We start from the raw sequence: 53,225 nt of genomic DNA, 5'->3' as shown, positions 1-53,225 counted from the left end.
AGGCAGGGGTATCCATGATGGTAGACCTCAAGGAGATGGCCTACTTCAAGATTAGCCTTTCAACACGTAATTGGGACAGAGCCATAAAAAAGCCATTGCAGTGGCAATGGCCTGATGGGGTTACTGACGTTGGCGCGGCGGGATTAGCGTCCCTTCTTGCCAACCATGATGGCGATCGTTTTGCCGATGATGTGCACATCCTGCACCAGCCAGCGCCAGGGGTGGAGCAGCGCGACCGAGTAGGCAAGGTCGAACGCCAGCTTGCTGCGCACATCATCCAGCGACTCGTCATAGCCCTGATTGACCTGAGCCAAACCGGTAATGCCGGGGGCCACTTCATAGGTGCGTTCAATAAAGAAAGGCACCGCATCTTCCAGCCGGTTGGCGATCCCTGGTCGCTCCGGACGGGGACCGATCAGCGACATCTCGCCCTTGAGCACATTGATAAACTGCGGCAGCTCATCGAGTCTGGTTTTGCGCAGGAAGTCGCCGCTGCGGGTGATCCGGTTGTCCCCCTTGCCACACCAGACCGGCCCCGTGGTCGCCTCTGCGTCGGCGCGCATGGTGCGAAACTTGATCATGAAAAACAGTTCGGTATGGCTGGCGTGGCTGCGTCCGATCCGTAGTTGACGGAAGAACACCGGCCCCGGGCTGTCGAGGCGAATGGCGCACATGATGAGTGGCCACAGGGGTAAGGTCAGCAGCAGGCCGAGACTGGCACCAACCAGATCCATGATGCGCTTGATGACTAGGGTCGCTGTCGGAATTGGGTGTTTCATGCCGATCTCTCCTGTGTTGCGGGGCGCACCAGCATCCGCAGGCCGTAGCGCAAGGTGCCGATGCCGTTGTACCAATGTCCGAGAACCAGATAGTGGATCTTGCGAAACAGATTGGGCCACATATGCAAAGGGGTGAGCTGGATGAGTATCACCAGGGCATATCCCAGTAATTGGGCGGCAAGTAACAACATGAACAGGCTTGAATACATAGCCAGCGGAATAGCACATAGCCACAGCAGTGTCAGACACAAGGGCATCAGTACCCGCAGTGCCTTGCCACTGGCAAAATTGAATGCTACCCAGCCAAATCTGGGGTGCAGCAGAGGCAGCAGGCGTAGCAGCTGCTGTGCGTTTCCCGCACCGATACGCTTGCGCCGAGTAGCCTCCAGCGCCGCATTCGAAACCTCCAGCTCCAGTGCTGCGCAGCGATTGTCATAGACCGCCTTGTATCCCTTGGCGATGGCCATCATCGGCAGTATGAAGTCATCGTTGATGGTGTCTGATGGCAGCAGCACCAGGCAGTCGCGGCGAATCACGTAGAAAGCGCCGTGGGCACCCAGCATGCTGCCAAGGGCCGATTCGCACAGCTTGATCTGGCTCTGGTAGTGCCAGTAGCTCTCTTCCCCTTGGGAGCCAGGCTGCCAGAAGCGATAAGCCTCGCCCACTACCCCGATCTCTGGATCCTGAAAATGGGCGGCCGCCAATAGCAAGCTGTCTATGGGGAGCAGGGCGGAGACATCGGTGAGAGCCACAAGATCGCTTTCAATGCGGGCCATGGCCTCGTTGAGTACCGCTACCTTGCCGCGATTGCAGGGGTGATCGAACAGACGGATTTGCAATTGCTGCAGTGCAGGATCGCCTAACTGGCAGAGGGCTATGGGGTAGCTGTCATCACTGCAGCCATCAAAATGCAGATGGATGGACAGTTTGTTGGCCGGGTAGTCGAGACTGGCAAGGTTCTGCAACTTGGCCGCCAGAGTCGCCGCCTCGTTGTAAATGGGCATCACCAGAGTAATGGTCGGCAGCGCAGCGTCGCGTGCCTCAGCCTTGAAGCCACGTTTCATCGGTACCGGAGGGGGGACCCGCCCACCAACACGCTTGCCAACATATTTAAGCAACAGGGGGTAGCCGACATGGTGGTAGACCACCAAGGCTGCACATAGCCAGAACAGGATAATCATCCACTCCATGGGATACTCCTTTTGTCGAGGGTGACCGTCAGCTCAACGGACTTCAACGGACGTACAGCGCTTGATAGGCATGAGCCATCTGGCTCAGACTGCCTTGCTCGCAGACAAATGCTCTGGTGACCGCGCGCAGGCTACAGGACTTGAGCAACCCTTGTGCCAGAAGTTGAGCTAGCAGGATTGGATCTCGTTCTGCTAGCAACTGGCCGCTCGTTGGACAAACGATATCCTCCGCGGCACCCACCGCACTCATTACCACGGGAACACCGCAAGCCTGTGCCTCCAGCACGCACAAGGGCATCCCTTCTGCCAGCGAGGGGAGGCAGAAGAGATCCAGTCCTTGGTAGAAGCCGGGCATCTGCTCGACCAGACCGAGAAAGTGAACTCGATGTGCGATCCCCAACTGCTGGCACTGGTGCTGCAATGCATTTTGCAAACTGCCCACCCCGGCCAGTGCAAGATGCACCTCATCGGGTAGCGTTGCGATAGCGTCCAGCAGCAGGCTGTGGCCCTTGACGGTTTCGAGGCGAGCGGCGCAGCCGATGAGTCGGACGTCGAGCGGCAAGCCCAGAGTCTGGCGAGCAAGCTCGCTGGCGCCGGGAGCAAAACGCCGCTCATCGATGCCGTTGGGGATCACCAATGGGGTCAGATCGCCGAGCCTTGCCTGCAACTGATTGGCGACCGGGATGGCGTCGGCCACCAGGATAGGCCGAAAGGTATGCAGCCCCAGGCCTGCGAGCCTGCGCTGACGAGGATCGTCCAGATACCAAGCGTCATGTTCGGTATGGACCAGGGTCGGCACCCGGGTCAGCCGTGTGGCGAGTCCGCCATAGAGCAGAGGACCAAGATGATGGGTGTGTACCGCTGACGGGCGCAGTTTGCGCAACAGACGGATGAGACGATAGAGGGTAGCCAGCGACCAGCCAGCTGGCTTGTCCAGGCAGTGGATCATTGCGGTGAAAGGGCGCAGCGCTGGCCAGGCTGCAAGCAGGGTGTCCTTTGTTCCCTCCAGCGAGATGATGTGCATGGGCTGGTGGCACTCGTTGGCCTGGCTGAGGTTGAGCACCATGGTTTCCAATCCCCCTGGTTGCAGGTGCTGGACGATTTGCACGATGGTGGATGGTGAAGATAGTGACGGGGTTGGTGAAGTGAGCATTTGCATGGTGTTCTCCTGTCCTGAATGGAGCACACCCAGGCTCCGTAGCAGTGACTATGCGAATCTTGTACCACTCTGGTCGAGGGTGTATCGAAATGACACCCGCTTTCTGCTTGCTGGCACTGCCCTTGCATTTGGCTGTATGCCATAGCCGGCCTGTCGGGAGTGACACCATGCCAACCCAGTTTTACTACAACCTCTACATCATTCTCTTCGCCGCCTGGCGGCGCCGCTATCTGATCCTGATGCCCATGCTGATCATGCCGCTGGTGGGTGGCGGGATCGGTCTGTTGACCGCAAAGGTGTACGAGAGTCGTACCACCTTCATGGTTCCGCAGGACTCCAATCAGACGTCTACCCTCAAGGATCTCATCACCCAGGAGAGCCTCAAGGATCGATTTGCTGTATTGGAAGCTATGCTGCGCAGTCGCTATGTCATGGACGGGGTTGCGCGGGATCGGGGGCTGGTGAATGACGAGACCCCTCCCGCCAAGCGTGATGCCATCATGGATTGGCTCTCCACTTCTGTGTCTATTCACTTGATCGGAGACGAGGTAATCGAGCTAAAGGTCAAGGCTGACTCCGCAGCCAACAGTGCCGGCCTGCTCGAGGCTATCTCGCGGCGTTTCTTTTTCAACCTGCTAAACAAGGGGCGTCAGTCAGCCGAGTCTTCCGAGCGTTTCCTGCAAAGTCAACTCGACAGCCGTCGCAGTGAGTTGCAGGGGGCCGAGCAGTCACTGGCCAACTTCAAACGGGAGCACGCCAGCGCCCTGCCGGATCAGCAAAATGCCAACGCAGCCCGGATCTATGGCCTCAAGGATCGTCACGCTGAGAGCCTGATCCAGCTGCAACAGGCCAAAGCTCAGGTGGAGCAGTTATCCCGTGGTCAGCAAGGGCCTATGGCTCGCAGCCTTGAGGAGAAGCTGCAGCAGATGCAGACCGAACTGGCGTTGCTGCGGGTACGTTACAGCGACGAACATAGCAAGGTGCAGAGTCTCCTCTACCAGATTGACCAGTTACAGCAGGAGCTGACGCGGCTCAAGAGCAAGCCTGACGCAGCCATGGGGCCCGAGTGGGAACAGGCCAAGCTACAGCTGGCCGAGGCTGAGCAGAACGCCGCCAGCTTGCAGGCACAACTCAACGACCTTACCGGGGTAGTTGATTCCCAAGGGGATACAGAGCGCGAGCTGGCGGAACTGGAGCGCGACCTTGAGGTCAAGCGCACCCTCTATCAGGACCTGCTGCTGCGCTACGAGAAAGCCAAGGTGACCGGGGCGCTCGGCAGTTTCGAGCCAGGCGAACGGATAAAGGTAATCGACAAGCCCTTTGCCCCCAGCAAACCGAGCAACTATCCGCTTTGGTTGTTTCTGCTCGCCGGCGTGGTAGGTGGCATGGGACTTGGCTGTGGTATGGCCTTGCTGACCGAGCTGGCGGATACCAGCTTGCGTCGCGCCGACCAGTTGGCAAACCTTGTCAAAGCGCCAGTGCTGAGCCGGATCCCTTACTGTGTACCTGTTGGCACCCATCCCGGCACGGATACCTTGTCATGGGTATCCGTGCCAGAGTAAGCCGCTCATGTGGATACCACCCGGTATTGCCGGAAAGATCCGTGATGACCGGGGGGCGAGGCAGAACCTCGACCCCAGCTCTGTATCATCTGATGGTGAGAAGGCCAGGAGAAGAGGAAGAGAGATAGCTGGCGCCGATGCCTGGCGTTGATCTGGCGTGAACCGATGGGGTGAACGCACCGGGGAGCTTTGGCTCCCCGGTGGTTTATGGCACGTATCGATCAGTGATTATGTGCGGATGGTACCGCGTCATGCGGCCAGATATTTGCCAGCGTTGGTATGTTGATGGCGCCGGTAGCGCCAGGCAAGCAGCAGGGGCATGCCCAGTATTAGTTGGGCTGCCAGTGGTATCTCTTCGATGGGAGCGGCCAGTGCTCCCTCCGGGATGACCCCACCCTGTATTTCTGCCGCCAGCTTGAGTTCCAGGGCGCTGCCGAAGTCGGCGAAGGTGGTAGCATTGATAACGAAGGCATCTTCGCCCCCGACGATGTTGTTAAGATACCAATCTTGCAGTACCCCATCGGGATAATCCTGGCCTATGGTGATGCCGTTGATGGTGTCGATGCCTGAGGTGAGCAACTGATCCCGTACGGTGGAGGTATCCAGTCCTGCGTTCTGGCTTCCGTCCCCGGAGACATCCATCACCTGACGTGCGGCTGTGAAGTCATTGGTCTCGAACTGCTGGCCGCCGAAGGCCATGGCCGACCCAGGCGCCGTCATCCCAGCATAAGGGCGAACCAGGGTGTCCAGGGTAGCGGCAAAGTTGTTGATGGAGGTCATGTCGTAAAGGTGAAACCAGTCGGTCATTACGGCCTGCTGTGTTGCGCCGCTCCACATCACCATTTGGACTGCGATGGAGCCAAGCTTGCCATCACTGGTATCCAAGATGGTGTTTTGCACTTCCGGGTTGTAAAACGCGTCCACGTAGCCCTGTAGCTGCAGGTTGAACTCTGACGCACTGACACTGCCTGATACGTCCATCAGCAGCTGCAGCTCTGTATCAACTTCGGTTAGGGCGTACGCGGGGGAGGTGATCAGCACCATCCCCAGCAGCCCCGTTAACGGTTTGAGTTTCATCGCTCGATCCTTCTCCTTGGTGTAGTGCCAGAGGAGAGAATGAATAAAGCGTGCCACTTTGCAGACTCAGCTTCTCGGATTGAGAGGCATGGAACTTGCGATGCAAGAATGTGATCCGAATGCAAAGTGGGAGTGTGGCGATGACAATCCGTCCTTGGCAATGGGCACCCAACTGGTTGTTGCTGGGATTGGGCAACCAGTGGGCCATGGTGTGGCTCAACACGGGCAATTTCAACCTGTTGGTGGTGTTGCTGATTGCCATTTGGTGGCAAATTGCATTGCGGGTTGCGCCGACCTGGCAGCCTGGTCGCGCCGCGCGTCTTATCTTCGTGCTGCTGGTGTTGATCCCGAGCGCCAGTTGCAAGGCACTGGCTTGCCTGCTGTTGGTCGCTAGCCTGTGGCGACCCCGACAAGCTGCGGATGAGCGTGCCGTGCTGCAGATAGGACTTGCCTTCACTATGGCTGTACTGTGGGGGCAACAGATATTTGCGCTCTTCTCCGGCCCAGTGCTTGCGCTGGATGCCTGGGGGGTAGGTCGGTGGCTGCAGTTGCTGGGATGGGAGACCCAGCTGAACGGCAACCGCATCGAACGGGTGGGCGGCCATGCCCTCATCGTGCTTAAGGGATGCTCCTCCTTCTCCCAGCTCTATCTGGTGGTCCTGGCCTGGTTGGTATCATCTTGCTGGCTTGCCCCTGGCCGCAGTTTGCGTCGTCAGTTGCCCCTGCTGGGGCTGGTCAGTCTCTTTTATGTCGGCACCAACCAGCTTCGTCTGGTGCTGATGAGCTTGGATTTGCGTTGGTACGGCTGGCTGCATACCGGCTTTCTGGCCCAGTTTTATCAGTGGCTGGTGATGCTGCTAGTGATGACATGCCTATTCATGAGGGATCGCCATGTTACAACTGGATAGGGGCTATCTCCTGCTGTTGTTGGTAGCGCTTGTGTCTGCCGGGGCCATGGGATGGCGCTATCAGCATCGGTCGTCTCTCGATGGTGATCGGCAGATGCTGATGGCGCTGGGCCAGCTTGGCTGGCAGCAGCAGACGGTCAGCCCCCTGTTGGGAGGAACCTATGTCAGTTATCAGCTGCGCCATCCCGGCTGTGGCGGTGTGTTACAGGCAATGGTTGTGGCTCCGGATCGGGAGGCAATGTCAGTCCGGTTTGTTGGTACGGACCAGATTGAAGGGGTGATGTTTCAGGGGCAATGGCACCCGGAGCTGCCGCTGCTGGCCTATCGCTTTTCCCAAGGGTGGCACAAGTTGTGGGGGGATGCGCCAGCCCCTCTCTATCGCGTTGCACTTCCGGCGGACTGTCTTGCCCTTATTGTGCCTGGGCAGATCCGTTGAGGGAATTATCCGGAGTGGTGGGCAGAACCCTGATCAGCAAGCTGTTCGGCGCCAACATGGGATCATAACGGGGCTCGATCTCGATGGCGCGGGCACTGAGCAGGCTGGTCAGCTTGCCAAGGCGTGCACTGGCTAGTCGGGCACTCTCCAGCATGTCGGTTTTCAGCCCGGGTCCGCTGATAAGGGCTATCTTCGCCGGATCCTTGTGGCCGAGAAATTGGTGCAACTGCTGTTCCTGATCCGGTGCCAGGGTCACCTCTTCCCCCTTGTACTCCAACGGCAGCTGGGCTTGTTCAGCCAGTTGCTGCTGGCGCAGTTGGGCCAGCATGGGCAGAGGGTCGTTGATCGGCGTCTGGCGAGCACAGCCACCGAGCAACAGGGCAGGTAGCAACCAGACTACGAGCCAGGAGTGATGCATACGAAGCGAGGCGATATTGGGCATTGAACTAGGCATGATTGTGGCCCGTCAGGGAGAGGAATTGTCCCCAGTTTGCAATGTTTTCAATTGCTTGGCCAGCTGTTCAATCTCGTGGCGCCACTGGCTCCAGGTACTGGCCGGCAACTGTTCGGCCAGTTGCCAGCGACTTGGCACCTGATCGCGCAGACGTTGCAGCAGCAGGGCTGCATTTACCTGGTAACGCGCTTCCTGCTCGAGCCAGGCCAGCCAGCGCAGATCCTCGATGGCTTGCTGAAGCAGCAGCAGGTCATGGGAGAGACGATGGGCTTCGCAGGCTTGCGGGCCCAACAGCATGAAGTCGCTCTCCCGTCCGTCGGTGGGGTCATAAGGCAGGGCGGTAGGCATACGGCCGTGCCACTGCAGATACCCTTCGGCCCCGCTCTGCCAGAGGTAGAAACCGGCTGCCCGCGGGGTGCCCAGGTTGTAGAACCAGGGGCTGGCCCCGGCGGCCCTGACCCGCGCCACATCGGTCTTGTCGGCACCGAAGCCGGCATTGATGAGGGCTATTTCCACCTCCGCCAGCAAAGGCGCCTGGGCTGGATGGTTGAAGTGGCCCGCACGGATTACGGCAGGATCCCGGCGCTTCATCTCACGGGCCATCGCAGTGATGGCGGGCAAAGTGGCGAGATCCGGTTCGTCAAACAGGCTCCAGGCGAGAGAGGGAAGGGCGCGGGCGTTCAAGGCGGCCTGGCGCTGCTGCCACTCCTCAAGGCGGCTATTGATGTCGCTGCCCCAGCGCTTGAGCGATGCATAGGCGAGAAAAGGTGTGCGAAAGCCAAGGCCAATCGCCTCCTCCATGGTGGTACGCATCCCCTCCTCATCCTGAGGTAGCGCAGGAGCAATCCCCGTGATCCCCAATTGGGCGAGTGTCTCCAGATCGCAGCGGTTGGCAGCCGCGGTTTCCGCTTTCGCCAGCTCGCGATTCTGGTTGAGCCAGGCAAGATAGGGTGGCGTTTCGAGATAGATGCCGACCGGTTTGCTGGCTGCGGGCAGGATCAGGGGGAGCACCTCCACCGCAAGGGGCAATTGGACCAGTTGCTGATGGCTGAGGAGCTGGATATTGCCTTGGTAGCGTCCTGCCGGCGCATCTTTGGGGATGGGAATATGTAGCACCACTCGCCTCGGTACTTGGCGACGCAGGGCAAGATCGCCTATTCCTTCGACTAGCTCCTGATCCGAGGGTTGTAGCAGGGTGCCGCTTGCCTGGGGGCGTACCAGATGCCACTGGCCATGATAGGCGGTTAGGGGCAGGGTGATCCCTTTGGCCTCGGGAGGCTGGATCACCAGCAAGGGGGCGGGATCATCCTGGGGAGCCTGAATGACGAACTCCAGCAGCAACTGACTGCCTTGAGCGGCCAGCGCCGGGGAACCCGGGCCGGTGGTCATCGTCGCCTTTGTGCCCAGGGTTGGCTGCTCTTCGTCGATGGGGGTCATGCTGAGGTGATCAGGTACCCTTGGCTGCGAATAGGGGGCCAGGGTCCATTTTTCCATATAAAGCTGGCGCTGTTTGGCCAGCACCAATCGGGTGGCTTCGGCTAGTGCGGCACCACCTGGCTGGTGCGATGAAAATGTGTCTGCCTTGTCACTGCTGACGACAGGATAGGGGGCCAGCAGCAGGCCGGCGAGATACTTGGCATCCGGTGAGTTGCCCACCAGGGTAATGGTGAGAGGGCCACCGGGGTGGTTCAGAGTGACATGGACGGGACCCCCCTGACGGGCGCCAAACAGCTGCCAGGGATCCGGGTTGGGCAGTGCCTCGCGGGATTGCCCTGCCAGATAGCGCTGGCGCAGCCACTCTTGCGGTTGCCACTGCTCGGCCCAGATGGGCTCATCATTGACCAGCACACTGCGCTCTAGGGGATGGGGCAGATACTCCCATTCGCCGGGGTCATCCAGCCAGAGCGTCAGCTGGTAGCGTCCCTTGGCCACCTCCAGGTGCACCCCATCTAGATTGCGCAGGCCATCGCGGATCAGGGCATCGCCGGAGGGGCGCAGTATGGGGGTGGGGTGGCCCAGCAGACGAGGATCGCCCGGAGCCAGGGTCTCGAAGCCGGTAAAACGGGGGGCATCGGCCGCCCCCAGATCGAGGGCAACAGTGCCAGCGGGCAGTGCTAATCCAGGCTCCCAGTACCAACGGTTAATTGTTAGCTGAGGAGCTCCGTCGGCCATAAATAGATAGAGTTTGGTCAGCTTGTCGAGGGCCAGGGCTCTGGGCTGGGCGGTGCGCCAGTCGCTCAGGGCAAAGCGCAGGGTGAAAGGACCGGGGGCAATGGCCCGCTCCAGATTAACCCGGCTGCGATAGTTGACTGAAGCGGCATCATCGGCCCGCAGGATGAGCGTCTGGGTCTGCGAATAGGGATTCTGCCCTTCGATCACCAGTTCATCATCTCCACCAATGAGCCAGGGGACGGTGCCGAAGGTCAGGCGCTGGGGCGTCTTGTCGCCAGTCAGTGGCAATGGGACAAGTCCCTCCAGATGGCTTGCAGCCATCAAGGGCTCCCCACCGATGAGGGGCATTGCCAGCAGTAGCCAAAGGATCCATTGCAAGTGAGATGGCATTCCCAGCCCTCCTGTCATCTCAATTCCGCCAGCCAGGTTTTCAGTTCATCGGCCTTGTGATCCCAGCTTTGTGTTGCCACTGTCTGCTGACGCGCCTGGTATCCCTGGTGGTGGGTCAGTGCCTCCCACTCATAGCGCTGGAACCAGTCCGGGCCGGGGTCATCGAAGGCGGCGCGGTTGATGGCCTGGGCAAGATTGTCACCGGGACGGGGCAAGTGAACCAGCTCCCGATAATCATCGAGCGCCGGGAAGTCGGTACTGGCGATGGGCCGCCCTACCGCCAGATACTCCCGCAGCTTCAGAGGGTTGCAGGCACGGATCTGGGCGTTGTCGACGAAGGGGAGCAGGCTAACCTGCCAGTGTTGGGCATAGGCGGCCAGGGTGTGGTGAGGTCTGGGCCCGAGCAGGTGGATATTGGGTATTCCGGCTAAGGCGCTGAGATCGGTCTTCTGCGGCCCTATCAGCACCAGATCCCAGTGGGGCAGTGCGCGGGCTGTCTCTGCTAACAGAGGGATGTCGATCCAGTCACTCAGACTGCCGTAAAAACCGGCGATGGGGCGTCCGCTTGGCAGATCCGTCGGGCGCGGTTGAGGCGGCATAAAGAGATCGAGATCGACCCCGTGGCTCAGCAGTCGCGTCTTGTGGGAAGGAAAGCGGCTGGCCAGTGCCGGGCTGGCGGCCAGGATGAGGTCCGCTTTCTCCACCAGTCTGGCCTCACAACGGGCAATGGCATCATGATCGACGCCAGCCAGCGCCGAGAAGTCATCGCCGCAGTAATAGATCACAGCTCGTTCGCCGAGCTTGCCTACCAGATCTACTGCGCTGGGCAGCGAGATCCATAGCAGGGGACGGTCAAGTTCGGGCAACTGGCGGCGGATTTGGGCCGCCAGCCAGTGGCCGTTTATCTTGCCAGCCAGGCGGCTACCGGGCAGTGGCAGTGCCAGCGGAGGCAGTACCCGTGGACCTTGTTGCGCTTGGCGTGACGGTGCCGCTTCTTCCTGCTTGGCCGAGGGATGCAGCACGGCCATCAGCTTGCGCCCGAGGCGGCCCAGATCGCGCAGGTTGAAGCGGGGGCGGCGCATGCCGATGGAGTTGACCCAGAGCACCTGATAGTCCGGCAGCAGGCGTTTGATCATATGCTGGGTGCTGGAGGGGTGTTGGCCCCAATCCTCGCCCAGGACCACCAGTTGTGGCTGTGCTGTCTGTTGCATCATGTCCGGTTCTCCTCCGTGAGTGTGGGGGCGGCGAGGATGTCGTGGTTATCCTGAGAGTCGAGAGGGCGCAGCACCCGGGCGGGCACCCCGGCGGCCAGTACTCCGGCAGGCAGATTGTGGGTCACTATGCTGCCTGCGGCGACCACGGTGCCCGCTCCTATGGTGACACCCGCCATCACCATGACACCGGTACCAAGCCAGACATCCTGTTCCAGTACTATGTCACCAGCCTGTTCGTCCTGATCAGGCAGGCCCAGGGCCCTGGCCCGGGCGTCCAGCGGATGACCCGGGTAACCTGCAAGAAAGGCCCGCCCGGCGATCCGCACGTTATCTCCCAATACCACCTTGCGGCCCACCGCTATGGTGGTCTGCCACCCGATACCAACATTGTTGCCGATCTCCAATTGTGGCGCCGTGCTCGACGGGCGGCCGCTGATGGTCATGGCGGCGCTGAGGCGGCAGTCAGAACCGACCTGGATCGATACGGGCCCGCTGATAAAGGGGATGCCGCCATAAAGATAGAGACGGGGGGCGGGCACCGTCAGACGTGACTGGAACAGCGGTGTCCACCAGAGGGTTCGCGTCAGGGTCGAGACGCTCTGGCTGCCCAACCGGTAGAGGCGATAAAGCAGGCGATGCAGAGGGGGAATCAGTGGAAATGACCAGCCGCGTGCACCCTTGGCGAACCGCCACACAAAGCGGGCTTGCGCAGACTCGCCCTGTTTGGCCCACGCTTTCATCCGGTACAGGCTGATGCTGTTCATTGCGTCGTCTCCTTATTCTCATCTGCCGTCTGGCCGACCAGTCAGGGACTAGCAGGGATCGGGCCAATCAGGCGTTTCCTGCAGATGAGGGGCTGATGGTGGGGAGCGTGGCAGGGGGATATGCAAATTGCGCCATCCGTGCTGCAAAACGCAAATAACAGTCTCATTTTGGACCTGATGTACCTTGCTGGGAGTGCAGGACTCAGGGAAACAGCGGATTTTCGCCACACACACTGTCTGGCGTGCCCTTTGCATTGGCGGTACATGACCCAAGGCGTGTTGCCTGGTGGCTGGGAGGCCCTATGAAACTTGGTGTGAACCAGATAGCCATGCTCTATTACGCGGTCGGATTACTGCTGATGAAGGGGATCTCCCTGCTGATGCTGCCGGTGCTGACACATCAGTTGCTGCCCCGTGAATACGGTCAGCTGGAGGTGTTGCTGACCATCATCAATTTAGGTTCCCTCATCTTGGGGTTCGGGCTGGTGGATGCCCTCTACCGCTTCGCTGGAATGGCGCAGGACGAAGTCGAACGCAAGCACGTGGTGGCGCGGGTGTTTGGTCTGGTATGGATCATTGCTCTGGCCAGCTTGGTGATGCTCTGGTTGCTGGCCCCGCAGGTGCAGCGGTTGCTGCCGGCGCAGACCCGCCTGGCCGATGTGCGCTGGGTGCTCAGTGCCCTGCCGTTCGAGGGGGTGATCGGGGTACCGCTGGCATGGCTTCGCATGCGCAATCAGGCCCGCCTTTTCTTTGTGGCCACCGCTGGCAAGGCAGTGATCCAGTCACTGCTGACGGGCTGGTGGCTCTGGTTGGGCTGGGGTGTGAGCGGGGTGCTTGCCTCCGGCACCCTGACCTGCATCGCATTGGCCCTGCTGCTGAGCTTGTGGCAGTGGCGAGATAGCGGGATCCGCTTTGACTGGCAACACTATCGCCCCCTGCTGCGTTACGGCATGCCACTGGTGGTGAGCGGGCTGGCCGGCTTTGCTCTGAGCGGGCTGGATCGCTGGTTGTTGGCAGACGTGGTTGGCGAGACGCTGCTGGCCTACTATGCGGTGGCAGGCAAGCTGGCACTGGCGGTGGGGCTCTTGTTGCAGCCCTTTGCACTCTGGTGGTATCCCCGCCGCTTCATGCTGCTCAAGGAGCCGGATGGCTTGCGTCTCAATGCTCACTATAGCGTGCTGGGATCCGTGCTCGGTTTTGCCACTGCCGGGGTGGTCGGTCTCACAGCTCCCTTGCTCATTCGCTGGCTCACACCGGAGAGCTATCACGGGGCCATCGCTTATATCCCGTTGTTGGTGTTGGGGATGGCGGTGCGCAATGTTTCCGATCTGCTCAACGTCGGTTGCTTCAGCGGCGAGGAGAGTAAGGCGCAAATGTTCATCAATCTGGGATGCAGTTTGCTCGGAGTCCTTGGCTTTTTTCTCACAATCCCGCCGTTCGGGGTCGCTGGGGTGATCTGGACCCTGCTGTTGGTCTATATGGTGCGGGCACTGGCCTTCTATCTGGTGAGCCAGCGGTTGCTGCCGCTGCCATATCGCCTCTCAGTGCTTTGGGCGAGTAGCGCAGGGTCGCTGGCCATGATGTGGCTTGGCCAGTGGTGGGCAGGGCAATGGGTCGCCTGAGCCATGCCCTTTGGGGGCTGGCCGTCAGCCTGCTGGTGGCGGGGCTCTGGTGGCGTCTGCCTCATCCTTTGCTGATGCCGGTGATTGGTCTGGCGATCCCTGCCGTCTGGTTTGCCCTGCGTTGGCCATTTCTGATGGTGCTGGGGTTTGTCACCTTCTCCTTCTTTCGCCTCCACGAGGTATTCCCTCAGCTCTATCCCCTAAAAATTCCGCTGCTCTTCTCGCTGGCTGCGATTGGTGCCCTGATCTGGCACATCCTGCTGACCGGTCGCATCAAACCCTACTGGAGCCAACCCCTGAGCTGGTTGACGGCTTTCTTCGTGATGGTTTCTATCGGCGTACTGTTTGCCAGCAACCGGGGAGAGGCGATTGCCACTTGGACTGGCAGTTACAGCAAGATCTACCTGATGACCCTGGCTACCGCTTGGCTGGTGCGTCACCCGGAGGATTTTGCCTTGGCGGTACGCGCCTTTGTGGTGGCCGGCTGCATGGTTGCGCTGGTGGCGCTCTACAACAAGGCGAGCGGGCTCGGGCTGGTGGAGGGGACCCGGGTCACCATAGGAAGAGAGCTGGGTTCTGTGTTGGGAGATCCCAACGATCTGTCATTGGTTCTGCTGTTCCCAGCCGGTTTCTCCTTGAGCCTGTTGCTCAACCCGGGTAACGGCGTGGCAGGACGGGCCCTTGGGGCGCTGGGTTTCGTGCTGGTGACCGCTGCCATCATCGCCACCCAGAGTCGGGGAGGCTTGCTTGGGATCTGTGCGGTGAGTGGTCTGTTTGCCTGGCAAAGGGTGAAGTCCAAAACCGTGCTGATCCTCTGTGGTTCCTTGGCGTTGCTGGTGCTTTTTGCCGCAGCAGGGATCAGTGATCGGGCTTCAGGCGGCGCTTCTGAAAGTGGGGTCGATGCCTCGGCCATGGGGCGTCTCTACGCCTGGCAAGCCGCCTGGGGCATGGCACTGGCTCATCCGTTCATCGGAGTGGGGCTTTCCAATTTCTACTACAACTATTTTTTTTACAGCCCCCACTGGGATGGCCTTAACCATGCAGTGCACTCTACCTGGTTCGGGGTGCTGGCGGAGACGGGGTTTGTGGGGTTGACCATATTTATCGGCATGGTGGTGGCAACCCTGTATCAGGTGTGGCGGTGTCCACTGGATGGCATGCCTCCTGCAGTAGTGACGGCCATGCAGGGGGTGATGGCGAGCATGGTGGGTTTCGTTATCTCAGGGTCCTTTCTGACCCAGGGTTTTACCTGGCCTATCTATCTGGAACTGTCTTTAGCCGTGGCAACTATCAAATATGTCCAACAGGCCAGGGAAGCGGCCGCTGCGGTACAGGACACAAACGTCAAGGGAGCAGGATCATGAGTGCCATCCCCATTTTGCTGGTTCACTACGGTGAAGACTGGATCCGCGGCAGCGAACGCTGCTTGCTGGATCTGCTGGCCCACCTCGATCGCAGCCGCTTTGCGCCTCTGCTCTGGTGCAACAGCCAGATGTTGGCGGATGAAGCTGCCCGCCTTGGGGTGAACACTGTGGTTGAGCCCTTTACTCTGCTGCTCGGGTGGCAGGCTCCCCGTTTCGATTTGGCCGCTCATCGGGCCTTGTGCCAACAGGCGAGGGTGCTTATCGGTGAACATGGCGTCACATTGGTACACGCCAACAGCGCCGCCCCCTGCCAGTGGTTGGCCGGAGTGTGCCGGGAGATGGCAGTGCCACTGGTGTGTCATCTGCATGCCCGTTATCAGCCCAGAGACAGGTTCACCTTACGGGTGCACGAAGCCAATGTACTGATCGGGGTGAGCCAGCCGGTGCTGACCGCTTGGCGGGAGGATGGCTGCGAGCATTCTCGCCTGATCCACATTCCCAATGGTGTGGATGGTGCTCGCCTCAACGGTGGATCTCACTGGCCTGTGCTCGACATGCTGGGGCTTCCCCCCGGGGGGCTGATTCTGGCCACTATAGGGTCGCTCATCAAACGAAAGGGGATCGATTTACTGATCCGTTCTCTGGCGGAATTCGTCAATTCAGGGGAAGAGATACAACTTCTGGTGATTGGTAGCGGTCCCGAACGACGAGCCTTGGAGGCACTCGTGGTTGATCTCGGGGTAGCGGATCGGGTGCACTTTCTGGGCGAGCGTCCTGACAGCGCCGCTATTTTGCGGGGGGGAGTGGATCTCTTGGTTTCTGGTGCTCGCGAAGAGGTATTCGGTCTTACCTTGGCCGAGGCGAACATGCTGGGGCTGCCGGTTAGTGCCTACCGAGTTGGGGGGATCCCTGAGGTGGTTGAACACGGCGTTAATGGACTGCTGGCGGAACCCGGAGATTGGATCCAGATGGCTGGGCATTGGCAGAGGTTGAGCAATTCTACGCTTAGATCTGCAATGGGTCGTGCCGGGCGGCAACGTGCAGAGCGACTCTTCACGGTGGAGATGTATGTCGACAAGATAACAGAGGTATGGTCTGACGCGCTGGCTGGGCGTTGGGCTAGTACGAGTCAGTTTCCTTATCAGCGGATGTTACGTTGGCTTGGGCGACGGCTTGCCGCTAGAGCACGAAGACTGTTGGTGAGGATGTTTGCTGGTCTTCGCACCCAAAATTTATCAAGTTGAGGGGGGTAAAAAGATGACGGCACAGATGAAGCAAGTGACAGGGAAGATTGTCGTTGTTGATCCCATCCCCTTTCGTGGGGGATCCAAGGTTGCTACTGAAGTGTTACTCGACGAGTTAGCCAAACGTATGCCGGAGATGACATTTCACGTGCTGACTCAGGATCCGGCTTCCTGGGCTCATTGTCGCCATCACAAGCTTTGGGTTCCCTCGATCTTGAAAGGGCGGGAGTCAGGTTTGGGTTATCTGCTCAAACAGGGGTGGCAGACCATGGCCATTCTGTGGCTGGCGTGGCGTCTGGGGGCGGTCAAGTGCTTGCTGGCAGCGTCAGGGCCCGGCGTGGATCTCTGCTGTTACTGGGCTGCCCGCAGGTTGCAGTGTCGGGTGGTACAACTGATCCATGGGCCTGTGGGTTGCTCAGGCCTCTCAGCAAGAGCATTGCAGCGTGCGAATCTTGTATTTTATCTGGAAAGTGCACGCCGCTCTTTGGAGGCGTTAATACTTCGTCTTGGAGAGACTGACTTTCCATCACATTGGGAGTCATTTATAAATGGTTTGAGTGAGATTGACTGGCCTACAACGACAGCGGGAGGTTCTAGCATATTGTGGGCAGCGTCCTTGTTGAAATGGAAGGGATTGGAAACAATATTGGCCGCTCATCAACAAATATCCAGCTGCCGTCCAGAGCTGATGGTTTGCTATCTTCAGCCAATGGGAACACGTCTACCCTGCAGCCAGCCCCAGCCCCAATTGCCAGATACCCGCTGGTATTCAAGTCCTGATAATCTTGATGAGATAAGGTCTCGGTGCGGTATTTTTGTCTCTACTAGTCATCAGGAACCTTTTGGGCTCTCCATTCTGGAAGCGATGGCGGCAGGATTATGCGTGGTTATCCCAACTGATGGTGCCTGGTGGGATCAGCACCTGACTGATGGTGTGAACTGCTGTAAATATCATCCAAACGACCCTGATGATCTTGCACGAATATTGGTGGCACTGAATGCTATGCCAGATGTTGTCATTAGACTTGGGCGTAACGCGCAATTACATGCAACGACTCATTATAAATCTGTTGATACGTATAAGAGTACCGTTGACCGATGGGAAGGTCTGCTGCGATGGGGTAAAGTAATTCAGGCGGTAGTTAGAAGATAACCATTTACAATAGTCATGCTGCAGCCAATAAATACATCATTGTTTTTTTATTGAAATTTAGCATTGGCTGTTAAAAGGCTTGTTCGACAAAAAGCGATTTACTTCATCAGCTGTCAGTAAGATAGTCGATTATGATAGGCTCAAGTTCTTTCTTTATCTTTAGAATATGGCATCCAGACATTCCAATACGATAGCCCAGCCTTTTTGGCTACGGCTGTAGCGTGATTATCTGACCCAGAGCATGTTTCGATGTGGCAACTTTTAGGACTAACTATATGAGCGTTTAGAATACCAAGCCGGTTATCAGAAATTATCTGATTACTACAACCAGTGGCTTCCACATCAAACTCTCCCAGTTTGTACAGATCTAGCACTCACCTGATGCTTGGCTTGGACGTGGGCAATTTGCTCTTGCTGGTAACGCTGGGGGTCGATTGCTCGAGTCAATAGGGCTCGCGCTTCTAGCCGTCGTTTTCGAACTGCTGCAAGAGTGACGTCAGGGTAGGAGCCAAAGCTGATATTGACTCGTTTATTAGTATGTGGCCTGTCGTAGTTGAACACCCAGAGCTTTGCGCCGCTTGGGTTAACTCTTGTCACCGTCACCCAAGCAGTACTCCTTGGCTTCAGGTTTGGCAGTTCTCAGCTTGGAGTCGGTCAGCTTGTGCTTGCTCCTCGCGAGTACCTCCGTTGTAACACCAACAATGGTATTACAACGCCGGTGTTGCCATAAATGTTACTTTGATGGCTGGCCTTAGGCGACATCTATGGACTATTTCGGACAACAAAAAACCCGCAAAGCCTTACGCTGTGCGGGTTTCTGTACTTCTTTGTTCCCGGCCGGAACATTGGGCTGGGGGAATCTGACTTGTGTCTTTAATGTGTTGATTTGTATGAATTTAACTCAATGGCAAATCTAGCTGGTGTTACCTTTGGTGTTACCATTGAACAAGTCACCCCCGAATTTCGGTATTGAAATCGCGGATAGGTAACTATCACGAACAAGAGTAAGGGGGGCGGATACGGGTTCAAATTCCTGTCGCCGTCATAGTATTGCCACCAGTCCAACGGTGGCTATCTCAAGCAAGTTGCTCACTTGATCTGCAAGGAGGTTATAGAGCCAGCCAAGCAGAGGGTGAATCGTAGCTTACCCGGTTGGAGTGGGAGCAAGGCAATTGCATGGCAAGTCAATGATGATGGTTTAGCGCACCTTTTGGCATCACCAGGATGCTGTTTCCACCTACCCTTCAACACCCACATATTCCCACGAACGAGCAGTCTCGGGCTCTCCACCTGTGCGTCAGTGACGGGGACCTTGGCTGCGCTCCAGTTTAATCGGTCAGGGCTCTTCACATAGGTGCTGATATAAACCTCAACAAGGCCTATACATTGTTCCCGTAGCATGATAGTTCGCGCATGCGCGCGCGTACGCGTAATGGTCGCATAAGTACGCGCCAAATATTGGTTAAGTTATTGTATTTATTTGGTTTGTCATGATAAATACTGTATTTCATTCACACGTAGTTGTTCACACTGGTCGCATAAATACCTTACTAGCCGTTTGCTACCCCAACCATATTGCATGTTGAGCCAGTTGGCCCCTGTTGGTGCCATCTAACCTTCACTTTTACTCTTACTCTGAACGCTTCACTGCAAACTTCGCAGCTGTAACTGGCATTGAGCAGGCAGCACCAAGCGAGACTTAATGGAATCAATCACAAACGGCACCACCCATAAGCGCATGGTTTTTTGGCCAGCAACTGGGAAATCAAATGGCTGGGCTATCGGCTCCTGAAATCCGCGATGGGCTGGATACACCAAGAACATCTCTCTGTCTCCATCAGGGTCATCAAAGTAGTGATGGCCATAGGCAAACATCTGATAAAAATCCCCTTGCTGCAGATCGTACTTATCGGTGCCGTTCCCTTTCGCGGGGTCTAGCAGCTTCCATTTCGTATCCAGCACGCTGATCACCTTGCTGCCCTGCTCAATCACCATATCGGGTTTAAGCCGAAACCATGCAGCGTCATGATGGGAAACAAGGTGTTTGCGCTGTGCCTGGGCGGTTAACGTCAGCTGCGGTGGGAGTGTGGCTCGCAGCATTTTCGCCACATAATTTTCAAAAACCCGCTCCATCGGGAACAGCAATGAGATTGCCCGGTGCCCCCCGCTCATGGTTTGCGGAGAAAAGCCCTCTAGAATCAATTTCGCCCATGCCAGCGGCGTTTGGTAATGGCTCATTCCCCGGTCAATGCGCAAGCGGGCAAAATCACTCTTGTAGTCGGCACTGAGCGGAACCTCGCAAAAGATAAAGGTCAGCTCTTGCAGCAACCTTTGGTTATGCCCACTGCGCGTGATGGCCGCCAGCGCAACCAGTGCCGAATGCAGCAGGCGGTTGGCAGGGCGATCGACTAAGAATTCATCATATTCACAATGGAACTTGTGTTTGGTGATGATGTTTTGACGCAACTGACGGGCGGTATTGAGCTTGCCCTTGAGGTAGCTCAAATTCTCCTCACAGCGAACATAGTCACTGCGCAGCCCCTTCTTGACCAAGGTATTCACCGAATCAAGAAATTGGCTAATGAACACCTCCAGCAACGGCATTTTTTGCTGGCGGATGTTGGCGTTCGTTGTTTGAAGATGGGAAAACTCCCGCAATGCCCGCAGCATGATCAACAGCGCATGCCGGGCCGCTTCACAGCGGGCGGCAGAGGAGGGGGTTGCAGTATCGGTATCGTTGGCCTGAACAGGCCTCCCCAGCTTGGGCAACACTTCAACTTGAGTGCCATCAGGGGTGAAGATCACCCCTGCATAATTTTGTACCTGCAGTGCTTCTGCGCCGAGTTTTTTGCACAGCCGAAACAGGCGATTATCCTGGTCGATCCCCAGTGCCATCTCCTTGAGGTAACGAAACGCCAAGGGCGAAATTGCCTCCACCTCATGCGGGATCGGGGTAATACCGCTCTCCTCGCTGACCAGATAGGCGTACTCGAACAGCGCAATATCGTTACGAAGTGACATCTTCGACCTGCGCAGCAGAGGGTTGTAGTGCGTGATCTGGCGCATAGCGTTGGGCCACATCAGGGGCATAAATCGCCAGATAGGCCATGCCCTCATCCCACACCGAATGCTCATGATCAGCCAGCTCATAACGGTGCTGGTTCACCCCGAACTGATCCGGCTCATAGTCATTGCCAAATAACATTTTGAAGTTGATCGGGCGCTGTTGCACAAATTGCAGCCCTGCCACCTCTTTGCCACTGGCGTCTCGCTTTTGGTTATCCCCGAGTACCAGACGGATCTTTTGCCAATCCTCATAGAAGTACTCTTGCAGTAGCGGGATCACCTTGGTCTGGAATGCCTCTTTAAGTGCGAGCAAGGCGCCAGCGTGATCGCCATTTTTTACCGCCTGATAGGCCGGGTAAAAGAACGCATGCCCCAGCGTATGCTCGCGGTCATAAAGCACCTCAATACGCTGATTGAGCCTATCAAGCAGCTTGCCAAGGTTGAGGGTGTTACCGCTGCCGATATCGATGGCATCATGACCCGCAAACAGAGTGCTATCAGGCATCATCTCAATGAAGTCAAAGCGACGGCGTAGCGCAGTATCCATCAATGCCAAAGAGCGATCGGCGGTATTCATGGTGCCGATGATATCGACATTCGATGGCACACTAAATGGCTTGCCGCTGTAGGCAAGATGAATGCTCATTGGATGTTGACCACCGGCCCGTTTATCGACTTCAACCAGCGAGATTAGCTCACCAAAAATCTTGGAAATATTGCCGCGGTTGATCTCATCAATAAACATGGCGTACTGATGCGAAGGGTCTTGCTCGGCACGGCGACACAGTTTTAAGAATTCACCAGGCTCTACCGAATAGTTGATATTACCCTCATCGTCAGTCGCCGCTCTCAACCCCTCGATAAACTCTTCGTAGCCATAAGATTGATGAAAGGTGGTTGTCGCATAACGTTTGATTTCGTCGGCGGATTGCGGCCCGTGGGTCAATTCAGCATGTAACTGTACCAAATCATCCACCAACTCCAGCCGGTCATCGATCAACTGCCAAACCGAGTCGCTTGATTTATCAAAAACCCCAGGTTCACAATGCCCCTTGTAATTGACGGTTGTTGACTCTGCGATGGTAAATTTCTGCAGATAACTCCACGCCGTTTGCGCCAGATTATCGGTACGGCCGTTAATGCTAGCCTTGGTCTGGAAGAACTCACTGCTCACAATCTCGGCCACTTTGGCGCGCTTGCCCAGACTCAGTAATGACAACACCAGCACCTGCATCCAGTTGAGGGGCGTTAATTTTTCACGTAGCCACAGCGACTTATCCATCACGGCTGGGCGATGGGTGTACTGTGCTTGCAGCTGTTGCAACTTGTGGGTTTTACCGGTTCCCGGTGGCCCGTAATAGATGACATTTTTAGGCTGCGTGCGAACAGGGTCTGCGCTAGTCATATAGTCTGCGTCTTCTTCGTTGATCTGATTATCAGCTTGGTGGGATTGGGCATGGCTGCCATCTTTCACTGGCTCAACGAGCCATTCATACAGATTCCATAGCAAGATATTACGGGTATACAGGTCCCACTCACTGGGGATGATAGGGTTCACCGCTGCGAGTAATTTTTGATTGTCCTCTGACCAATCATCACTTGGTTTAATATCAACTTGAAATTGATTTTGCAGACCTTGGCACAGAGGTTTAAGGCAAGAACCATCAGCGATACTGGTGTAATTTTGTGGGGATGCCGCACCAAAAACCCGGTTAATAACGACCTTCAGATACCGTTCAAATGTCCCGTCACTCTTCCAGCGTTGAAATACCTGATGATAAGTATCCTGAGTGGGAGATTGAATGATTTCCACGGTTAGCTGGCGCAGGAACTCAACATTGCTATTGAACTCTTTATTATACATTAACCCTTGGCCAGCACTGGCGATGCCATTGGATTTATCACGCCACAGCTTATTGATATCGGCATCCGTTACTGGCTTGCCATGTTTTATCTCTTCGGCTAATTGGCAGGTAGCCTGATAATCCTCATACCATCGCTGATTAAAGTCATGTTCTTTTGTCCAGCACATAAACTGCACTAACGAGTGGTTATCCTTACCGGCCTTCCATAAATCTGCGAGGTCAGCGGTAACATCAGGTTTGATCGCAATGCCTGATGTTTGCGAACTCCAGGTTTGATCGGGCAGCGCGGCTTTTAGCAGTAACATCGGCAATAATCCCGCCTGACACGATTGCCGCAAGTCTTGCAATTCAAACTTGATGTAAGAGCGCTCCAGATTTGCATCTTTCCAGTCTGAATCACTAAACGGTGCTTGGGTAACAACCCCTTTGGCAATGATCCCGCGCGGCTCTTTACCCAGGCGGATCAGATAAACCGTATCTCCAGATTGAGGTTGTTTACTTCGACAAGACCAGCGGATCTCATCGCCCTCGTGATAGTCCAGTAGGCCCGTTGCACTGCCATCACCACCGGTAGAAAATTGATCAGGATTCCAAGTCAACAAATAATCCGACATACTCACGCAACCTCAAAGAGCACACAGATAAGGGCGGTTATAGATATGTGGTGTCACGCCATCCCGCCTTGCCTGTCTGCCATACAGCAAAAGAAAGAGTGCGGCAGCCATCATGGTGGCCACCGCCCAGAATGGTTATGGGCTTAACTGCCCTGGTACTTCTTGAAGTTCTCCGCCTGCTCCAGGACGCTCTTGTAGACCTCATCGTTGGCCACAGGCGGAAAACCGTAGCGGTGTAGCAGCAGAATCAGGTCAACCTTCAGCTTGGCCTTGATATCGTCGCGGTTGCTCCAGTCCGGGTACTGGGCGGAGTCATCCACCGTCACCTTCATCGCCTTGGCTAGCTCCAGCATCCTCTCCTGGTCGTAGGTGAACTGGTACTTCACGCACATATGCTCGAGGATATCGAGAAACGCCTTCTCCTCCATATCGATGCCTAGGTTGGCAAACGACATCATCTCCCCCTTGATATCGAGGATCATGTCGGCCATCTGCTCGGTAAAAGCGTCGAACTCCTCGCCATTGAGTACATCGTTCTCTTTTCGCTCGTTGTACTGCTCCACCAGGGCCCGAAAACGCTTGGAGAAGTTGATCCCCTGCAGCTGGTTCACCTTCTGAAAGTCGCTGATGGCTTTTTCCAGCATCTTTTGCAGCAGTTGCATCCGGGTGTTGGGCAGTTTGATCTTGTTGACCCGCGCCAGATATTCATCGTCGAAGATGTCGATGGTTTCGGCCTGCTCATCCCCCAAGGCAAATATCTCTTCCACCCCGTCAGCCTTGAGCGCCTCGGCGATCATCTCGCGCACCCGCTGGTTCATCTGAGCCGTATCGGGGGCATCCCCCTTGGTGAGCTTGTAGACGATGGAGCGCACCGCCAGATAGAAGTGAACCCATTCGCGCTCATCATTGGTCAGTTCTTCGTTGCCCACACAGACGTCATAAGCGGCCTTGAGGCGCTTGACCAGCCCCATAAAACGCAGTTCCATCTTCTTGGTCTGCAGGGCAAACTCGGCACCCCGGCGCAGGCACTCCAGCTGCTTGGTCGGCTCGCCAGAGAAGTAATCACGGCTGTCGAATTTGTGGAACAGGGTGCGCAGCAGATCCAGGTGGTTGCGTACCTCGGTGAGCGACTGGCGGATGTCTTCGAAGTTGACCTCATCGCTCTTGGAGTACATGGCCAGCGCCATGTTCATCCGACTCTTGATGCCGATGTAATCGACCACCAGTCCCTTCTCCTTGCCCTCAAACTTGCGGTTCACCCGCGAGATGGTCTGGATCAGGTTGTGCTTTTGCAGCGGCTTGTCGATGTAAATGGTGTCGAGCTCGGGCACATCGAAGCCGGTCAGCCACATGTCCACCACGATGGCAATCTTGAAGTTGGATTTGGGATTCTTGAACTGCTTGTCGAGCTCCTTGCGGTACTCCTTGTTGCCCAGCAGGTCATACATCTCCTGCTCGTCATCCTTGCCGCGGGTCATCACCAGATTGACCATCGGCAGTGCCATCAGCTCCTTTTTATCCTTTTCACTGAGAGCTACCCCGTCGATGGCTTGCTTGGCTTCAAACCACTCGGGGCGAAGCGCCTTGATGCAGCAATAGAAGTCATAGGCAATCTCGCGGCTGGCACAGACAAACATCGCCTTACCCTTGACGCTTGCGCCCTCACTCACCCGATCTTCGTAATGGGCGACAAAGTCTTTAGCAAGCTCGGCTAGCCTGTCCGGGTCGCCCAGGATTGCGTTCATATTGGCGCTGGCTTTCTTGCTCTCTTCAATCTGGTATTCGCTCGCCCCTTGCGCCTCGCACGCCTGGTAGTACTTCTCTATCTCATCCAGCTTGCCGTTATCGAGCAGCACCCTGGCAGCGCGCCCCTCGTAGACGATGCGCACGGTGATCTCGTCGTTGACCGCCTCGCTCATGGTGTAGCTGTCGATGGCCGGGCCAAACACATCCAGTGTGGCGTCGATCGGCGTGCCGGTAAAGCCCACATAGGTGGCGTTGGGCAGCGAATCGTGCAGGTACTTGGCAAAGCCGTATGTCTTCTTGATGGTGCCGCGTTCAAGATCCATCACCAGCTTCTGATCCAGATTGACCTGGCTGCGGTGTGCCTCATCCGAGATACAGATGATGTTGCTACGCTCCGAGAGCTGCTGGATATCTTCGGTGAACTTGTGAATGGTGGTGAGAAACACCCCGCCACTGGCGCGGCCGGCCAGCTTGTCACGCAGATCCTGGCGGCTGGAGACCGGCTCAATCACCGCATCGCCGATAAAGGCGGTGGCGCTGCAAAACTGCTTGGCGAGCTGCTCGTCGAGATCGGTGCGATCTGTGATGAGCACGATGGTCGGGCTCTCGAAATCGACGCTCTTCATCAGCAAGCGCGCCAAAAACTGCATGGTGTAGCTCTTGCCGCAGCCGGTGGCACCAAAGTAGGTGCCGCCCTTACCGCTACCGCCGTGATTTTCTACCACCATCACCCCGGTGCTATCAGGGCGGCTCACCAGCTGCTTACGCTCTTTTTTGATGTTGTAGTAGAGCTTGCGCGCCGCGTAGTACTGGGGATAGCGGCAGCAGATCTTCACCTCATGTTTGGCGTTGTCGGGGAAGAAGACGAAGTTCTTCAGCACATCGAGCAGGCGCAGCGGGTGAAACAGCCCCAGCACCAGGGTGTAGAGCCCCTTGATCCCCTGGGCCTCGTTCTCCTTTTCGGTGGACTCGCAGCCGCTCACCTTGCGCCAGGCGTAGTAAAACTCGTAGGGGGCGAACAGGTTGCCGAGCTTGTTGTTCACCCCGTCGCTGATGATGCAAAGCGCGTTGTAGACAAAGAGCTTGGGGATATCGCGTTTGTAGCGCACACAAAGCTGGCGCCAGGCATCATGGAGGGTGGCCGCCTCTTCTCGCACCGCCGATTTAAACTCGAATACCACCACTGGCAGGCCGTTAAGGTACAAGATGGCATCCGGGATGCGCAGTTGTACCCCGCCATCCTTGGTTTGCCCTTCTATCTCCAGCTGATTGACCAGCCGCAAGCGGTTGCAGTCGCTAAGATCGTGCAGCTCTGCTTCACCGGCCATCCGTGCTGTGCTATTGCTGGCATGCTGATCTGCATTGGTAAACAGCGCGGCCAGTTGAGCTGGCAGGGTGCGGCTGTCGAACAGCTCGATATAGAGATCTTTTTGGGTGCGGTCTTCCCGCTTTAACAAAAAGCCGTTGCCGAGCCAATGGCAGAAGGTCTTGTTGCTCTGGTAAAGGTCGCTCGCCGGCAGAGTTTCGAGCTTGCGCACGATGTCGGCGATCTCCCACTCCGTAATCCCTTCATCCCGATAACGAGCGGCCAGATAGGTGTATAGATCGCCAGTGAGCAGTACCTCGCTCTTATCTTTGCGTGGCAAACTGCTACCAAGGAAGTGGGGGTAGCAGGGCTTGCCCCTCTGATCGTGGTGTTCCCCTAGCAGGGCGATTATGGCCTGTTCAAGCTTTGTTTCTGTAAACACATTCGACATATTAAAGCTACCGACTCAACAATACTCATCCATAATTTTTGACATGTACTCTTCCTTAATTAATTCGTTGCAATGTGATGATGAACCAATTAAGTCTGGGTACAAACTAGAATGATGAATATTCATTTTCCTTAGCGATTGGAAACTGTTAAGTCGATCGTGATCATTTTCCATAGGAATATGAACCTTGAAAACATATTTCCTCAGCGTCTCAGGGTCGTCAACATCAACATCCCTTTCGGCTAGTTCATTGATAATCAGTGTCTCAAGAGTTTTTGACTCTCCTAAAGGGGATACAGTAAACAAGCCATTTTGACTTATTAATCGAGCATGCTCAGAACTCAATGTATCAACAAATATATCAATATTAAGCTTACTTAACCTAGTTTTATTCAGAGCAAAAATTGCACGACTGTAGTTTTTGGGAGTTTCATTGACAGGATCTCTCATTTCAACAGCGAAGAACATAGCTACATATGGCGAACGACTCCAGTCGAGCAACGGCGTCATTAATCCAAAATGCTGCCCAATTGCCCACACGTCTAAATCATCTATTGTTGAAATTGATTTAACACGCCCCCTTATAGAATATTTGAACTGATAAAGCTGTCGCTCCGCCAAGTCTGGGTCTATGGTTGCATTATTCGACAATCGTGCGAGACTAGGTGTTAATCCCCAGTCAGAACGACGCTGCCCCCTAAACAACCATTCATCATGAGTCTTAAATATAGGGTCATTACTAAAGACTTCTTGTAGGTGCTGCCAGTGCTTTACTTTAGTTACTGGTATGATGCCATCAATATCATCACGCATAACATCAAAGCTAGGCCACATTTTTAGTCTATTATGAGGCTTCCTGTGTTTTATCTGCATTACAGAACAGACTCCATCTTATCAAGGCTCAACTCACCTGAAATGAGTTTTGGCAGTAGGCCATCGCGTAGATTGATCAGGGTTGTCGATTGCTCTGCATTTGCAAAAATCCTTTTTCTTAATGTGGTAGTAAGGGTGTCGAAGGCATCTAACAAATCCTCATCAGGAGTTGTTACCTGTAATCTATAGGCATTATTTCGATTTAACCCTGGTACAGCCGCATCAGTGTTCATATCAGCAAGACCTAATGTTTGTAATAGATAAAAACAATAGGTGAGTGGCTTCTCGGATCGTACATAGAACACTGTATCTATAGGAAAGAATGGTCTGTCCTCCCAATAAAGGCTACCTACAGTCCCTTTGCGGCCGACGATTATTGATGGCCCATCAACCAGCGACTCATTGTGATATCCAGTTATGCCACCAGAACCATAGACGGGCACGGGACCATCAATTCGATCTGTCGACTTCAACGCTTTGCCGTAAACAAGCTCCATCAGGTTCTCAATTTTGTTGATATTCCACCCCTTCGGTACCCAGCCGCCGAGACCTAAAGAGGGCTCATCGCACGGTTCAAAGGCGGCAGGGAAGAGTTGGCGTGTGGCCGCAGGTAAGGGCTTAAAGTCCTTTCGTGCACGCACGCCCTTGCGTGCCTCTGCGCGGCGCAGCAGCTCATCGGAGAGGTCCCGCTCCTGCTCAAAAAAGCCTGCTTCCAGCGCATTATCCATCACGAGATCGAAGTCCACAAACCACGACTTAAACAGCGCCTGCGCCATCTGTTCCAAGGTTTGGTTGATTTGGCGGTTGAGGGCGACTTTGTCATCCAGTGTTTTTAGTATTTTGGCAATCTTGAGTTGTTCATTTTTTGATGGATAAGATATCTCAAGGCGACCGATCATTTCATTATTAAGACTAGCTCGCGTGGACATTGTTGAAAACGCAAGCATTGATTGCCTAAACTTCGGGCTGCGCAAATAATACCCAACATATTCAGGGACTAACTCACTTTCCTTATGTGGGCGCAAGCGCTTGCAAAAACCATTAAAAGTTGAATTTTCATAATCTTGAAGAGCTACACAGCTCATGCCGAGCTCATGCATTGTTTCACTAGTTCTGGTTAGAAATACATCGCCGCGTTTGACTGAACTACTTGCTCGCTCTTTATCATTAGATTGAACTAAATCACCCAGTATGTCTGGGGTGAAATAGTTATAGAAGACATCTTTAAACGTCAAAAAGGGATAGCCAGAACCAAAATCTTTTGCGGGTTTGGATAGGCCTGAGCGAATATCGTAGTGATCTAGGAGTTTCGTGGTTTTCCAGTTATGCCCCATAACCAAGCGCCTCCATATTGGCACGGATCGCCAGATCCAGCTCTGCCGCCTCGTCCAACTGGCGATAGAGTGTTTGGGTTAGCTCGGTCATCTTGGTCTCAAAGGCGATGCCATCATCTTCCACTTCGGCGGCACCCACATAGCGGCCAGGGGTCAGAACATAGTCGTTAGCGGCAATATCGGCCAAGGTCGCCACCTTGCAAAAGCCGGCCTGATCTTCATAGCGTTCGATGCTGATCGCCTGCGCCTTGATGCGGCGGGCCAGCTCGTCGTCGCTGCTGCGCCAGGCGTGGAAGGTGTCGCTGATGCGGGCGATATCGGCGGCGGTCAGCTCCTTGTTGGTGCGACTCACCATGGTGCCCAGCTCGCGGGCATCGATAAACAGGGTCTCGCCCCGGCGATCCCGATAGCCGTGCTTGATGCTGGCCCCCTTGTTCTTGCTCATAAACCAGAGGCAGACCGGGATCTGTGTGGTGAAGAAGAGCTGGCCCGGCAGGGCGATCATGCATTCGATGCGGTCATCTTCAATCAGCTTTTGGCGGATCTCCCCTTCGCCGCTGGTGTTGGAGCTCATGGAGCCGTTAGCCAGCACAAAGCCGGCGGTGCCATCTTCCGACAGCTTGGCAAGCATATGGAGGATCCAGCCGTAGTTGGCATTGCCAGTGGGCGGAGTGCGAAATCCATCAAAGCGCGGATCGTCGGTGAGCTCCGCCTCGCCGCGCCACTCTTTCAAGTTGAACGGCGGGTTGGCCATGATGTAGTCGGCCTTGAGGTCCGGGTGCTGGTCGTAAAAGAAGGTGTCGGCGGCACGTTCACCCAGATTGCCGATCAGACCCCGGATGGCCAAGTTCATCTTGGCCAGCTTGTAGGTGGTGGCGGTGAGCTCCTGCCCGTAGATGGCGATATCCTTGCTCTTGCCCTGATGGCTCTCGACAAACTTGAGGGACTGCACAAACATGCCGCCCGAGCCGCAGCAGGGGTCGTAGATCTTGCCCTGATAGGGCTCGAGCATCTCGGCCAGCAGGGTGACCACGGATTTTGGGGTATAGAACTCGCCGCCGCCCTTGCCCTCGGTGGCGGCAAAACGGCCGAGGAAGTACTCATAGACCCGGCCCACCAGATCCTCTTCGGTGAGATGGCACTCGTTGGCCAGGGTGTCGATATTCTCGATGGTGTCGATCAGCGACGAGAGGCGAGTCGCCTCCAGCCCCAGACGGGAGAAATAGTTATCGGGCAAGGCGCCAGCCAGCGCCGGGTTGCGCTTCTCGATGGTGGCCAGCGCCGTGTCGATCAGCACCGCCAAGTCATCTTGCTTGGCGCGGGCTTTTACATAGCCCCAGCGCGCCTCTTCGGGCAGGAAGAAGACGTTGTCTTGCTGATAGAAGACATCCATCTCGACAAAGGCTTCCTGGCCGCTGGCGATCAGCTGTTTGCGCTTGGCCTCAAACTTGTCGCTGATAAATTTGAGGAACACGAGGCTTAGCACCACGTGCTTGTATTCGGAGGATTCCACGCTGCCACGCAGCTGGTTGGCGGTATCCCAGAGGGTCTCTTCAAAGCCTTTGCCGGCTTTCTTGGCGGTGGATTTTTTCGGGGCGGTGGCCATGTATCTGTATTCTCTTATTCTTCTGAAAAATAATCGGAGTCCAGCGCCTTGATGGCGAAGACCTGACGGGTGGAGACACCCAGGTTGCCCGGGATCATCTCATAAAATCGGCTGGATTTGGTTGCTTTTGGACTCAAAAAGGATGTGGCATGAGATGAGCTCATACGACATGTCACACATTATGCGATGAGTAGGACCTATAAGGTTATCCAAGAACCGTTCTGGTTTGCCTTGGTGCTCGCCATCAAGAATAAAGGGTTTCCGCTCTATATATGCAAAAAACGGAGGTTACCGTGGTTACATGGTTACATGGTTACATGGTTACATCACCCGCAAAGCCACGCCATTACTGGATTCTGTTGTAACCATTGTCTAAAGAACCGAGTGGTTACAGGAGCATGAAAGTGGTTACAAGGCAGGGTGTAACCATTGTAACCACCTTGTAACCACTAAAAATGAAACGGCTGGTTACAGCGCCATTCCTTGATTTATAAGGCTTACAGAGGTGTTTCGTAGTCGTGTAACCACTGTAGCCACCATTATTATTGTCTTGTTCTTCATGCGCTCAAGGTGGAAAAGCAAAGGGCCACACTCGGCGACCCCTTGGTTCCTTCTGGCTGGCGTTATTCGTCCTCCTGGCCGTCCCCCTCATCGGCCAATACACGCTCGGTCAGCACATAGACCCATACCGGTGTACCCATGCCGGGCAATCGGGCTTGTCGCTGCAACCGCTTCTTGTCTTTGCCGCCGAGCAGATAACCCGCGTCAAGACACAGGTGCGCAGCTCGCTTCGGATCGCGTCCCTTGGTGATCTCGGCCCAGCCAGTGGACGTGACCAAGAAGCTCACGCCGTCTGCATCTACTTTGCGAAAGCCCACTGCGTTGGCCGGGCGGTGTTTTTCATCATGCCAATCAGCAAAACGGGAGTATTGGTAGGCAGTGACGAACCCGCGCACCAGCCCCAGGGTCGCGGCATCCTCCTTGTTGCCCAGGTGCCCCCGCTCTGTCAACCAAGCCTTGAGGCAGATGCGAACCGCTTTGGTCGCCTCACCTTCCGGCCAGCCTGTGACCCCCAACCGGGTTGCCAGTTCACCCGCAGCGGCCACCAGCGCGAACCGGTTGATGGCGCGGCCTACCTGATTGCCTGCGCCATGCGGGGTTAACTCAACGGCAAGACGCTTGATCTCGCCCCGCAGGTGCTCACGGTATTGCTCCATATCGGTAGTTAGCCCCTTCACAAAAGCGTGAAAGGCGCTGCCGTGCTGGCTGTCGGCGCGGGCCTTGAGCGTATCGGCGAAGCTGCGACCATCCGCCATACCATGCAACCGCTCAAATGCGCCATGCTGCCCGGTGTCGCTCGGGATCTGGATGGTGCGCACCTCCATCCCCGCCTGAACTTTTTTACCTGACTCGGATGCGTGATCTTCCAGTGACAACTCACCGGTAGACAGGAACAACAACCGCCACGTCTTGCCCTCCCTCAGTTCGCCATCCTGTTTACTGCGGATCTTGCCCTGGCCGTTTGCCAGCATGTAGGCGGTTTTACCCGCTTCCTCACCCCCCAATTCGCCGATCTCATCCAGACAGAGCAAGGCATCATTGCGGCGACTGGCCATCCCCTCGATACCGTTGCCCGTTGCCCGCCATGTTTTGTAATAGCGATCTGGGTTTCCGTAGACGCTGGCAGCGGCCTTCATGATGGTGGTCTTGCCGTCGGTACTCTCCCCCTTGAGGTGGAACCCACCGCCCTCCATGCCTACCAGAGTCAGCAGTGGGGCCGCAAAGGCGAGCGACAGCGCAAAGCACAGGCGGGAGTTACCCACGGCCAGCGCCGCCACACCCTGTTGCCATTCGGCCAATGTGCCACACTCGGTAAAATCGTTAGCCGCATAGCCCGCCGTCTGCAATATCACCCCCTCCGCTTCTGACCCTATCGTACCTTTTGGCAGCACATAGGCATTACCATGCCAGCCGGTACGTTCCACACAGGTGATCCGCTTATCGGGCTGGCAAGCCATAAGGTACTCGGCGAGTTTACGTTTGCGGCCCAACTCAATAAACGGCAAGCCCGCATCCAGCAGGGCAGTGAAGACCTCTTCACCGTTGCGCGGGACCAGGGAGCGAACAGGCATCGCCCATTGGCGTGTTCTTCCCACGCTATCTTGCCACTCCAGCAGGCGGCCGTAGCCACGGCCATGCTCATCACTGGTTTCAGCCAGCACCCGGATCGGGCTGGATATGGGTACCAGTTCTTGCTGGGCATCGTTTCCCCGCCCGACCTTTTCCCACACACAGAGGCGATCCCCCCGGATCTCAAACCCTGCCGGCAGGTCTTTCCCGTCCTCTGTATCGTCATCGCGCACCGGGTGAAGCGGCACAACATCGGCTTGGCAAGGCGCCCCTTCCTTCTGGTTGGCGTCTTTGGCTTGGGGGCTGGCAGTGCTCGGTCTGGCGCTCATGATGGCCTCCTTGGTTGCGTTCAGCCCGTGGGTTTGGTGGTAGTCGTTCCAATCACCTGCAACCGGTGGCAGGGCTACCAGCCCGCCTACGGCAGCGGCGGCTTGCTCGGCCTTGGCCTTGCCGGGGTTGCCCTTGGTGTGGGCGTCATTGTCGCCACACAGCAGGATCCTGGCCTCAGGATGCTGGCGGCGAGCAATGGCGGCCACTACAGCCAAGTTGCCGCAATCCATCGCACAATAGACCGTCGCCCCGGTGGCCAAGTAAACCGACAGACCGGTGGCATAACCCTCGACAATGGCAATCAACTCCCCGCCCTCGATACGGTGGAAGGCCCCGGCCTTTTGCCCGCCTGCCAGATAACGCTTGCAGCCGTCATGGCCGATCAGCTGTACATTCACCAGTTCGCCCGCCTCATTGGTCAACGGGATCACCACGCTACCGGCCGGGTAGTTCTTGTCGCCCACACGGATCGGGGCGCAATTCACCGCATTCAGGCGTTCGGCAAAGCCCTTGCTCGTCAGGTAAAGGGACTCCCCCTGCTCACAGTCGCGGAGAATGGCAGCAGCACGGCGGGCAGCTTGCTCACGCTGTTGCTCGCCCCGCTTGCGCGCCTGCTCTGCCTTGGCTTGCTGCTGCTGACGAATGCGCTCACGTTCAGCCGGATCCAGCCCACCGGCAGACAGGCCCACCAAAGGGGCAACCAGTTCGGCGGCCTCCTTGGGGGTCTTGCCCATCACCTTGCAAACCAGATCCAGCCCGTCACCTGCCCCACACTGGTTGCAGATGAAGGTACCGCGCCCCTCCTTATCATCGAGCCGAAACCTGTCCTTGCCATCACAACAGACAGGGCAAGGGCCATGCTTGCCAAGGCGCGGGGTGTCGATACCGACAGCCGCCAGCAGTTCGGGCCAGCGGCCACCGGCTGCGGTGACCACATCCGAAACAATACCTTTTACTTGGGCCATGGCTTATTTGGCCTCGTTCAGTGGGGCCAGCTCAACCGCCTTACACTCGATTGCGATAGGGGCAACCGCCATCGCACAAGCTGCGGGGCCCCCTTGCAGCACATAGAGCAAGGCGAAGGTGTGGCGGCTGATGGGTTCGGCGAGACCTGCCAGTTTGGTATGGACGTGATGAAACGCCAACAGGTCGAACTGTGCTTGCTGTGGGCGCCGCGACTCGGCCAGGAGGTGGCTGTTTTTGGGCAAGGCTTCGCCCTGGGCGGTGTGCCCATCGTTTGCAATGATCATGTTTAAACCTCGGCTAGGCGGCGGGCTGGTGGCTGGACTTGATGGGGAAGAGATTCAGGTAACGGACGATCTGTTTCTCACTCAAGGGCATCGTGCCACGCTGTTGGCACTTGACGTTGATCAGCTCAACCACCTTGCTGGCCTCGTCGCGGTCTTGCAGCCAGTAACGTTTGAAGTGGACCACATCGCCACCAGCGTGTTGGTGGCTGAAGAATTCGTCCGAGATGGTGATGTTGTGGTGCTTGCGCAGGTCGCTGATCGAGTTGCGCGGGTTGAGGTCATGCAACTTGGCAAAAGCAGAAAGGGCGCTGATACCCTGAGTGCCATTCTCGAGCAAGTGGAGAGCTACCAGTTCCAGCTTGGTAGCGATGCCGATAGACTGGGTAGTAGTATCCCCTTGCTTGGTGTGGGTCGTGCCGTTCTGCGATGCGACCTTTTCTTTTTTGTTCATCGCTGCCCCCTATGCCGCTACATTGCGAGCGGCAATACGCTCCGCCATCCAGGCGTCAATCTCAGCTTCGACAAAGGCCACTGAGCGGCCACCGCCAAGGTGGACGGTCTTCGGGAACAGGCCCTGGGCCATCAGATCGTAGATCGAGCTTTTGCTCATACCCGTCTTTTGGGTTGCTTCACGCATACGAATAAAGCGCAGGGAGGGGTTGGTCTTGTTTTCCATGTGGTACTCCATATTCGTCATCTTGGCTCACGTTAGGCCAACGAGGACGATTATGGTTTTTTCATATTTCTTGGCATCCGGGGTTTATATAAAAGATTTATCGACGAAAATTTTTCAGGAAAATTTTCGTCGTTTAGGTCAAAGCACATGAAACGTCCAGCGTTATTGCCGGGTTGTTATGTGAGGCTCAGGCATTCATCGCGCACTAGCCGATCACCATTTTGCCTACCATCCGCCCCCGTCTGGTCTAGCCATAAGCGCAGCATGTCCTGATAGTCTGAATTGGCAAAACCAAGCGTAAAGGGGATCCGGGTCTCTGCCATTTGCTTGGCCGTAACCAATTCTTCCGTAAAAAGCACACGGGACAGCTGTTCGGCACTGTATTTAAATCCGTTGATTTGGGCCCACACCATAAGGTCGATCATGGGGAGCACCTTGTACTCAATAATACGTCTGATGGTGCTTGGCCCTACTTTGCCTGTCTCGTTTTTGGTTGGTTCTGGCTGTGCCGACTGTTGTCGCCAGAGAGGAATTAACCGCCTGAATTCGTTCACTAGTTCATCATCCGTTGCCTCACCGAGGTTTACCCCGATTTCTATCAGGTTAGGGGGGCTGCGCCTGTTTTGGAGATCGAACAACTCCAATGGGCATATATGGGGGGTGATTAAATGATCCACTCCATTTTTTGGATTCGTCACTGTCAGTGGGAATGAATGGATAAATCCGAGCGGGTTACTAGCCTGAATAGTCATCGGAGAGCTCATATCGGAGGATATGTTAGCCGCTGCAATGTCATCGCGTAGGAATGAGATTTTGAACAATAAATTAGCAATCAGTGAGCGATTAGTTTCATGATTGGATAGTTCATAATCTGACAGATTAAACCTTTTCGGTAAGGGTTGGAGTTTTGCTGTTCTTCTCGTCATGCGCAGATCTCACACTATCAGCTTGAGTGGAGGGCCGAGTCAGACGGGCAAGGCTTTCCCGCTTTTCTCTCCGTCGAGATAGACCCGGTGGGATTCGGTTTATTCGTTGACCAGCTTGAGCGCCTTAGTGCCGCTTGCCAGAGACAGGCTTCCTTGGCTGGCGTTCTCTATGTGGTCACTCCACCAGCCCATCATGATCACCCGCTGCTCAAAGTAGTCAGAGCGGTTGTAGGCGCGACGGATTTCGTTCTCATCGGTGTGGGATAGTGCGGCCTCAATGGCGTCAGGGTTGAAGCCCTGTTCGTTGAGCGTGGTACTCCCCAGCGAGCGCAAACCATGAGCCACTAGTCGCCCGCCATAACCAAGCCGTTTTAAGGCCGCATTGGCACTTTGGTCGCTGATGTGACCAAGCGGATCGCGGCGGCCAGGGAACACAAAAGGACGGTGGCCGCTGATCGGCTTCATGCGCTCCAGCAGAGAGAGAGCTTGCGGGGTCAGCGGAACCCGGTGGGGACGATCCATCTTCATCCGCTCAGCAGGGATATTCCAGACTTTGGCGTCAAGGTCGATCTCATCCCAACGGGTACCGGCTGATTCGCCCGGGCGCACCAAGGTATGCAGGCTCCATTCAATTTGGCAGCGCGTGGTCGGGTCTAACCGACCATTGGCAATGTCAGCCATCAAAAGCGGTAACTCGTCCGGTTTGAGGGTCGGCATGTGCTTTTTGGCTGGCTTCTTGAAAACCTTGCGTATCGCTGAGCAGGGATTGGCATCGAGCAGGCCGTGGTTAACGCTATAGTCGAGGATTTCGTTAATCCGCTGACAAAGGCGGCGTACAGTCTCATGTTTGCCATCTGCCTCCAGAGGGCGCAGCATCTCGATGACTTTGGGAGCACGAATCTGGTCGATGGGCATAGAACCGATGAAGGGCAACACATACAGCTCAAGAGAGCGCCACGAATCCGCGGCATAGGCTTCAGTTACATCATGGCGTTTGAGATCCAGCCACTTAGATGCCATGTGTTCAAAGGTGTTGGTGCTGGCTTCTTCCATGGCTTTGACCATGGCGGCCTGTTCTTCTTTGTGGAGCTTGGGATCAATGCCTTGGGCCAGCAGGGCGCGAGCTTCTCGACGCCGCTCTCGAGCTGCCGATAGCGATACATCAGGGTAAGCACCGAAACTAATGTTTGAACGCTTCTTGTCACTTGGCCGGTAGTAGTTGAGCAGCCACAATTTAGAACCATTCAGCTTTACTCTCAGGTAAAGCCCATCCCCGTCTGCCAAATTGTACTCTTTGACTAGAGGCTCACCCGCCTTGGCCTTTGGTGGTACCCCGGGCTTTGCAGTTCTTACCTTTGAATCACTCAGTTTGTCGTTGCTCATGGTGTTACCTGTCGAACGTAACACCAAAAACGGTGTTACCAGGGGAGTGTTACCACAGATGTTACCTTGAGAGCTGGATTAAATCGACTTCCCCGGATTTCTACGGACAACAAAAAACCCGCAAAGCCTTACGCTGTGCGGGTTTCTGTACTTCTTCGTTCCCGGCCGGAACATTGTTTGGTGGAGCTGGGGGGATTTGAACCCCCGTCCAAAATTACTACATCCTCGGTACTACATGCTTAGTCACTCTTTACATTCGCCAACCCGCTGCGGAGAGACACGCCACGAATTGACTAGCTCGATTGGTTTTAATGCTTCCGCCCCGAGCAGGACTTCCACACGATCCTGTGAAGGATGACCTTCCGATTCCCTAGGACACAGGCAAGCTAGGGTAGAAGGGCTCAGCGCAGGTTATTAAGCTGCGAGTGCGTAGTTTTCGTCGTTTGCGACTATTTTTTTGCGGTTTGTTAACGAGGCCTACCGCACCTCGGCATGCACCTTGGGTTTCGTGAATCTTGTCGAATCCAGAATCAGCCCCAAGTTGTCAAAACCGATTGTACGCAAAAATCCTGTCATGGCAAGGTGTTGATAGCAATCAACCGGCCTTGGCCGGTCGATTGCTGGTTTATTGGACGCCGCACGGTTGCATGCGGTGCACAATCAGCCGCGATGCTTGTTCTTCATGATGCGGGCTTTCTCCCGATCCCATTCGCGGGCCTTGGTGTCTTCCCGCTTGTCGTGCTCTTTCTTGCCTTTGACCAGGCCGATTTCGACTTTGACCCAGCACTCTTTCCAGTAGAGCGCCAGCGGCACTATGGTGTAACCCTGACGGGCGGTTAGGCTCTCCAGCTTGTCGAGTTCACGGCGGCTCAGCAGGAGCTTGCGGGTGCGGGTCGGATCACACACCACGTGGCTGGAGGCTGCGTTCAGTGGCAGGAAGGTGGAGCCGAACAGGAAGGCCTCGCCCTGCAAGAAGATGACATAGGCTTCGCTGATGTTGGCCTTGCCCGCCCGCAGGGATTTGACTTCCCACCCTTGCAGGGACAGACCGGCTTCCACGCGCTCTTCGATGAAGTACTCGTGACGGGCGGTTCTGTTGAGTGCAATGGTGCTGGACCCGGCTTTGTTTTTACTGTTCTTTTTGCTCATGACGGGCGCCTTTGGCAATGATTAGGAAGGCGCATTATACGTGGGTGGCGGCGGCTGTAAAACGCGCAACTGCTCGAGTGGCGGCTTTGTGAGCGGTTTTGGGGATGATCTTGGCTGACAAGGTGATAAAATCGGCCCGATTGGATGAGGAAAGCCCATGCCCCGTATTACTCGCAGTGCCCTGGTGATGTTCAGTGCAGAACAAATGTTCAGGCTGGTCAATGATGTTCACGCTTACCCGGAGTTTCTGCCCGGTTGTGTCGGCAGCCGTGTCCACGAGACAGGCGATGACTATATGACTGCCTCGGTCGATGTGGCCAAGGCGGGGATTGCCAAGACGTTTACCACCCGCAATCTGCTCGATGCCAACCGGCAGATCAAGATGGAGCTGGTGGAAGGCCCCTTCAGCAAGCTGGCAGGCTGGTGGACCTTTACACCACTGGATGTGGATGCCTGCAAGGTCGAATTCGACCTCGATTTTGAGTTCACCTCCAAGCTGATCGAGCTGGCGTTTGGCCAGATTTTCCGTGATCTGGTGGGCTCCATGGTGCTCGCCTTCTCCAACCGCGCCAAGGTGGTGTACGGTGTCTGATCTGCTCAATATCGAAGTGGTGTATGCCCTGCCCGAGCGCCAGACCGTGCTGCGCATCCGAGTTGATCCCGCCACCAGCGTGCTGGCCGCCATCGAGCAGTCCGGCATAGTGCAGAAGCACCCGGAAATCGATCTGTCGGTCAACAAGTTCGGCATCTACAGCCGGCCGGTCAAGGGAAGCGAACGATTGCAGGATGGGGATCGCATCGAGATCTACCGCCCGCTCATCGCCGATCCGAAAGAGATGCGCAAGAAGCGGGCCGAGAAGGCCAAGGAGGAGGGGCGTGCCGATGTGGTGACCGGCGGCCGGCCCAATACCAACCGCAAGCGAGGGGACACAGACTCGGTCTGATGCCGCACTCTGGAATAAAAAAGGCGCCTTGGCGCCTTTTTTATCTGCTTGTCCAGGAGGGGGGATGAGATCCGCTAGAAGACATTGATGGGTGTCATATTCACTTCATCGAGTGTACAGAAGAAGTAAAATAGGGGCCGGCTAGGGTTGCTCTTCCACTTATTCCAATCCCTCCCTTGCTGAATTAAACCGCCTGGCGGATCCGCTGCGGGGGAGGGGCAAGGTTGCTCTGTCAGGGCGAGCTTGTTAGCCTTTGCGGCACTGATACAGGAGATAAGAATGAGCAAGGTACTTGATGAGCTGCTGGCACTGCTGGCGCTCGAGAAAATCGAGGAGGGCCTGTTTCGGGGCCAGAGCCAGGATCTCGGTCTGCGGGCCGTGTTTGGCGGACAGGTAATGGGGCAGGCCTTGTCAGCCGCCAAACAGACGGTGGCCGCCGATCGTCAGGTGCACAGTTTTCACTCCTACTTCCTGCGCCCCGGTGATGCCAATCGTCCCATCATCTACGACGTGGAGAACATCCGCGACGGTCAGACCGTCTCCACCCGTCGGGTCAAGGCCATTCAGGGCGGCAAGCCCATCTTCTATCTCAACGCCTCCTTTCAGGTTGAGGCCGAGGGGTTCGAGCACCAGATTGCCATGCCTGCGGGGATCACCCCGCCCGAGCAGCTCAAGAGCGAGCTGGAGCTGGTGCGCCCCTACGAGCAGCAGATCCCGCCTGCCCTGCGCGACAAGATCATGTGTGAGAAGCCGATCGAAATTCGCCCGGTGACCCTGGTCGATCCGATCCGCCCCGACGTGCACGAACCGCTGCGCCACGTCTGGTTCAAGGCCAATGGTCAGATGCCGGACGATCAGCGGGTGCACAAATACCTGCTGGCCTATGCCTCCGACTTCCACTTCCTGTTCACCGCCCTGCAGCCCCATGGCGTGTCGTACTGGGAGCCGGACATGCAGGTGGCCACCATCGATCACTCTATGTGGTTCCACCGGGACTTCCGGCTGGATGACTGGCTGCTCTATGTGGTGGACAGCCCGAGCGCCAGCGCAGGTCGCGGTCTGGTGCGCGGCCAGTTCTTCACCCGTGATGGGGTGCTGGTGGCGAGCACGGCGCAGGAAGGGGTGATCCGCCGGCGCGGTTGACTTCAAATGCCAGCCATAAAAAACGGGAGCCGATGGCTCCCGTTTTTTATGGGCTTGCTCTATTCAGGCGGCGTCCTGCTCGGCGCTGATCGCTGGCTCGCCGCTCTGGGCGAAGCGATCGGCCCACAGGGCGATGACGCCGTCACCTGTAACGTTGCAGGCGGTGCCGAAGCTGTCCTGCGCCAGGTAGAGAGCGATCATCAGAGCGATGGAAGCCTCACCGAACCCCAGCATGGAGGTGAGCAGACCCAGTGCGGACATGACGCCGCCACCCGGTGCGCCCGGTGCGGCTATCATGATCACCCCCAGCATCATGATGAAGGGCAGCATGGTGCCATAGCCGGGAATGGCCAGGTGCTCGGAGAGGAACATGACGGCGGTGGCGCAGGTCACCAGCGTGATGGTGGAGCCGCACAGGTGAATGGTGGCGCACAGCGGTACGGTGAAGTTGGCGATGCCGTCGCTCACGCCGTTGTTCTTGCTGGCCTGCAGGGCGACCGGGATGGTGGCGGCGCTGGACATGGTGCCGAGAGCGGTGAAATAGGCGGGCAGCATATTCTTGATGAGCATGGCGGGTGAGCGCCCCAGCGCCAGCCCCGTGCCGACGAACAGCACCGAGAGCCAGAACCAGTGCATGACGATGGCCATCACCAGTACCACGCCGAAGGTTTTCAGGGTGGCGAAGACGGTGCCCTCGACCGTCATCTCGACGAAGACGCCGGCGATGTAGAAGGGCAGCAGCGGGATGATCACGCGGGCAAGCAGGCGGTCGATGATGTCGCGGCCCTGATCCGCGACCCGGCGCAGATCGGTGGCCTGGGTGGCGCTGATGCCGATGCCGAACACGAAGGCGGCGGCCAGGGCTGACATCACCCCGAACAGCGGCGGTATCTCCAGGTTGACGTAGGAGCTGAGCTTGATGGCGGCCGCCGCCGTGGGCTCGGCGGCGCTGGTCAGCTGCGGGATCAGGTGGCCAGCCACGGTGAAGGCAAACAATCCCGCCAGTATGGTGGAGCAGTAGGAGAGGGCGACCGTTTTGCCCAGCAGTTTGCCGGAGTTCTTCGGCAGGCTGGCGATGCCGCTCATGATGAAGAACAGGATGATGAGCGGAATGGTGAAGGTGATCAGCTGACCTATGACTGTCTTGGCCGTAAACAGCACGCGTGCGACCCATTCGGGGGCGTAGAGACCGAGCAAGAGACCGGCCAGGATGCCGGCAACCAGTTTGAGGACAAGTTTCATAAGTAAATCCAGGTGTTAGTGTCTGATTTGTTATTTAATTTTGATTTTAATGCCGCTTTTTAACACAACTACCGCATCTTGTCTGCCTTCGCCTGGTTAATTCAGAGTTAAATATTGTTAGCCGGATGATGAATCGCGGGGAATGGGCCCCTTGAAGCGACGGCGGCGATATTGATGCATGGTAGGGGCGAGCTCGGGGAGGCGGATCAGCAGGACATGCAGCCAGCGGCCGTGCATGGCATCCTCGCTGCACCAGCTCTGATGCAGGCCAAATGGCAGGGGGGCGATCAGTTCTTGCAGGCGGGCCTCATCAAGCCGGGTCTGCAGCGGGTGTTCGTCCTGTGATGGCACCACTGTGTGGCTGGGATCGCCTTCGTCATAAGGGAAGGAGCAGTAGAGCGGCGCCCGGGGTTTGAGCAGGCCGGCGAGATGCATCAGGGCGGGGGCAAGCTCTCCTTCGGCCAGGCAGGGCAGTGAGCGGTTGGCCCAGATACCGTCAAAGGGCAAGGCGCTGTGCATCTGCTCGAGGCGGCAGACCCGCACCGGCTGGCCGCTGCGGCGCGAGGCGAGCCTGGCCTGGGTCAGGCTGGCATCAAAGGCGGTGACCATGAGGCCGTGCTGCCGGAAAAAGAGCAGATCCTCGCCCGTGCCGCAGCCCGCTTCCAGCAGATGGGCCCCGTTTGCCAGCAATATCAGAAAGCGCTGACGGGCTGACAGGGTGTCCGGATCCGCCGCAGATGGCAGACTGGAGGAGGCATCATGACTGGGCTGTGGCGATGCAGATGGCTGACTGGGGGAGGAAGCATGGTCGGGCAGTGGAGATATGGGCATGGCAGGCACCTTCTTTCGGGGGCGCTACTCTAGCAAATTTGGCGACGGGCTACCAAAGCGTCGTGCCGTGAACCGCTACTGCCAGGCTGGGGAGCCGGTCTGTGATGGCGTGCGGGAAGCAAAGAGAGGGGCCAGCGCTGAGCTGGCCCAAGGCTATCAGGCTGGTCGATTGGCCGGGCCGTTTGGCAGGGCAATCAGGGCAAACAGGCTGTCGAGCAGGAAGTCGGCCTCCCGGGTCAGGTCGATGCGCTCCGGGAAGTGCAGCCAGTTGATGATATAGCCATCCAGGGTGCAGTGCAGCAGGGTGGCGGCCCGTTGCAGATCCAGCCCCCTGGGGAGTTGGCCGATGCGCACGGCATTGGCCAAGGTCGTCTCCAGATCCCGGAAGAAGTTGGCGGACTGGCTGCGCATGTGCTCGCGCAGCGAGATGGCTTCCCCTTCCAGCGATTCGAGATTGAACATGATGGTGAACATCTGCTGATGGGCAGGATTGGTGCTGATTTTCACCAGCACTTCCTTGAGGAAACTGCGCAGCTTGCCAAGGGGATCCGGCTCCTGCTCGGCGACACAGGCGTCGAGCTGATGGGAGAGCGGTTGGCACAGCTCCTCCCACAAAGAGACAAACAGCTCCTCTTTATTCTTGAAGTGCCAGTAAATGGCGCCACGGGTCAGATCGGCGGCCCTGGCGATATCGGTCAGACTGGTCTTGGCCAGCCCTTGCGAACAGAACAGATTCAGGGCCGTACTCATGATGTGGCAGCGAGTCTGCTGCGCTTCTTCTTTGGTTCTTCTGGCCATTGACATCTGTACCTTGTAAAAGTAAAAAAGTTCACTTACATACATTTATGAATGTATGTATATTGCCTCATATTTACGATTTTACCAACTGGGTCCTATAAACCCTGTGGTTATTCATTGATAGACAGAGGCTCAAGGTTCTTCATGCATAAACATATTCTCGCACGTTCAGTCGGCCTTGCGCTGCTGGCGAGTGGTCTGCTGACCGCTTGTGGCGAACAGGGCACCGCCCAGCAAGGCCCGGGTGGCATGCCGCCCGCCGCCGTAAATGTCGTTACCCTGCACACCACGCCGTTGCAGCTCACCTCAGAGCTGACCGGCCGCAGCGCCCCGCTGCGGGTCGCCGAAGTGCGTCCCCAGGTGAGCGGCATCATTCTCAAGCGTCTGTTCACCGAAGGCAGCGATGTCAAGGCTGGTCAGCTGTTGTACCAGATCGACCCTGCCATTTATCAGGCCGAGGTGGCCAGTGCCAAGGCCAACTTGGCCAAGGCCCAGGCCAATGAGCAGAGCGCACGTCTCAAGGCCAAGCGTTATGCCGAGCTGGTGAAGGTGAAAGCCATCAGCAGCCAGGAATATGACGATGCCGACGCGGCCTGGAAGCAGCAACTGGCTGAAATCGGTGCGGCCAAGGCTGCGCTGCAGAGCGCCAACATCAATCTGGCCTACACCCGCATCACGGCCCCCATCAGTGGCCGCATCGGCAAATCCGCAGTGACCGAGGGGGCGCTGGTGACGGCCCAGCAGGCCGACAGCCTCACCTCCATCCAGCAGCTGGATCCCATGTATGTGGATGTGCGCCAATCCACTGCCGATCTGTTGCGCCTCAAGCGCCAGGTCGCTGCTGGCAAGCTGACCCAAGGCCAGCAGAATGGCGCCAAGGTGCGCTTCCAGCTGGAAGATGGCAGCCATTATAGCGAGGAGGGCTCGCTGCAGTTTTCCGACGTGACCGTGGATGAGACCACCGGCATGGTGACACTGCGGGTGATCGTCCCCAACCCTCACCAGTTGCTGCTGCCGGGCATGTTCATGCGTGCCACCCTGCAAGAAGGTGAGCGGGCCGAGGGGCTATTGGTGCCGCAAACCGCCGTGACCCGCACGCCGAAGGGCGGTGCCACCGTCATGGTGGTGACCGCGGACAACAAGGTCGAGCTGCGGGAAGTGCAGCTGAGCCGCATCGTCGGCAGTGACTGGGTGGTGGAATCCGGTCTCAAGACGGGTGAGCGGGTTATCGTCGCCGGCCTGCAAAAGGTAAAACCCGGGGTCGTCGTGACGCCCACTGAACAGACCGCTACCGCGCCGTCTGAACAGACCCCGGCCAACAAGTAGGATGGAGTAGTCGCCTCATGGCACGATTTTTCATAGACAGACCCATTTTCGCCTGGGTGATCGCGTTGGTGATCATGATGGCCGGGGCCATGGCCATCATAGGCCTGCCGGTCGCCCAGTACCCGACCATAGCCCCGCCGGCCGTCGGCATTTCCGCCAGCTACCCGGGGGCTTCTGCCAAGACGGTGGAAGATTCGGTGACCCAGATCATCGAGCAGAATATGACGGGGCTGGATCATCTGCTCTACATGTCTGCCCAGTCCGATTCGTCCGGCAATGTGTCGGTGACCCTCACCTTCAAGCCGGGCACTGATCCCGACATCGCTCAGGTGCAGGTGCAGAACAAGTTGCAACAGGCCATGTCGCTCTTGCCCCAAGAGGTGCAGCAACAGGGGGTCCGGGTCCAGAAGACCTCCAGCAGCTTCCTGATGGTGGCCGCCTTCATCTCCACCGATGGCAGCATGACCAACGACGATCTCGCCGATTACGTGGTCTCCAACATCAAGGAGCCCCTGAGCCGACTGGACGGGGTCGGTGACATCACCCTGTTCGGCAGCCAGTACTCCATGCGAGTCTGGATGGATCCTCACAAGCTCAACCGGGTACAGATGACCCCGGGAGACGTGCAGGCCGCCATTCAGGCCCAGAACGCCCAGGTGGCCTTCGGCAAGCTAGGCGGCACCCCGGCGGTGAACGATCAGCAATTCACCGCCACCATCATGGGGCAGACCCGTCTCTCCACCCCGGAGGAGTTCAACAACATACTGCTGCGGGTGAACCAGGATGGCTCCAAGGTGCGGCTCAAGGACGTAGCCCGTGTCGAGCTCGCCGGCGAAAGCTACGATGCCTCCGCGCTCTACAACGGTCAGGCAACGGCGGCGCTGGCGATCAAGCTGGCCACCGGGGCCAATGCCCTGAATACCGCAGACGAGGTGCGCGGCAAGCTCAATGAGCTGTCGGGCTACTTCCCGGCCAACATGAAGATCGTCTATCCCTACGACACCACACCGTTCGTGAAGATCTCCATCGAGGAGGTGGTGCAGACCCTGATCGAAGCGATTTTTCTGGTGTTCTGCGTCATGTATCTCTTCCTGCAGAACTTCCGTGCCACCCTGATCCCGACCATCGCCGTGCCCGTGGTGCTGCTTGGTACTTTCGGGGTGATGGCTGCATTTGGTTTCTCCATCAACACGCTCACCATGTTCGGACTGGTGCTGGCCATCGGCCTGCTGGTGGACGATGCCATCGTGGTGGTGGAAAACGTGGAGCGGTTGATGAGCGAGGAGGATCTCTCCCCGCTGGAGGCGACCCGCAAGTCGATGACCCAGATCACCGGCGCCCTGGTGGGGATTGCGCTGGTGCTCTCCGCCGTATTCGTGCCAATGGCCTTCTTCGGTGGTTCGACCGGCGCCATCTATCGTCAGTTCTCCCTCACCATAGTGTCAGCCATGGTGCTGTCTGTACTGGTCGCCCTGATCCTGACCCCGGCGCTTTGTGCCACCCTGCTCAAGCCGATGAAACACGGTGAGTTCGGTGCCAAGCGCGGTTTCTTCGGCTGGTTCAACCGTGCTTTTGATGCCGGTACCAACCGGTACCAGAGCGGCGTACGCAAGGTGATCAAGCAGGGCGTACGTTACGGCATCATCTATGCCGCCATGCTGGCCGTACTGGCCGTGCTCTTTATGCGCATGCCCACCTCCTTCCTGCCGGAAGAGGATCAGGGAGTCATCATGTCCATGGTGCAACTGCCGGTCGGTGCGACCAAGGAGCGTACCGAGGTCGTGTTGGCGAACATGCGCGACTATTTCCTGAAAAATGAGAAGGATAACGTCGACTCAGTGCTGACGGTGGCAGGCTTCAGCTTTGCCGGCAGCGGCCAAAACAGTGGTATGGCATTTATCAAGCTGAAAGACTGGAAGGTGCGAAAGAGCCCGGATCGCAGCGCCAATGCCATTATCGGCCGCGCCATGGGTTACCTGTTCAGTATCAAGGAAGCTCAGGTGTTTGCCTTCAACCTGCCCCCTATTCCCGAACTGGGCACGGCCACCGGCTTTGACTTCTTCCTGCAGGATCGCGGTGGGTTGGGGCACGACAAGCTGATGGCGGCGCGCAACCAGTTGCTCGGCATGGCGGCGCAGGATCCCAATCTGGTGCGGGTGCGCCCGAACGGGATGGAAGACACCCCGCAGCTCGACGTCAAGATCGACTACGAGAAGGCGCTGGCGCAGGGGCTCTCCATCAGCGACATCAACAACACGCTGGCGGCGGCCTGGGGTTCTTCCTACGTGAACGACTTCGTCGATCGCGGTCGGGTCAAGAAGGTTTACTTGCAGGCGGATGCACCCTTCCGGATGAACCCGGAAGATCTCAAGCTCTGGTATGTGCGCAACAGCGCGGGCCAGATGGTGCCCTTCTCCGCGTTTGCCAGCACAGAGTGGGGCTTTGGCTCGCCCCGTCTGGAACGCTATAACGGTGTCTCCGCCATGGAGATAGTGGGTGAAGCGGCGCCCGGCAAGAGTACCGGTGACGCCATGGCGGCCATCGAGCAGATGGTGAAACAGCTGCCGGAAGGCATTGGCATCGAGTGGACCGGCCTCTCCTATCAGGAGCGGCAGGCGGGTTCTCAGGCGCCGGCCTTGTACGCCATCTCTCTGCTGGTGGTGTTCCTCTGTCTGGCAGCGTTGTACGAAAGCTGGAGCATTCCGTTCTCGGTGATGCTGGTGGTGCCGCTCGGGGTACTGGGCGCCATTCTGGCCGCCACCCTCCGCGGGCTGGAAAACGACGTCTACTTCCAGGTAGGTCTGCTCACCACCATAGGGCTGTCGGCCAAGAACGCGATCCTTATCGTCGAGTTTGCCAAGGAGCTCTATGACAAGGGAATGGGACTGAGTGAAGCCGTTGTGGAGGCGGCTCGTCTGCGTCTGCGCCCGATCCTGATGACCTCGCTTGCCTTCATCCTCGGTGTATTGCCGCTGGTGATCAGCTCCGGCGCAGGCGCCAGCAGCCGCAATGCCATCGGTACTGGAGTGATGGGTGGGATGATCAGTGCGACCGTGCTGGCCATCTTCTTCGTGCCGCTGTTCTTCGTGCTGGTGATGCGTTATTTCACCAATCACAGTTCACGGGAAGAGCGAGTTGCGGTTACCAAGGAGACCCATCATGACTAAGACGCTGGTCGCCTTGAGTGTGACCTTGCTACTGGGGGCCTGCTCCATGGCCCCTGACTATCAAAGACCCGAGTTGCCGCAAGGCGCCTCCTGGCAGAGCAATCAGGCGAGAGGGGAGGCGGTAGTCTCCTCCTGGCAACAGCAGTTCCTCGATCCTGCGCTGCAGCAACTGATTGCCACTGCGCTGGAGAATAACCGGGATCTGCGCATTGCGGCTCTCAACGTCGAGGCCTATGAGGCCAGATACCGTATCCAGCGAGCGGCTCAATTGCCAACCCTGGCGGCGAATGGCTCAGGCACCCGCCAGCAGGGATCCGACGATCTCAGCAGCACGGGGCCGGGGGTGATCAGCAGCCAGTACGATACCAATATTGGTATTACCGCCTATGAGCTGGACCTGTTTGGCCGGATCCAGAGCCTGAAAGATCAGGCGCTGGAGACGTATCTTGGTCAAATCGAGACCCAGCGCAGCACCCAGATTGCGCTGGTGGCCTCGGTGGCAAATGCCTATCTCACCCTGCTGGCGGATCAGGAGTTGCTGGCGTTGAGTGAGGCAACCCTGTCGACCGAGCAGGAGAGCTATGGCCTGACCGAGCACAAGTATCGCCTGGGGGCTGCATCCGAGATGGAGCTGGCACAGGGGCGTACCGCGCTGGAGAGCGCACGGGTCAGCCTGGCCCAGTACCAGCGTCAGGTGAAGCAGGACCGCAACGGTCTGGCCCTGCTGCTTGGCAGCCAGATACCGGCATTGGACGGCCAGCCGGCGACCCTGGCCGAGGTGCAACTGGCGGCAATCCCAGTCGGTGCACCTTCCAGTTTGCTGCAACAACGACCGGATATTCTGGCCGCCGAGCACGCTCTGAAGGCGGCCAATGCCAACATAGGCGCGGCGCGCGCTGCCTTCTTCCCCTCCATTTCGCTCACCGCGACGGCGGGCACCGCCAGCAGTCAGCTGAGCGGCCTGTTTGATGGCGGGACCGGAACCTGGTCGTTTATCCCCCAGATCAACCTGCCCATCTTCGACGGTGGCAAACGCATTGCCGATCTCGACGTGGCCGAGGTGAGCACCAGGCAGGCGGTGGCCAGCTATGAGAAGAGCATCCAGACTGCCTTCAAGGAGGTTGCAGATACGCTCGGCACCCAGGCTGATTATCAGCAGCAGTTGCAGGCGCAGCAGGCACTGGTCGAGGCCAACCAGACCTACTTCAAGCTGGCGGAGTTCCGCTATGAGCAAGGAGTGGATAGCTACCTGACACGGCTTGATGCCCAGCGTTCGTTATTCAGCGCCAAGCAGGGGCTGATCAGCACTCGTCTGGCCCAGCTGACCAACCAGGTGGCGCTTTACAAGGCCGTCGGTGGCGGCTGGCAAGCTTCCGACACGATCGCAACGGCGAGTGTTCAGCAGCAGTAGGATTAGCCTCCGCCTTTTGTTATCGCATAGCCACAGGGCGAACCATTCGGTTCGCCCTGTTTGTTTTCCGCAAAACCACACACATATGACACCTTGATGACATAATGCGTCGTGCCGGCATTGTGACAGTCATGACCCCTGTGAACATCATTGCTGAAGAGAGGGGGGGTTATGTGTTTCTTCAATGGTAATAAAATGTTGTGCGTATGCGGTGAAAACAGAGACGTGGGCCGATAGGGTGGTTCGGATGTGCGTCAATGCCCAGAACGCTTCTGGTTTTACTTTAGTATTCAGGGCCAAAAGTCTAATGTGGGCAGGTTGGGGCTCCAATTGCGACATTTATATTGGTGATACTCTACCGAGAAGTTGCTGGTGAATTTATGAATAATCTGGAAATCCAGTACTTTTAGCATGGTTGTTTTGACTATTCAAATTGCCGGGAAAGACGCTAGAATCCACACCTCGCCCACAGTGGCACAGCGCTATAGCATGGTTGTTTCTGACAAGACAGCCGGAGTGAATTTGTACAACAAATCTAGATTTGGTCATCAAGGATGGCGACTGAACTATCCCACGCTGGAGGGCATCATGGCCAACAGCACATACACAATCTGGTTAAAAGCAGCAAACTGGGGGCTGTAACTCAGGGGCGGTAGCTAACGTGTTTTTCCTGATTAGCGTGAGATATCTTCCCGTTAGACACACTCAATGTTGTCCCCATTCTTTATTTTTAGCTGAAAAACTAATTTTTCTATTAATTTTCAAGAGTATACCTATGAAAATCCTTGTCACTGGTGGCGCCGGCTTTATCGGCTCGGCGGTTGTTCGTCATATCATCCGGGATACCCACGACTCAGTCATCAACCTCGATAAACTCACTTATGCAGGTAACCTGGAATCGCTGGCTGACGTGGCAACCAGTGCTCGTTATGCTTTTGAACAGGTGGATATCTGCAACCGTGGCGAACTGGATCGGGTGTTTGCCCTGCATCAACCGGATGCCGTGATGCACCTGGCAGCCGAAAGCCATGTAGATCGCTCCATCACCGGGCCTGCTGATTTCATCGAGACCAATATCGTCGGCACCTATGTGTTGCTGGAAGCCGCCCGCGCTTACTGGAACGAGCTGGACGAGACGCGCAAGGCAGCCTTCCGCTTCCACCATATCTCCACCGACGAGGTGTATGGTGATCTGCCCCACCCGGATGAGGTGAGTGCTGGTCATCCCTTGTGGAATAAGTCACTGCCACTCTTTACCGAAACCACGCCTTACGCCCCCAGCAGCCCCTATTCGGCTTCCAAGGCATCAAGCGATCATCTGGTACGTGCCTGGCGCCGTACTTACGGCCTGCCGACCATCGTCACCAACTGCTCCAACAACTACGGTCCCTATCACTTCCCCGAGAAGCTGATCCCGCTGGTGATCCTCAATGCGCTGGATGGCAAGCCGCTGCCGGTGTATGGCAAAGGCGACCAAATTCGTGATTGGCTTTATGTGGAAGACCACGCGCGCGCGCTCTGCAAGGTAGTGACCACCGGCTTGGTAGGGGAGACCTACAACATCGGCGGTCACAACGAGAAGCAAAATCTGGACGTGGTGCATACCGTGTGTGATCTGCTTGACGAGATGGTGCCGAAAGCGGGTTCTTACCGCGATCAAATCACCTATGTGGCGGATCGCCCCGGTCACGATCGCCGTTATGCCATCGATGCCAGCAAGATGAGCAGTGAGCTTGCTTGGCAGCCAGAGGAGACTTTTGAGTCAGGCATTCGCAAAACAGTGCAGTGGTATCTGGATAACCAGCAGTGGGTCAGCAACGTCAAGAGCGGCGCCTACCAGTCCTGGATTGAACAGAACTACGGGGAGCGTGCCTGATGCATATTCTGCTGTTTGGCAAAAACGGCCAGGTAGGCTGGGAGCTGCAACGTGCCCTGGCGCCGCTGGGGCGCATCACTGCCGTTGATTTTGACTCCATCGACTATTGCGGCGATTTCAGTAATCCGGCAGGGGTGGCCGAAACGGTACGTCTGGTCAAACCGGACGTGATTGTCAATGCAGCGGCCCATACGGCGGTCGACAAGGCGGAGAGCGAACGTGAGTTTGCCGAGCTGCTCAACGCTACCAGTGTGGCCGCCATCGCCAAAGAAGCCGAGGCCTTGGGTGCTTGGTTGGTGCATTACTCTACTGACTATGTGTTCGATGGCAGCGGTGAGCGCCCCAGGGTGGAAACCGATGCAACCGCCCCGCTCAACGTTTACGGCGAAACCAAGCTGGCAGGGGAGTACGCAGCTGCGCCTTGCACTCGTCATCTTATCTTCCGCACCAGTTGGGTGTATGCCGCCCGTGGCGCCAACTTTGCCAAGACCATGCTGCGCTTTGGCAAGGAGCGCAGTGAAATGTCGGTCATCAATGACCAGTTTGGTGCGCCGACCGGCGCTGAGTTGCTGGCTGATTGCACCGCTCATGCGATCCGTGTGGCGCAGCGCAGGACTGAGGTCGCTGGGCTTTACCATCTGACTGCCTCCGGTACCACCACCTGGTTTGACTATGCCCAGCTGGTGTTTGCCAAAGCTAAAGAAGCAGGGGTTGAACTGGCGGTGACGCAACTCAATGCGGTGCCGACCAGCGCCTTTCCGACCCCGGCCAAACGCCCCCATAACTCCGCCTTGATACCGGCAAGTTCCAGCGAACCTTCGATCTGGTGCTGCCGGACTGGACGGTCGGTGTGGAGCGGATGTTGACCGAGATCCTGGGCAAGTAAATCACTGGCCAGGGATGTATAGAATGCATCCCTTGTCGGGGCGTTGTTTTCCAAATCGGAGTGACCTGAATTGAACTTATGGTGGAGACGGTGATCTGATCACCAAATCCCTCTTCAAATCAGCATCATGGGCAAGTCGCTTCACGCCATATCCAACTGGTCACAGTACAACCGTTCCCCGGTCAAACGCGGCTCGCTAACGTTCTGAGTTGATGAGAATGTCGTTCATAACTGGTTCCATCAAGAACATCATGGCCGACGGGGACGAAGCTCCCTCTACACTGACCAGACCATCTGTACCTTCTGATCATCAGTACGCCGCAAGATACCCCCCGCTTTGAACAATTGCTGGGTGATGGCAGCCAGTGGGGCTTGAATCTGCAATACAAGGTTCAGCCAAGCCCGGACGGGTTGGCACAAGCCTTTATTCTGGGTAATGAGTTCATCGGTTCAGACCCGTGTGCGCTGGTGCTGGGCGACAACATCTTCTACGGCCACGACCTTCAGAAACAGCTGGAGGCGGCTTCTGCCAAAGAGAGCGGCGCTACCGTCTTTGCTTACCACGTGCACGACCCTGAGCGTTATGGGGTGGTGGAATTTGATAAGCAAGGTACAGCTATTTCTCTGGAAGAGAAGCCACTGGAGCCCAAGAGCAACTATGCGGTGACCGGCCTCTATTTTTCGTGGTGGAGATCGCCAAGAGCTTGAAGCCGTCCCCCCGCGGCGAGCTGGAAATCACAGACGTTAACCGTATCTACCTCGAGCAGGGCAACCTGTCGGTAGCCATGATGGGCCGTGGTTATGCCTGGCTTGATACTGGCACCCATGAAAGCATGATTGAAGCGAGTAACTTTATTCAGACCATTGAGACACGTCAGGGCTTGAATGTCGCCTGCCCGGAAGAGATTGCCTATCGTCAGAAATTTATCAGTGCCGACCAGGTTCGTGAACTTGCCGCGCCGTTGGCAAAAAATGCCTATGGTCAATATCTGTTAAAGATGGTTGCAAAAGCCTGATGTGATACTGGGGGAGGTATGACGCTCCCCAATAAAAATTGAATTTAATGTGGATATGAAGATGAATGTAATCAAGACGGCTATTCCTGATGTGCTTATTTTTAAGCCCAAGGTATTTGGTGACGAGCGTGGCTTTTTCTTTGAGAGTTTTAATCACCAGCTTGTTCGAAGAAGCGGTAGGATATCCGGTTACCTTTGTACAAGATAATCACTCAAAGTCATCGAAAGGTGTATTGCGCGGCTTGCACTATCAGTTGCCTCTTCATGCCCAAGGCAAGCTGGTACGTTGTGTTGCGGGTGAAGTGTTTGATGTGGCGGTAGATATCCGCAAAAGCTCGCCAACCTTCGGGCAATGGGTTGGAGTGAGTTTATCTGCTGAAAATAAGCGACAA

At 56.8% G+C, this 53,225-nt stretch carries 39 protein-coding genes, 1 other RNA gene and 4 pseudogenes (1 of these 44 only partly in view); 18 read left to right on the top strand and 26 right to left on the bottom strand.

Going from position 1 to position 53,225, the window contains the following annotated elements; translation table 11 throughout:
* Nucleotides 1–143 precede the first annotated feature (143 nt).
* From ACW5XD_RS16180 to ACW5XD_RS16170, 3 genes are read right to left on the bottom strand one after another with little or no spacing between them, the layout of a single operon-like run.
* Nucleotides 144–779, bottom strand: a complete 636-nt coding sequence (locus tag ACW5XD_RS16180; protein ID WP_456495729.1) for a sugar transferase — start codon at nt 777–779, stop codon at nt 144–146.
* Nucleotides 776–1,969 (bottom strand): glycosyltransferase family 2 protein, encoded by a 1,194-nt coding sequence (locus ACW5XD_RS16175; protein WP_456495728.1) that lies wholly within the window; start codon nt 1,967–1,969, stop codon nt 776–778. The genes ACW5XD_RS16180 and ACW5XD_RS16175 overlap by 4 nt, the downstream gene beginning before the upstream one ends.
* 43 nt (nt 1,970–2,012) lie before the next feature.
* On the bottom strand, nt 2,013–3,128 hold the full coding sequence (locus tag ACW5XD_RS16170) for a glycosyltransferase (RefSeq protein WP_456495727.1): 1,116 nt from the start codon (nt 3,126–3,128) through the stop codon (nt 2,013–2,015).
* Nucleotides 3,129–3,295: 167 nt separating this feature from the next.
* Here ACW5XD_RS16170 and ACW5XD_RS16165 point away from each other — a divergent pair, with 167 nt between their 5' ends.
* Nucleotides 3,296–4,690, top strand: coding sequence for a GumC family protein (locus tag ACW5XD_RS16165; protein ID WP_456495726.1), 1,395 nt, complete (start codon nt 3,296–3,298; stop codon nt 4,688–4,690).
* A gap of 249 nt (nt 4,691–4,939) precedes the next feature.
* Here the strand turns inward: ACW5XD_RS16165 and ACW5XD_RS16160 are convergent, their stop codons facing one another.
* The gene (locus ACW5XD_RS16160) at nt 4,940–5,767 is read right to left on the bottom strand and encodes a DUF1194 domain-containing protein (RefSeq protein WP_456495725.1); all 828 of its coding nucleotides are present in this window, start codon (nt 5,765–5,767) and stop codon (nt 4,940–4,942) included.
* 140 nt (nt 5,768–5,907) lie between these two features.
* Here ACW5XD_RS16160 and ACW5XD_RS16155 point away from each other — a divergent pair, with 140 nt between their 5' ends.
* Together ACW5XD_RS16155 and ACW5XD_RS16150 are read left to right on the top strand one after the other, a co-directional pair.
* On the top strand, nt 5,908–6,675 hold the full coding sequence (locus ACW5XD_RS16155) for a hypothetical protein (protein ID WP_456495724.1): 768 nt from the start codon (nt 5,908–5,910) through the stop codon (nt 6,673–6,675).
* Nucleotides 6,659–7,111, top strand: a complete 453-nt coding sequence (locus ACW5XD_RS16150) for a hypothetical protein (protein ID WP_456495723.1) — start codon at nt 6,659–6,661, stop codon at nt 7,109–7,111. Before ACW5XD_RS16155 ends, ACW5XD_RS16150 begins: the two co-directional genes overlap by 17 nt.
* Here ACW5XD_RS16150 and ACW5XD_RS16145 read toward each other — a convergent pair.
* From ACW5XD_RS16145 to ACW5XD_RS16130, 4 genes are all read right to left on the bottom strand, one after another.
* A complete protein-coding gene (locus ACW5XD_RS16145; protein ID WP_456495722.1) occupies nt 7,086–7,565 on the bottom strand; it encodes a hypothetical protein in 480 nt (159 codons plus the stop codon). The genes ACW5XD_RS16150 and ACW5XD_RS16145 overlap by 26 nt on opposite strands.
* Nucleotides 7,566–7,577: 12 nt before the next feature.
* Nucleotides 7,578–10,058 carry a hypothetical protein gene (locus ACW5XD_RS16140; protein ID WP_456495721.1) on the bottom strand — a complete coding sequence of 827 codons (2,481 nt, stop codon included), beginning with the start codon at nt 10,056–10,058 and terminating at the stop codon, nt 7,578–7,580.
* A gap of 83 nt (nt 10,059–10,141) precedes the next feature.
* Complete coding sequence (locus ACW5XD_RS16135) at nt 10,142–11,341, bottom strand: glycosyltransferase (protein ID WP_456495720.1); 1,200 nt, start codon at nt 11,339–11,341, stop codon at nt 10,142–10,144.
* Nucleotides 11,338–12,105: an acyltransferase gene (locus ACW5XD_RS16130; RefSeq protein ID WP_456495719.1), complete on the bottom strand. Its 768-nt coding sequence runs from the start codon at nt 12,103–12,105 to the stop codon at nt 11,338–11,340. Before ACW5XD_RS16130 ends, ACW5XD_RS16135 begins: the two co-directional genes overlap by 4 nt.
* A 302-nt stretch (nt 12,106–12,407) precedes the next feature.
* Here ACW5XD_RS16130 and ACW5XD_RS16125 point away from each other — a divergent pair, with 302 nt between their 5' ends.
* The 4 genes from ACW5XD_RS16125 to ACW5XD_RS16110 are packed head-to-tail and all read left to right on the top strand — an operon-like array spanning nt 12,408 to nt 17,488.
* Nucleotides 12,408–13,727 carry a lipopolysaccharide biosynthesis protein gene (locus ACW5XD_RS16125; RefSeq protein WP_456495718.1) on the top strand — a complete coding sequence of 440 codons (1,320 nt, stop codon included), beginning with the start codon at nt 12,408–12,410 and terminating at the stop codon, nt 13,725–13,727.
* Nucleotides 13,715–15,091, top strand: a complete 1,377-nt coding sequence (locus ACW5XD_RS16120; RefSeq protein ID WP_456495717.1) for an O-antigen ligase family protein — start codon at nt 13,715–13,717, stop codon at nt 15,089–15,091. Before ACW5XD_RS16125 ends, ACW5XD_RS16120 begins: the two co-directional genes overlap by 13 nt.
* Nucleotides 15,088–16,335, top strand: a complete 1,248-nt coding sequence (locus tag ACW5XD_RS16115) for a glycosyltransferase family 4 protein (protein WP_456495716.1) — start codon at nt 15,088–15,090, stop codon at nt 16,333–16,335. The genes ACW5XD_RS16120 and ACW5XD_RS16115 overlap by 4 nt, the downstream gene beginning before the upstream one ends.
* Nucleotides 16,301–17,488 carry a glycosyltransferase family 4 protein gene (locus tag ACW5XD_RS16110; RefSeq protein WP_456495715.1) on the top strand — a complete coding sequence of 396 codons (1,188 nt, stop codon included), beginning with the start codon at nt 16,301–16,303 and terminating at the stop codon, nt 17,486–17,488. Before ACW5XD_RS16115 ends, ACW5XD_RS16110 begins: the two co-directional genes overlap by 35 nt.
* 342 nt (nt 17,489–17,830) lie before the next feature.
* Here ACW5XD_RS16110 and ACW5XD_RS16105 read toward each other — a convergent pair whose 3' ends face one another.
* The 15 genes from ACW5XD_RS16105 to smpB all read right to left on the bottom strand — a co-directional run bounded on the left by ACW5XD_RS16105 (nt 17,831) and on the right by smpB (nt 38,193).
* Nucleotides 17,831–18,049, bottom strand: a complete 219-nt coding sequence (locus ACW5XD_RS16105) for an integrase arm-type DNA-binding domain-containing protein (protein ID WP_456495733.1) — start codon at nt 18,047–18,049, stop codon at nt 17,831–17,833.
* Nucleotides 18,050–19,132: 1,083 nt separating this feature from the next.
* Nucleotides 19,133–20,509 carry an McrC family protein gene (locus tag ACW5XD_RS16100; protein WP_456495714.1) on the bottom strand — a complete coding sequence of 459 codons (1,377 nt, stop codon included), beginning with the start codon at nt 20,507–20,509 and terminating at the stop codon, nt 19,133–19,135.
* Nucleotides 20,496–23,033: an AAA family ATPase gene (locus ACW5XD_RS16095; protein ID WP_456495713.1), complete on the bottom strand. Its 2,538-nt coding sequence runs from the start codon at nt 23,031–23,033 to the stop codon at nt 20,496–20,498. The genes ACW5XD_RS16100 and ACW5XD_RS16095 overlap by 14 nt, the downstream gene beginning before the upstream one ends.
* Before the next feature lie 143 nt (nt 23,034–23,176).
* Entirely contained in the window at nt 23,177–26,536 is a 3,360-nt protein-coding gene (locus tag ACW5XD_RS16090; protein ID WP_456495712.1) for a type I restriction endonuclease subunit R, read from the bottom strand.
* Between the two features lie 15 nt (nt 26,537–26,551).
* Complete coding sequence (locus ACW5XD_RS16085) at nt 26,552–27,409, bottom strand: FRG domain-containing protein (RefSeq protein WP_456495711.1); 858 nt, start codon at nt 27,407–27,409, stop codon at nt 26,552–26,554.
* On the bottom strand, nt 27,409–28,743 hold the full coding sequence (locus tag ACW5XD_RS16080) for a restriction endonuclease subunit S (protein WP_456495710.1): 1,335 nt from the start codon (nt 28,741–28,743) through the stop codon (nt 27,409–27,411). The genes ACW5XD_RS16085 and ACW5XD_RS16080 overlap by 1 nt, the downstream gene beginning before the upstream one ends.
* The gene (locus tag ACW5XD_RS16075) at nt 28,733–30,349 is read right to left on the bottom strand and encodes a class I SAM-dependent DNA methyltransferase (protein ID WP_456495709.1); all 1,617 of its coding nucleotides are present in this window, start codon (nt 30,347–30,349) and stop codon (nt 28,733–28,735) included. The genes ACW5XD_RS16080 and ACW5XD_RS16075 overlap by 11 nt, the downstream gene beginning before the upstream one ends.
* A 623-nt stretch (nt 30,350–30,972) precedes the next feature.
* Nucleotides 30,973–33,774, bottom strand: a complete 2,802-nt coding sequence (locus ACW5XD_RS16070) for a DUF927 domain-containing protein (protein WP_456495708.1) — start codon at nt 33,772–33,774, stop codon at nt 30,973–30,975.
* A 3-nt stretch (nt 33,775–33,777) separates the two neighbouring features.
* Nucleotides 33,778–34,059 (bottom strand): hypothetical protein, encoded by a 282-nt coding sequence (locus tag ACW5XD_RS16065; protein WP_456495707.1) that lies wholly within the window; start codon nt 34,057–34,059, stop codon nt 33,778–33,780.
* Between the two features lie 13 nt (nt 34,060–34,072).
* On the bottom strand, nt 34,073–34,510 hold the full coding sequence (locus ACW5XD_RS16060) for a hypothetical protein (RefSeq protein WP_456495706.1): 438 nt from the start codon (nt 34,508–34,510) through the stop codon (nt 34,073–34,075).
* 9 nt (nt 34,511–34,519) lie between these two features.
* Complete coding sequence (locus ACW5XD_RS16055; RefSeq protein WP_456495705.1) at nt 34,520–34,735, bottom strand: helix-turn-helix transcriptional regulator; 216 nt, start codon at nt 34,733–34,735, stop codon at nt 34,520–34,522.
* A 176-nt stretch (nt 34,736–34,911) separates the two neighbouring features.
* Nucleotides 34,912–35,661, bottom strand: coding sequence for a DUF6387 family protein (locus ACW5XD_RS16050; protein ID WP_456495704.1), 750 nt, complete (start codon nt 35,659–35,661; stop codon nt 34,912–34,914).
* Between the two features lie 99 nt (nt 35,662–35,760).
* Nucleotides 35,761–37,044, bottom strand: a complete 1,284-nt coding sequence (locus ACW5XD_RS16045; protein WP_456495703.1) for an integrase domain-containing protein — start codon at nt 37,042–37,044, stop codon at nt 35,761–35,763.
* 178 nt (nt 37,045–37,222) lie between these two features.
* Nucleotides 37,223–37,582: a transfer-messenger RNA gene (gene ssrA, locus ACW5XD_RS16040) on the bottom strand.
* A 122-nt stretch (nt 37,583–37,704) separates the two neighbouring features.
* On the bottom strand, nt 37,705–38,193 hold the full coding sequence (gene smpB / locus ACW5XD_RS16035; RefSeq protein WP_042036966.1) for an SsrA-binding protein SmpB: 489 nt from the start codon (nt 38,191–38,193) through the stop codon (nt 37,705–37,707).
* 157 nt (nt 38,194–38,350) lie between these two features.
* Between smpB and ACW5XD_RS16030 the strand changes: the two genes are divergently transcribed.
* The 3 genes from ACW5XD_RS16030 to tesB all read left to right on the top strand — a co-directional run bounded on the left by ACW5XD_RS16030 (nt 38,351) and on the right by tesB (nt 40,280).
* Complete coding sequence (locus ACW5XD_RS16030; protein ID WP_042873080.1) at nt 38,351–38,785, top strand: SRPBCC family protein; 435 nt, start codon at nt 38,351–38,353, stop codon at nt 38,783–38,785.
* Nucleotides 38,778–39,137, top strand: a complete 360-nt coding sequence (locus ACW5XD_RS16025) for an RnfH family protein (RefSeq protein WP_456495702.1) — start codon at nt 38,778–38,780, stop codon at nt 39,135–39,137. Before ACW5XD_RS16030 ends, ACW5XD_RS16025 begins: the two co-directional genes overlap by 8 nt.
* A gap of 279 nt (nt 39,138–39,416) precedes the next feature.
* The gene (tesB, locus tag ACW5XD_RS16020; protein WP_310011942.1) at nt 39,417–40,280 is read left to right on the top strand and encodes an acyl-CoA thioesterase II; all 864 of its coding nucleotides are present in this window, start codon (nt 39,417–39,419) and stop codon (nt 40,278–40,280) included.
* Between the two features lie 63 nt (nt 40,281–40,343).
* On the opposite strand, the gene ACW5XD_RS16015 is transcribed toward tesB, so the two are convergent.
* From ACW5XD_RS16015 to ACW5XD_RS16005, 3 genes are all read right to left on the bottom strand, one after another.
* On the bottom strand, nt 40,344–41,522 hold the full coding sequence (locus ACW5XD_RS16015) for a dicarboxylate/amino acid:cation symporter (protein WP_456495701.1): 1,179 nt from the start codon (nt 41,520–41,522) through the stop codon (nt 40,344–40,346).
* Between the two features lie 117 nt (nt 41,523–41,639).
* On the bottom strand, nt 41,640–42,353 hold the full coding sequence (locus ACW5XD_RS16010) for a class I SAM-dependent methyltransferase (protein WP_456495700.1): 714 nt from the start codon (nt 42,351–42,353) through the stop codon (nt 41,640–41,642).
* Between the two features lie 156 nt (nt 42,354–42,509).
* Nucleotides 42,510–43,151, bottom strand: coding sequence for a TetR family transcriptional regulator (locus tag ACW5XD_RS16005; RefSeq protein WP_456495699.1), 642 nt, complete (start codon nt 43,149–43,151; stop codon nt 42,510–42,512).
* 144 nt (nt 43,152–43,295) lie between these two features.
* On the opposite strand from ACW5XD_RS16005, the gene ACW5XD_RS16000 reads away from it, so the two are divergent.
* The 8 genes and pseudogenes from ACW5XD_RS16000 to rfbC form a co-directional block, all read left to right on the top strand.
* The gene (locus ACW5XD_RS16000; RefSeq protein ID WP_456495698.1) at nt 43,296–44,477 is read left to right on the top strand and encodes an efflux RND transporter periplasmic adaptor subunit; all 1,182 of its coding nucleotides are present in this window, start codon (nt 43,296–43,298) and stop codon (nt 44,475–44,477) included.
* 17 nt (nt 44,478–44,494) lie between these two features.
* On the top strand, nt 44,495–47,644 hold the full coding sequence (locus tag ACW5XD_RS15995) for an efflux RND transporter permease subunit (RefSeq protein ID WP_456495697.1): 3,150 nt from the start codon (nt 44,495–44,497) through the stop codon (nt 47,642–47,644).
* Nucleotides 47,637–49,055 carry an efflux transporter outer membrane subunit gene (locus ACW5XD_RS15990; RefSeq protein ID WP_456495696.1) on the top strand — a complete coding sequence of 473 codons (1,419 nt, stop codon included), beginning with the start codon at nt 47,637–47,639 and terminating at the stop codon, nt 49,053–49,055. The genes ACW5XD_RS15995 and ACW5XD_RS15990 overlap by 8 nt, the downstream gene beginning before the upstream one ends.
* Before the next feature lie 775 nt (nt 49,056–49,830).
* Nucleotides 49,831–50,931 (top strand): dTDP-glucose 4,6-dehydratase, encoded by a 1,101-nt coding sequence (gene rfbB, locus ACW5XD_RS15985; protein WP_456495695.1) that lies wholly within the window; start codon nt 49,831–49,833, stop codon nt 50,929–50,931.
* Nucleotides 50,931–51,817 (top strand): annotated as a pseudogene (rfbD, locus tag ACW5XD_RS15980) (dTDP-4-dehydrorhamnose reductase). Before rfbB ends, rfbD begins: the two are co-directional and overlap by 1 nt.
* 127 nt (nt 51,818–51,944) lie before the next feature.
* Nucleotides 51,945–52,121 (top strand): annotated as a pseudogene (locus ACW5XD_RS15975) (transposase); the annotation flags it as partial.
* Nucleotides 52,118–52,833: pseudogene (gene rfbA, locus ACW5XD_RS15970) on the top strand (glucose-1-phosphate thymidylyltransferase RfbA); the annotation flags it as partial. The pseudogenes ACW5XD_RS15975 and rfbA, both read left to right, overlap by 4 nt.
* A 61-nt stretch (nt 52,834–52,894) precedes the next feature.
* A pseudogene (gene rfbC, locus ACW5XD_RS15965) lies at nt 52,895–53,225 on the top strand (dTDP-4-dehydrorhamnose 3,5-epimerase) (it continues 213 nt past the right edge of the window).

The organism is Aeromonas enterica (assembly GCF_054052465.1).
This window is presented reverse-complemented; position numbering and strand designations above follow the sequence as displayed.

Excerpts from the sequence above, each read along its gene's own strand:
- ACW5XD_RS16090 (WP_456495712.1), bottom strand. The coding sequence starts at position 26,536 with ATGTCGAATGTGTTTACAGAAACAAAGCTTGAACAGGCCATAATCGCC.
- rfbB (WP_456495695.1), top strand. The coding sequence starts at position 49,831 with ATGAAAATCCTTGTCACTGGTGGCGCCGGCTTTATCGGCTCGGCGGTT.
- ACW5XD_RS16115 (WP_456495716.1), top strand. The coding sequence starts at position 15,088 with ATGAGTGCCATCCCCATTTTGCTGGTTCACTACGGTGAAGACTGGATC.
- tesB (WP_310011942.1), top strand. The coding sequence starts at position 39,417 with ATGAGCAAGGTACTTGATGAGCTGCTGGCACTGCTGGCGCTCGAGAAA.
- ACW5XD_RS16075 (WP_456495709.1), bottom strand. The coding sequence starts at position 30,349 with ATGGCCACCGCCCCGAAAAAATCCACCGCCAAGAAAGCCGGCAAAGGC.
- ACW5XD_RS16120 (WP_456495717.1), top strand. The coding sequence starts at position 13,715 with ATGGGTCGCCTGAGCCATGCCCTTTGGGGGCTGGCCGTCAGCCTGCTG.
- ACW5XD_RS16050 (WP_456495704.1), bottom strand. The coding sequence starts at position 35,661 with ATGACGAGAAGAACAGCAAAACTCCAACCCTTACCGAAAAGGTTTAAT.
- ACW5XD_RS16095 (WP_456495713.1), bottom strand. The coding sequence starts at position 23,033 with ATGTCGGATTATTTGTTGACTTGGAATCCTGATCAATTTTCTACCGGT.
- ACW5XD_RS16100 (WP_456495714.1), bottom strand. The coding sequence starts at position 20,509 with ATGTCACTTCGTAACGATATTGCGCTGTTCGAGTACGCCTATCTGGTC.
- ACW5XD_RS16145 (WP_456495722.1), bottom strand. The coding sequence starts at position 7,565 with ATGCCTAGTTCAATGCCCAATATCGCCTCGCTTCGTATGCATCACTCC.
- ACW5XD_RS16080 (WP_456495710.1), bottom strand. The coding sequence starts at position 28,743 with ATGGGGCATAACTGGAAAACCACGAAACTCCTAGATCACTACGATATT.
- ACW5XD_RS16085 (WP_456495711.1), bottom strand. The coding sequence starts at position 27,409 with ATGCAGATAAAACACAGGAAGCCTCATAATAGACTAAAAATGTGGCCT.
- ACW5XD_RS16175 (WP_456495728.1), bottom strand. The coding sequence starts at position 1,969 with ATGGAGTGGATGATTATCCTGTTCTGGCTATGTGCAGCCTTGGTGGTC.
- ACW5XD_RS16130 (WP_456495719.1), bottom strand. The coding sequence starts at position 12,105 with ATGAACAGCATCAGCCTGTACCGGATGAAAGCGTGGGCCAAACAGGGC.
- ACW5XD_RS16155 (WP_456495724.1), top strand. The coding sequence starts at position 5,908 with ATGACAATCCGTCCTTGGCAATGGGCACCCAACTGGTTGTTGCTGGGA.
- ACW5XD_RS16165 (WP_456495726.1), top strand. The coding sequence starts at position 3,296 with ATGCCAACCCAGTTTTACTACAACCTCTACATCATTCTCTTCGCCGCC.
- ACW5XD_RS15995 (WP_456495697.1), top strand. The coding sequence starts at position 44,495 with ATGGCACGATTTTTCATAGACAGACCCATTTTCGCCTGGGTGATCGCG.
- ACW5XD_RS16180 (WP_456495729.1), bottom strand. The coding sequence starts at position 779 with ATGAAACACCCAATTCCGACAGCGACCCTAGTCATCAAGCGCATCATG.
- ACW5XD_RS16015 (WP_456495701.1), bottom strand. The coding sequence starts at position 41,522 with ATGAAACTTGTCCTCAAACTGGTTGCCGGCATCCTGGCCGGTCTCTTG.
- ACW5XD_RS16055 (WP_456495705.1), bottom strand. The coding sequence starts at position 34,735 with ATGGAAAACAAGACCAACCCCTCCCTGCGCTTTATTCGTATGCGTGAA.
- ACW5XD_RS16010 (WP_456495700.1), bottom strand. The coding sequence starts at position 42,353 with ATGCCCATATCTCCACTGCCCGACCATGCTTCCTCCCCCAGTCAGCCA.
- ACW5XD_RS16005 (WP_456495699.1), bottom strand. The coding sequence starts at position 43,151 with ATGGCCAGAAGAACCAAAGAAGAAGCGCAGCAGACTCGCTGCCACATC.
- ACW5XD_RS16150 (WP_456495723.1), top strand. The coding sequence starts at position 6,659 with ATGTTACAACTGGATAGGGGCTATCTCCTGCTGTTGTTGGTAGCGCTT.
- ACW5XD_RS16045 (WP_456495703.1), bottom strand. The coding sequence starts at position 37,044 with ATGAGCAACGACAAACTGAGTGATTCAAAGGTAAGAACTGCAAAGCCC.
- ACW5XD_RS16160 (WP_456495725.1), bottom strand. The coding sequence starts at position 5,767 with ATGAAACTCAAACCGTTAACGGGGCTGCTGGGGATGGTGCTGATCACC.
- ACW5XD_RS16030 (WP_042873080.1), top strand. The coding sequence starts at position 38,351 with ATGCCCCGTATTACTCGCAGTGCCCTGGTGATGTTCAGTGCAGAACAA.
- ACW5XD_RS15990 (WP_456495696.1), top strand. The coding sequence starts at position 47,637 with ATGACTAAGACGCTGGTCGCCTTGAGTGTGACCTTGCTACTGGGGGCC.
- ACW5XD_RS16140 (WP_456495721.1), bottom strand. The coding sequence starts at position 10,058 with ATGGCTGCAAGCCATCTGGAGGGACTTGTCCCATTGCCACTGACTGGC.
- ACW5XD_RS16170 (WP_456495727.1), bottom strand. The coding sequence starts at position 3,128 with ATGCAAATGCTCACTTCACCAACCCCGTCACTATCTTCACCATCCACC.
- smpB (WP_042036966.1), bottom strand. The coding sequence starts at position 38,193 with ATGAGCAAAAAGAACAGTAAAAACAAAGCCGGGTCCAGCACCATTGCA.
- ACW5XD_RS16125 (WP_456495718.1), top strand. The coding sequence starts at position 12,408 with ATGAAACTTGGTGTGAACCAGATAGCCATGCTCTATTACGCGGTCGGA.
- ACW5XD_RS16070 (WP_456495708.1), bottom strand. The coding sequence starts at position 33,774 with ATGGCCCAAGTAAAAGGTATTGTTTCGGATGTGGTCACCGCAGCCGGT.
- ACW5XD_RS16065 (WP_456495707.1), bottom strand. The coding sequence starts at position 34,059 with ATGATCATTGCAAACGATGGGCACACCGCCCAGGGCGAAGCCTTGCCC.
- ACW5XD_RS16000 (WP_456495698.1), top strand. The coding sequence starts at position 43,296 with ATGCATAAACATATTCTCGCACGTTCAGTCGGCCTTGCGCTGCTGGCG.
- ACW5XD_RS16135 (WP_456495720.1), bottom strand. The coding sequence starts at position 11,341 with ATGATGCAACAGACAGCACAGCCACAACTGGTGGTCCTGGGCGAGGAT.
- ACW5XD_RS16060 (WP_456495706.1), bottom strand. The coding sequence starts at position 34,510 with ATGAACAAAAAAGAAAAGGTCGCATCGCAGAACGGCACGACCCACACC.